We start from the raw sequence: 48,756 nt of genomic DNA, 5'->3' as shown, positions 1-48,756 counted from the left end.
AGCCGGTTATTGCAACAAGTGAAGCAGCGATTAAAACAACTTTATTCAAAGATAGATTTATAACAATAAATTTAATAAAGGATGAGCAACTATTTAATGTTAGATATCAAAATAAACCATTCATGATCTGGATCTGGATCTCTACATTAATAATAATTTTTGGGGGTACATTTGCGGTTTTTAGTAAAAAAAAAAATTACTCTTAGTTTTTTAATATTAGTTTTTATTGTTTTTTGCTTTTTAGTTTTTAATAAAGCATTGTTTAAGGATAAAATATATTCTCCAGAATTCAAAGATGGGAAAACAACTTATTTAGTAGACTTTAGTTTACCTGAGTTATATTCGGCTAATGAAATAAAATTAAGTGAAGTTATTGAAAACAAGGATTTTTCCATAATTAACATCTGGGCTTCATGGTGTGTTCCGTGTAGAGAGGAAAATGATCTTCTTAAGAGTTTAAGCAGTCTAAGTTCACTGCAAATTATTGGCATAAATTATAAAGATAGAAAAAAAAATTCTATAAAATTTTTAAATGATTACGGAAACCCATTTAAATATAATTTAGTAGATAAAGATGGAACAGAGTCAATAAACTTAGGTGCTTATGGTGTTCCAGAAACTTTCTTGATTAACAAAAATAGAAAAATTTTAATAAAGATTATAGGACCAATAAATGACAAAGATGTTAAACAGATTAGGGAGATTGTAAATGGTTAAAAAAAAATTTATTGTCTTTTTATTTTTATTTATTAACTTTTTTGGAATATGTTATTCTGAGACAGAACCTTATTCTAAACTTGAAAATGATATTGCAAAAAATTTAAGATGTCTGATTTGTCAAGGTCAGTCTATATACGACTCCAATTCTGAATTTGCATTAAGTATGAGAATCTATATTAAAGATAAAATAGACAGAGGTCACTCAAAAGATCAAATTTACAATATGTTAGTCAAAAAATATGGTCAATGGATTGTTTATGATCCTGGATATTCAAAAAAAACCTTTTTATTGTGGTTTATACCAATATTGTTTTTTTTATTAGGTGGTGCAATAATATACTTAAGAATATATAAGAGTAAAAAAATATGAAAAATTCTTTTAAAATTTTATTGTTAATCTTTTGTACTTTTATAACTTCTGAAAAGTTATACGCTGAAGAAAAAAAAAAAATGGATACTGGTCATAAATATAATATTTATACCGGAATGTTTGATTTCAGTGATAAAGGAAAAAAATCTCAAATTATTGGAATACAACACCTAAATGATAATCTTTTCAGAGATAGCTTAATAGGTAAAATTAAACCTGTTACTGGTTTTATGTTAACTACTGACTCAGCTTCATATCTTTATACAGGAATTCAAGCTGAGTATAATATTGGAAGATTAAATTTAACACCAAGTTTTACACCAGGTTTATATCATGAGGGAGATGGGAAAGACCTCGGTCATTTGGTCGAATTTAAAAGTGAGCTTCAATTATCCTTAGATTTATCACCAAGTACAGAATTTGGTTTTTCATATAATCATATATCTAACGCTAGTTTAGGAGAAAAAAATCCTGGGGCAAATAGTTATATGTTTAATTTCTTTAAAAGCTTTTAAATTATCAGTATGAATTTAAAAGATTGCCACAATTTCAGTGACTTTAGAATTTTAGCCAAAAAAAAATTACCGTCACCGATTTTCCATTACATTGATGGTGCTGCGGATGACGAGATTACTTATAACCGAAATACATCTGCGTTTAATGACGTAGATCTTGTACCCAATGTATTGAGAGGTGTTGAAAACGTAGATTTGTCTACAACAATTTTTGGAAAAAAAATTGATTTACCTTTTTACTGTTCCCCTACTGCTTTACAAAGGTTATTTCATTATGATGGAGAAAGAGCAGTAGGAAAAGCAGCTCAAAAATTTAACACAATGTTTGGCGTTTCAGCTTTAGCTACTGTAAGTGTGGAAGAAATCTCGTCTTTAATTGATACACCAAAAATGTTTCAATTCTATTTTCACAAAGACAGAGGATTAAATGACTCTTGTTTAGAAAGAGCGAAAGCAGCTAAATTTGATGTGATGGCTTTAACTGTTGATACTATAACAGGTGGAAATCGTGAAAGAGATTTAAGAACAGGTTTTACATCACCACCTAAACTTACTTTATCAAGCTTATTTAGTTTTGCTACAAAACCAATGTGGGGGATAAATTATCTAACAAAAGGGAAATTCGAACTACCGCATCTACAAGATTTTGTAAAAGAAGGTACAAGCACCAATTCTTCAATTGGTAATTATTTTTCTACTATGTTGGATCAATCCATGAATTGGAATGATGCTGAGAAGTTATGTTCTAAGTGGGGTGGTCATTTTGCACTTAAAGGAATTATGAGTGTCGAAGATGCAAAGAAAGCTGTTGATATTGGATGCACTGGTATAATGGTTTCTAATCATGGAGGTAGACAACTTGATGGATCAAGGTCACCATTTGATCAACTAGCAGAAATAGTTGATGCAGTAGGAGATAAAATTGATGTTATTTGTGAAGGTGGGTTTCAGAGAGGAACACACATGCTCAAAGCTTTATCTCTAGGTGCGAAGGCTTGCGCTGGAGGAAGATTGTATCTCTATGCTTTAGCTGCGGCGGGACAAGCCGGAGTAGAGAGAGCATTAGGGCAATACAAAGCTGAATTAGAACGAGATATGAAATTAATGGGATGTACTAAGATTAGCGACCTCAATAGAAATAATTTAAGATTTAGATATACTTAAAAAAAATTCTATGAGTCTTAAAGACTGTTATAATTTTGAGGATTTTAGGAAATTAGCAAAAAAAAAATTACCTTCTCCAATTTTCCATTATATTGATGGTGGCTCAGATGATGAAACTACTCTTAAAAGAAATACAGAGGCCTTTAACGATTGTGATCTAATACCAAATGTTTTGGCAAGCGTAGGTAAACCAGACTTATCTACAAATATATTTGGAAGAAAAATTGATATGCCAATTTTCTTATCCCCATGTGCTATGCAAAGATTATATCACCACGATGGTGATAAAGCCTCCGCAAAAGCTGCTAATAAATTTGGAACATTTTATAGCATGTCTACAATGGCAAATAATACAATTGAGGAAATTTCTAACTTATCTAGTGGTCCTAAATTATTTCAGCTTTATGTTCATAAAGATAAATCAATAACAAATGATTTGATTGATCGCTGTAAAAGATCAGGATTTGATGGAATGTGTCTAACTGTAGATACTCTTGTTGCAGGGAACAGAGAAAGAGACCACAGAACAGGTTTTACCACACCACCAAAATTAACTTTAAAAAGCCTTTTGAGTTTTGCCGTGCACCCTACTTGGGTATTTAATTATTTAATTCATGAAAAATTTAAATTAGCAAATGTTGCAACAAAAACTGACAAAGGAACTAATATTGCTAAATCAGTTATAGACTACATTAACGAGCAGTATGATCCAGCTATGAATTGGAAAGATGCAGAGTATTGTGTAAAAAAATGGAATGGTCCTTTTGCTCTAAAAGGAGTTATGTCAGTTGAGGATGCAAAAAGAGCGATTGATATTGGGTGCTCAGCTATAATGATATCTAATCATGGTGGTCGACAACTAGATGGTTCAAGATCACCGTTTGACCAAATTAAAGCGATATCCGATGCTGTTGGTGATAAACTTGAAATTATTTTGGATGGTGGGGTTAGAAGAGGAACTCATGTCTTAAAAGCAATAGCCGCTGGAGCTAAAGCTTGTAGTTTTGGTAAAATGTTTTTGTTCTCTTTAGCCGCAGGTGGTCAGCAAGGAGTTGAGCATTTATTGAAGACAATACATGACGAAATTAATAGAAATATGGTTTTAATGGGTTGCAAAAATTTAAAAGAGTTGAATAGTTCAAAATTAATTTATAGAAATATTGGATAATTATAAAAAATTATGAAACTAGCGAAAAGTTTAGATAGATTAGGAACTGAGACTGCATTCTCAGTTTTAGCGGAAGCGAAAAAATTAGAGGCTTCAGGAAAACCAATGATACATCTTGGATTAGGTCAACCTGATTTTAAAACTCCAAAACATGTAGTTGACGCTGCAAAAAAAGCTCTAGATGATGGCCACCACGGTTATGTTTTATCAAATGGAATTCTAGAATGTAGACAAGCAGTTTCAAGAAAAATTAAAACTCTTTATAATCAAGATGTTGACCCAGAAAGAATTATCATAATGCCAGGTGGTAAACCAACAATGCACTATGCGATCCAATGTTTTGGAGAACCAGGTGTAGAAATAATTCATCCAACACCAGCTTTTCCTATTTATGAGTCTATGATTAACTATACTGGATCTACTCCAGTTCCATATGATCTTACTAAAGATAAAGATCTAAAGTTTAATGCAGAGGAAATATTATCTTTAATAACTGACAAAACAAGATTATTAATTTTGATTAATCCTAATAACCCAACAGGAAGTTTTGTAGAAAAATCTGAAATTGATAAACTTGCTAAAGGTTTAGAGCAACACCCACATGTAACAATTTTAAGTGACGAGATTTATAGTAGACAAATTTTTGATGGCAAAGAGATGCCAACTTTTTTTAATTATCCTAAATTAAGAGAAAGACTCATTGTATTAGAGGGATGGAGTAAAGCTTATTCTATGACTGGATGGAGATTAGGTTGGAGTTTTTGGCCTGAGCATTTAGTTGAACATGTTAATAAATTATTAATAAATAGCGTTTCTTGTGTTAACGCAGCTGCTCAATATGCCGGTATTGCTGCACTAGATGGACCAGACGACTCAATACATGAAATGATGGAAAAATTTACAGCAAGAAGAGACCTTATTCACAAAGGCCTAAATGATTTGCCAGGTGTTGAATGTAGTTTACCTGGTGGTGCATTTTATGCTTTTCCAAAAGTAAAAGAGACTGGAATGAATGGAAGTGAATTTTGTAAAAAAGCTATGCACGAAGCTGGTGTTGCAATCGTACCAGGAACAGCATTTGGTCAAACTTGTCAGGATTATGTGAGATTTAGTTTCGCAGCATCAAGAGATAACATTTCTCAAGCATTGGAAAACATAAAAAAAATGCTTAAATAATTTAAGTATTTTTTTTGTAAGATTTATATAGTATCATTAACATATGAATAGCGAACTTCAGTCCGAATTAAAAAAAATACTAAATTCTAGGTTTTCCGAGTCAGAATCAACAAGATTGAATTATGCAAGAGGAGAAGACACTTATGATCCAATTTTATCTAAGGCTGTAGTATTTCCGGAAACTAATGAAGAAGTTTCTAAGATATTAAAATTATGCAATCAACATAAGATACCTGTTGTTCCGTTTGGAACAGGGACCTCTTTAGAAGGCAATGTTGTCGGGAACGATCAAGGGATTACAATTTCTCTTGAAAAGATGAATAAAGTATTAAGTGTAAACGTAGAGGATTTTGATTGTAAAGTTCAGGCATGTGTAACTAGAGAACAATTAAATGATTATTTAAGAGAAGATGGGGTATTTTTTCCAATCGATCCAGGTGCAAATGCTGCAATTGGTGGAATGGCCTCTACTTCAGCGTCAGGAACAATGGCGGTTAAATATGGAACTATGAAAACTGTTATTACTGGATTAACAGTTGTTTTACCAAATGGAGATATAATAAAAACTGGTAGCAGAACAAAAAAAACTTCAGCTGGATATAATTTAACAAATTTGTTTATTGGTTCTGAAGGCACACTTGGAGTTATAACAGAGATCCAGCTAAGATTGTCACCAATTCCAGAAAGCATTATGAGTGCAGTATGTCATTTTAAAACTTTAGAGGATGCAGTAAAAACTGCGCAGGAGGTAATTCAATATGGTATTCCGATTGCAAGAATTGAAATGCTTAATAAAGATCAAATGGAGATTAGTATAGAATACTCTAAATTAAAAGACGTAGAAGCTACACCGACTTTATTTTTTGAATTCCATGGATCAGAAACTTCGAATAAAGAATCAATAGATATTGTTGAAGAAATATCGAAAAATAATAATGGAAGCTCCTTTAAATGGGCAAAAGATTTGACGGATAGAAATAAGCTATGGAAGGCAAGACATGATGTCTATTATTCTGTCAAGGCGCAAATAAATAATGGCAGAGTGTACTCAACTGATGTTTGCTTACCCATTTCTAAAATAACGGAATGTGTCAACTTTGCAGATGCTGAGGCTAAAAAATTTGGTTTAAGAGCCCCAATGGTTGGTCATCTTGGTGATGGTAATTTCCATGTTTTACTACCCTATGACCCAGAAAAAAAAGAGACCTATCAAAAAATACGAAAATTTAGTGATATTCTTATAGAAAAAACATTAGAACTAGAAGGCACAATTACTGGGGAACATGGAGTTGGGCTTCATAAAAAAGATTACCTTCTTAAAGAACATGGTGATAATTTACCTGTTATGAAATCTATCAAAAGAACCATTGATCCAAACAATATAATGAATCCTGGTAAAATTTTTGACTTAAACTAATAAGTTGAATGAAAAAAATTTTAATTACCAGAAAACTTCTAAGATCAAATGAGGAAAAAGCCTCAAAGTTGTGGGAGGCTAAACTTAATTTAAATGATGAACTTTATTCTCAATCTAAATTAGTGGAATTAAGCCAAGGTTGTGATGGAATATTAACATCGCTAACTGATAAAATGGATGAGGCAACTATCAATAAATTACCAGAGAGTATAAAAATTTTATCAAATTTTGCTGTAGGATTTGGTAATATTGATTTAGTAGCTGCTAAAAAAAGAAATATAGCAGTTACAAACACTCCAGATGTTTTAACAGATGCTACAGCTGAAATAGGAATATTGTTAATTCTAGGAGCTTGTAGAAGAGCAAGTGAAGGTATTCAAGCTGCAAAAGAGTCTAATTGGAAATGGTCAGCAGACTATTTGATTGGCAAACAATTAACTGGCTCAAGGTTAGGAATTTTAGGGATGGGACGTATCGGTCAAAAAATTGCTAAAATAGCAAAGTCGCTTGGTATGATAATACATTATCACAATAGATCTAAATTGAGCTCTGATAAAGAACAAGGAGCTACTTATCATGATAATCTAAAAAGTTTAATGGAAGTTTCAGATGTATTATCTGTATGTTGCCCAGCCTCAAAAGAAACAATTAATCTTATAAATAAAGAAACTTTGGAGTATTTACCAAAGGGTGCAGTAGTAACTAATGTAGCAAGAGGAGATATAGTAGACGATGAAGCTTTACTGGATGCATTAGATAGAAGAAAAGTTTATGCAGCTGGTTTAGATGTTTATAAAAACGAACCCAATTTAAACCCAGGATATCTTAAACATAAAAGTGTTTTCATACTTCCTCATCTTGGAAGTGCCACTAAAGAAACTAGAACAGCCATGGCTAATCTTGCTATCGATAACATTGAGGAATTTTTCAAAACGGGAAGCTGCAAAAATAAAGTAAATTGATAAATTTATACTACCAATAGTTGTAAATAATTAAGTTTAGAACAATTTTAACCTAAGACTCCAAGTTCATTTTGTGCTTTAATAATATCAAGTTAATTAACTAATAGAGGAGAAATAAATGATTAAAGAAAAAAAATCATTGAAGGGAAAAATTCCTTCAAGACGTAAGTTCTTTAAGGCAGCGGCAGCAACTGGTGCAGCAGCAACAGCAGCAGTAGCAATGCCAAACATTGCATTCGGAGCTCCACAAACTCTAAAAATGCAAGCTGCATGGCCAAGTGGTGCTAACATCTTTTTTGAAATGGCAGGAGACTATTGCAAAATGGTTAGCGACATGTCTGGCGGTTCTTTAAAAATCGATCTTCAACCAGTTGGAGCAGTTGTAAAGACTAGTGAGATCGGTCAAGCGGTAAGTTCAGGTGCTGTAGATATGGGACACTGGGTAACTGCTTATTGGTATGGTAAAAATCCAGCAGCATCATTATTTGGTACTGGACCATCATACGGTATGTCATCTCAAGAAGTAATGGGATGGATGGAGTACGGTGGCGGAAGAAAACTGTATGAAGAAACACTTGCAAAAGTTGGTTTCGATTACACAGGTGTATTCCACATGCCTATGCCAGCACAACCTTTTGGTTGGTTTAAAAAGAACGTAACAAAAGTATCTGACGTTAAAGGTATGAAGTACAGAACAGTTGGTCTTGCTACTAACGTTCTTACAGCAATGGGAATGGTCGTAAGACAGTTACCAGGTGGTGAAATCCAACCAGCTATGAAAACTGGTTTGATTGAAGCAGCTGAGTTTAACAACCCAACTTCAGACTCTCAGTTTGGTATGCAAGATGTTTCTAAGCATTATCACTTAGGAAGCTTCCACCAATCTCAAGAGATGTTTGAAATACCAATTAACAATAAAACATTTAATAGTCTGTCACCAGCAAACAAAGCAATATTGAAAAATGCTGCTTACGCTGCAAACACAGATAACTACTTTAAAGCATTAGTTAGATATTCAGCTGATTTATCTAAATTAATGAATCAACATAAAGTAAATGTTTACCAAACTTCAGATGAAATTTTAGCTCAACAGTTAAAAGGTTGGGATAAAGTTATCGGTGATTTCAATAAGAAAGATCCTTTCTTTAAGAAAATCGTCGATTCTCAAAAAGCATACGCTAAGAGAGTAATGAAATACTTGCTGATGAATCAGCCTAATTACAAGTTAGCATATGAAAATGAGTTTGGACCAATTGCTAAAGTAAAAATATAATCAAGATATAATCTTAATTAAGGGGGCCAATGGCCCCCTTTTTTTTGTTTGATTAATAGATAGAATTTAACGTAAAGTGATATTATGAAATCTTTCATAAAATTTGCAGACACACTAAGTGCATCAATGGGTAAAGCCTTTTCATGGTGCATAGTTATACTTATGGGTGGAACTTGCTATGAAGTAATAATGGCTTACGCTTTTAATAGCCCTACACTTTGGAATTTTGACTTTAGTTTACAAATGTATGGTGCAATTTTTATGATGGCAGGTGCTTATTGTTTGTCAACAGAGGCACATGTTAGAGGGGATGTTATTTATAGATTGTTTCCTACAAAAGTTCAGGGCTGGATTGATTTAATTTTATATTTTATTTTTTTCTTTCCTGGAATTTTGGCTCTAGTATTTTATGGATACGAATATGCAGCGTTAGCATGGAAAATTAAAGAAACTAGTTGGAACAGTCCAGCACAAATACAAATTTATATGGCAAAATCTATAATACCACTGTCAGGAATTTTATTAACAATCCAAGGAATTAGTGAAGTTTGTAGAGCGATCATTTGTATTAAAACAGGTCATTGGCCAGAGAGAATGTCAGCAGGTGCTGAAGAAACTGAAAAAATATTAATGAGAACATCTCAGAAAGACGAAAAAGCTGATGTTATTTGAATTAACAAATCCAGAAATTGCAATATTAATGATGAGCTTATTTTTGTTTGCAGTTCTTTTAGGTTTCCCAATTGCATTCACTCTACTAGCTATGGGTGTTGGGTTTGGATATTACGCTTATTTTGATCCAACTAGGATGGATCATCTGCTTGATAATCGGATATTTTCTTTATTAGTCCAAAATACTTACACCATAATGGATAATACAGTTTTAACTGCGGTGCCTTTATTTTTATTTATGGGTTACTTAGTTGAAAGAGCTGGGATAGTAGCAAAATTGTTTTTTGCTATAAGACTTGCTTCCCATAGACTACCAGCCTCAATGGCTGTCGCAGCACTCGTAACATGTGCATTATTTTCTACAGCAACAGGAATAATTGGAGCAGTTGTAACTTTAATGGGCCTTTTAGCTTGGCCAGCAATGATCAGAGCTGGATATGATAAAAAATTTGCATCCGGAGTTATATGTTCAGGAGGATGTTTAGGAATTTTAATACCTCCAAGTATTATGTTAATTGTATATGCAGTAATAGCTCAATTATCTCCACTAAGACTTTTTGCTGCCGCTATATTTCCTGGCTTAATGTTAGCAGGTCTTTATATTTTATATGTAATTATAAGAGCATATTTCAATCCGTCTCTAGCACCTAAGCCTGCAGCTGAGGAAATTCCGCCAAGATCAGTAATTTTAAAAGAGGTTCTAGTTTCTTTTGTTCCATTGTTCTCATTAATAATTTTAGTTTTAGGTACAATTTTAGGTGGACTAGCTACTCCAGCAGAGGCGGCTGCAGTAGGAGCATTTGGAGCTTTGATTTTATCTTTTTTTTATAAGTCATTAAAATGGAAGAATTTTAAAGAATCAGTTTTTCTAACAGCTAAAACCAGCGCAATGATTATGTGGTTATTTGTTGGATCTTGGACATTTGCATCAGTTTTTTCATATTTAGGCGGCCACGAAGTTTTTGAAGAATTTTTTAAATCAATGGATATTCAACCTTGGCAATTTTTAGTTATCACACAAATCATAATATTTTTACTTGGTTGGCCATTAGAGTGGACTGAAATTTTAATTATATTCGTACCAATATTTTTACCGCTAGTAGAATTTTTCGGGGTAAACCCGTATTTTTTTGCAATGTTAATAGCTTTAAATTTACAAACATCTTTTCTAACTCCGCCGATGGCAATGTCAGCTTATTATTTAAAAGGTGTGCAAAGTAAAAATGTTGAACTACTGCAAATTTTTAGAGGTATAATGCCTTTTCTTGGAATAGTAATATTTGCAATGGTTTTAATGTACATGTTTCCTGGTATTGCTTTATGGTTACCAGATGTTTTATTCGCAGAATAAATTTTAATGTCCAATATATTTCAATTAACTGTCTCTGAAATAGCAGAAAAAATAAAAAAATCTGATCTAAACTCTGTTGATTTGTGTAAATCATACATTGAGCAAATAGATAAATTTGAAAAAGATGTAAAAGCTTGGGCCCATTTTGATAAAAAACTTCTTCTAGAAAAGGCAGAAGAGGCAGACAATCATAGAAGATCGGGCAAACCCTTAGGGCCTCTCCACGGAATTCCGGTAGCACTAAAAGATATAATAGGAACATATGATATGCCAACTGAGTGTGGAACTGTTTTAAGAAAAGGAAAAACAGAGTCACAAAATGCAGAGATAGTAGATTTGCTTAAATCATCAGGAGCATTAATCATGGGAAAAACAAATACTTCTGAATTGGCTTATCTTGCTCCACCTAAAACAACAAATCCTCACGATTATTCAAGAACTCCAGGTGGATCATCTAGTGGGTCGGCAGCTGTTATAGCTTCTCATATGGCGCCTTTATCAATTGGTTCTCAAACAGGAGGTTCAGTGATTAGACCAGCGTCTTACTGTGGTGTTGTTGGTTACAAACCGAGTTATGGATTAATTTCACGTAATGGAGTTTTAAGAACTTCGTATAATCTTGACCATATAGGAGTTTTTGGAAGAACAGTAGAGGATGTTGCTTTACTTGCAAAAGTGTTAATCAAAAAAGATTCTTACGATAAAGCGACCATACATTATTCCTCAGAATTTATGTTAGACGAGTGTAAAAAAGGACCTATGTTTGATCCAAAGTTTATTTTTTACAAGACAGATAGTTGGAAGAAAGTTGATAAAAAATCCAGAGAGGCATTTGAATATTTTATAAAATCTTTTAAAAAAAATATTGAAGTATTTGATACTCCTTCATACTTTAAGGATATAGACAAATACCACAGATTAATACATGAAACTGATTTAGCTAATAACTTTCAAGTTTATTACAAAAAATCAAAATCAAAACTTTCAAAGGAAATGCGATCAGCTATTTCAAAGGGTATGAAGCATTCTGCTAAAGAATATTTAGATGCCGTTGACTTTATGGAGAGGAGTTATGAGTCTTATAAAGAGGTATTCGAAGATTATCATGGAGTGTTAAGTCCATGTAGTACTGGTGTAGCTGATAAAGGTTTAAAAAGTACAGGAAGTGCTGATTTTAATAGAGTATGGTCGTATATGCATACACCAGCAATTTCTCTACCTTTACTTCAAGGAGAAAATAATTTACCATTAGGTGTCCAATTAGTTGGTGACAGGCATGACGATAACAGATTTTTAGGTGTAGCTAACTGGCTGGAAAAGGAGAGCAAAAAATTTAATGAATAAAATCACAGTTATTATTGGTCTAAGTTTTGCAATATTTTTTTTAGTTGGACTCGCAACAACACTAACAAGATCTATGATGATTGGTTTTTTGGATGTTTTGCCAGTATATATCTTAATGGGTATAGCGATAGTAATGATGATATACGAATCTTTTTTCGATAAATCATAACACGTTTCGTGATTAAAAAAGAGCTTCTAGCTTATTCTTTATTAGTAATTCAACCAATATTTATGGCAAGCAATCTTGTAGTTGCAAGAGGTGGAGTTGAATACATACCGCCAATATCTCTTGCTTTTTGGCGGTGGTTAACTGTTTTTTTAATTCTTCTAATTTTTAATTACACAATTTTTTCTAAAAAAAAAATTATACTTAAAGAATATAAGAAATTGTTTTTTTTGGGTTTTATGGGATGCGGAGTTTGTGGAGCTTTTCCATTTATTGCAGGTCAAACTACGACAATAATAAATATGGGTATAATTTATACTTCTTCTCCAATTTTTATAATTTTAATAAGCTATTTTTTTTTTAAAGAAAAAATGAATTTACTTAAAACAATAGGACTAATATCATGTTTATTGGGAGTTATAATTATTATTATCAAAGGAGATTATTTAGCATTAATTGAACTAATGTTTACCAAAGGTGATCTCTGGATGTTAGGAGCATCAATTGGTTGGGCTTTATACTCTATTTTTCTATTTTATTGGAAGTCATCGCTTAAAGTATTTGAACGTTTTACACTAATATCTTTATTTGGTGCTTTAAGTTTATTACCTTTTTATCTGACTGAAGAAATTTTTATAAAAAGTACTACGTTTGATACAAACTTTATAATTTGGGTAATATTTGCTGCAGTCTCACCAGGGATAATAGCATTTTCCTTGTATACCTATGCTCAAAAATATTTAGGAGCAACTACAACTGGTTTCACTTTATACCTTTTTACTGTGTATGGTGCTTTTTATGGAATTTTGTTTTTTGGTGAAAATTTAAAAACTTTCCATGTATATGGAACAATATTAGTATTTTTAGGTGTTTATTTAGTAAAATATAAAAAAAAAAATGTATAAGAAAATTTCAATGATAATTTTAAATTCAGCTATAGCTTTAACAGTCATTTATCTAGTGGTTGTAATCGTTATTTTTCTTTCACAGAGAAAATTAATGTATCACCCTAATGAAAATAACTATCTTGAGGAAAATCAATTAAATCATAAAATTGAAAAAGTTTATATAAATTCAGATTTTAAACTTTTAGGCTGGCATCATTTAAAAAATAAAAAATTTAAAACATTGCTCTTTTTTCATGGTAATGCAGGAAATCTTCAAAATAGAATTTATAAATTAAACGATATTTCAAAACTTGATTTAAACTATTTGATTATAGCTTACAGAGGATTTAGTGGTAATAAGGGTGAGCCAAATGAAATCGGTCTTTACAAAGATTCTGAGGCAGCAAAAAAATGGCTAAATAATATTGGTGTATCTGACAAAGACATAATTTTATACGGTGAGTCGTTAGGAACAGCAGTGGCTGTTGATTTAGCATCAAAACATAATTTTGCAGGAATAATTTTAGAGTCGCCTTTTACATCAATGGTTAAATTATCAAAAATATATTATCCATATTTGCCAGTAAAAATACTTTTGAAAGATAAATACGAATCGATAAAAAAAATTGATAAAATAAATTTTCCTAAAATGGTAATGCATGGTGACAAAGATAAAATTGTCCCTTTCAGCATGGGAAAAGAAATGTTCGAAAAGTTTTCTGAACCCAAGTTAAGTTATTTTAGAAAAGATGATGACCATATGATGGAATTTGATGAAGAGTTGTTAGAAAAAATTAAAAATTTTTTAAAAATTATATAGTGATCAATTAAAATTAATGAAATTTTTAGAAAAACTTTCACTATCAAAGATTTGAAGATCATCCTCTTTTTCACCAAACCCTAAAGCGATAATCGGTAACTGAAATTTTTTAGAAACTGCAATTAAAATACCACCTTTTGCTGTACCATCAAGTTTGGTCATAATTAACCCTGTGATTGGTATAATCTTATTGAATTCTTCGACTTGATTTATAGCGTTTTGACCAGATGTAGCGTCTAAGACTAAAATTACATCTTGTGGCGCTTTCTCATCTATTTTTTTTATTACATTTCCAATTTTTTTAAATTCATCCATTAAATTTTTTTTATTTTGCAATCTACCCGCTGTATCTATTAAAGTAATATCTACATTATTTTTCTTTGCAAACTCCATAGCCTTATAGGCAACAGATGCAGGATCACTTCCTGGTTCGGACTTAATTATTTCGCAATTTAATTTTTTTGACCATCTCTCCAGCTGATCAATTGCTGCTGCTCTAAATGTGTCGCAAGCTACAAAAATTACTTCATTATGATTTAATTTATAAAGTTTTGACATTTTTGCAATTGTTGTGGTTTTGCCTACACCATTTACTCCAGAGATAAGAACTGCTTTTCTCTCTTGAGTTTTACTAAAAAAATTTTTGTTTTCTAAAGGTTTCAATAAAGAATTTATATAATTATTTATAATATTTTGAATCTCTTCAAGTTCGTTCTTACTCGGATCAATTTTACGGTTAGAAATTTCCTCTCTAATTTCAGAAGATGCTTTTACCCCAACATCTGATTGGATCAAAAATTCTTCAATTTTTTCTAATTCTTTATCACCAATTTCTTTGTTAATTATGATTTCTTTAATACCTTTAGAAAAATTTGAAGTAGTTTTTTTTAAACCGTCTTTAAATTTTTTAAAAATATTTATCATAGGTTTAAATGAATTTTTTCTATATTAGATACATTTCCTTCCATAAGGATATTTCCATCAACGTCCTTATTTATTTTGATCTTTCCTAATTTAAATTCAATTTCAGTAGGATAAATTGAAACTTTATTTATTTCACCTGCAATTGCTGTAGCACACGCTGCAGTACCACAAGCTTTAGTCAAGCCTGCCCCTCTTTCCCAATGTAAAACCTTAAAATGTTTATCATTAATTTTTTTTGCAAATGTCACGTTTACTTTTTCTGGAAACAAAGAATTACTTTCAATTTTAGGCCCTATGTCTTTTATTTGAATTTTATCTAAATCTTCAGTAAAAAAAATTATATGCGGATTTCCAACATTCACTGCTGTCCCTGAAAGATTAAGATTATCTACTTTAATTTCAACATTCTTTGTATCTACTTCTTTTGCTAAAGGTATTTCATTCCAACTTGTTTTAGGAATTCCAATATTAGTTTGGATATTATTCTCATTTAAGATTTTAGATTTTAGAATACCGCTCTCCGTTTCAAATGTGATTTCACTTTTAGCATTTTCTTTTGACAAAAGGCTTGCTACACATCTCGTACCATTACCACAAGCTGCTGAGTCGGATCCATCAGAATTTTTAAAAATTAAATAAGCATCAACTTTTTCACTTTTTTTAACTAAAATTAGTTGATCGCAACCAATTTTTTTTCTGTCACAAATACTTTTTATTTGAGACTTATTTAATTCAAAGTCACTATCTCTTTGATCGATAATAACAAAGTCATTTCCTAAACCGTCCATTTTATATGCTTTAAAATCCATATATTTATACTTAACTTATTTATTGACTTTTTGAACCTCTATTATAGTTTCTCACCACTTCCGCAAAAAAACAGCATTTTGCGGTGTCTTTGGAAACAAAGAGATCGACACCAGTCAGCGAGGGTTCGCCCACTGGTGCGATGACTGCTGGATTAAAATATGTTTGAAAATTTAACAAATAAATTCGAGGGTATACTCGATAAATTTAAAAAATCACCATCACTTGATGAAGGTCAGGTTGATGATGGTTTAAGATTAATAAGACAAGCTCTATTAGAGGCAGATGTTTCTTTAGACGTCGCAAAAGAATTTATTAATAATGTTAAACCGAAAGTTTTAGGGAAAGAAATTCTAAGATCAACAGCTCCTGGGCAGATGGTTGTAAAAATTGTCTATGACGAGCTTGTAAATTTCTTAGGTGATAAAAATCAAGAAATTAATTTAAAATCTAATCCACCAATTTCAATTATGATGGTAGGACTCCAAGGATCTGGTAAGACAACTAGTACCGCAAAATTATCTAAATTTTTAGAAAAAAATAACAAAAAAAAGATCATGATGGCAAGTTTAGATATCTATCGTCCTGCTGCTCAAGACCAATTAAAAGTTCTTGGTGAGCAAAATAATATTCAAACACTGCCAATAATAGAAGGTCAAACACCCACGGATATTTGCAGAAGAGCCTTAACGGCTGCAAACCTTAATGGCTCAGATGTTATTATTTTTGATACCGCTGGAAGAACACAAATCGATTTACAGATGATGAGTGAAATAAAACAAATAGAGGAAGTCATAAAACCAACTGAAACAATACTGGTCGCTGATTCACTTACTGGTCAAGTAGCTGCTAATGTGGCAAAGGAATTTGGAAATACAGTAAAACTTACAGGAATAATTTTAACACGTGCTGATGGAGATGGAAGAGGTGGTGCAGCACTTAGTATGAAACATGTTGCTAATGTGCCAATCAAATTTTTAGGAATAGGAGAAAAAATCGAAAATCTAGAAATTTTTCACCCTGACAGGATTGCAAATAGAATTTTAGGTATGGGAGATATCGTTTCTCTAGTTGAGAAAGCAGCACAAGACATCGACGAAGAAAAATTAAAAGAAGCTGAAGAAACTTTAAAAAAAGGACAATTTTCACTAGATGATTATTTAACACAATTAAGACAAATGAAAAAAATGGGTGGTATAGAGGGAGTAATGTCTTTTTTACCAGGTGTCTCAAAATTAAAATCACAAATGGATCAAGCAGGAGTTGATGAAAAAATTATAACTCAAAATGAGGCAGTAATATTGTCAATGACAAAACAAGAGAGAGATAATCCTAAAATAATAAATGGATCTAGAAAAAAAAGAATTGCTAATGGCTCTGGTACAGATATTGCCACTATCAATAAATTGTTAAAACAATTTAAAATGATGTCTGACATGATGAAAAAAATGTCAAAAGGAAACACAAAAGGGTTAATGGATAAAGGATTGCCACCAGAACTCTTCAATCAATTAAAATAATAAAGGAGAAAAAATGTTAAAACTTAGATTATCAATGGGCGGTACAAAAAAAAGACCAGTATATAAGATAGTTGTAGCAGACAGCAGATTTCCACGAGATGGAAGATTTATAGAAAAACTAGGATATTTCAATCCACTGTTACCAAAAGATAAAAAAGATAGAGTAGGTCTTGAATCTGAGAGAATTAAATATTGGTTAGGTCAAGGAGCAAAACCAACTACTAGAGTTGCAAGAATTTTAGGGGAGAATAAATTAATTGAAATGCCTGCAGCTGGTAATAATCCCAACAAGGCTATTCCAAAAAAAGATAGAAAAAAACAAGATGCTGGTGCTGAAAAAAAAGAGGATAAAAAAGCTGATGCTCCAAAAGAAGCTCCAAAGGCAGAAGAGAAAAAAGCTGATGCTCCAAAAGAAGCTCCAAAGGCAGAAGAAAATAAAAAATAATGTTTCAAGTAAAAATATTCACTTTATATCCAGACTTTTTTCCAGGAATTCTAAGCAAAGGTATCTATGGAAGAGCAATTGAGAAAAGTTTGTGGAACTTGGATGTAATCAATATTAGAGACTACGCAAAGGATAAGCATAAAACAGTAGATGATACTCCTTACGGAGGTGGTGAAGGAATGGTTTTAAAACCTGATGTAGTTGCAAAAGCTCTAGATCAAAATTTAAAAAAAAATGAAAAAATTATTTACTTAACACCTAAAGGAAAGACTTTTGATCAAATTAAAGCAAAAAAATTTTTGAACGAAAAAAAAATAAATATTCTTTGTGGTCATTTTGAAGGAATTGACCAAAGAGTCATAGAGTCCAGAGGTATTGAAGAGATAAGTATCGGGGACTACATTTTGTCAGGTGGCGAGACAGCTGCATACGTAATTTTGGATAGCATATTAAGACTTGTGCCGGGTGTTCTAGGAAATGAAAATTCTTACAAAGACGAAAGTTTTGAAAATGGTTTATTGGAGTATCCTCAGTATACAAAACCACAAATATGGGAAAAAACACCAGTTCCTGAGGTGCTTTTATCAGGAGATCATAGCAAAATTAAAGACTGGCGTTTATCTCAATCAGAGGCTATAACACGCCACCGAAGACCAGACTTGTGGCAAAAATATAAAAAGAATTAAATTGATAAATATACAAATGAAAAATATTGAACAAATAAATAGAGAGAACGTAAAGAAAATCTCAGCAGAAAAAAAATTACCAGATTTCTTTCCTGGAGATATTATTAAAGTTGGTGTTAGAATTACAGAAGGAAAGAGAGAAAGAATTCAATATTTCGAGGGCGTTTGTATCGCAAAAAAAAATAGAGATATTAACTCTTCATTTACCGTAAGAAAAATATCCTTTGGCGAAGGAGTTGAAAGAACATTTGCACTCTTTAGTCCAATTGTTGATACTATTAAAGTTATAAGATCTGGAAAAGTAAGAAGAGCTAAGCTATACTACTTAAGAGACAGAAAAGGGAAATCGGCAAAAATTGCTGAAAAAATTAAAAAGAAAATCGGTATTGATATAGAGACAAAACCTGAGGGAGTAACAGAGGAAAATGTTGTTAAACAGACTACAAAAGATGATAAAGTAGAAACTCCTGAGGATGATAAATCTCCATCTTTAAAAAAAGATGAGAGTCTTAAAGAAGACAGCACTAAAAAGGCTAAATAAAATTAAACTTTTTTAAATGTCAAAAACTTTATACGATAAAATCTGGGAAGAACATTTAGTACATCAGCAAGAAGATGGCACATCTTTGTTATTTGTCGATAGACATTTAATACATGAGGTTACTAGTCCCCAAGCTTTTGAAGGTTTAAGAAATTCTAACAGGAAAGTTAGAAATCCCAAATTAACACTTGCAGTTGCAGATCATAATGTTCCAACTACAGATAGATCTAAAGGTATTGCAGATGAGGAGTCTAAAATCCAAGTTGATACACTAGGTAGGAATTGTAAGGAGTTTGGAATTAAACTTTTTGGAATGTCTGACAAAAGACAGGGTATAGTACATATTATTGGGCCAGAGCAAGGATTTACACAGCCTGGGAACATAATTGTTTGTGGAGATAGTCATACAGCAACCCATGGAGCTTTTGGCGCATTAGCTTTTGGAATAGGTACTTCAGAAGTTGAGCATGTGTTGGCAACCCAAACGTTGGTTCAAAAAAAATCAAAAAATTTAAGAATAAGCGTTAATGGTAAATTACCAATCGGAGTAACGTCTAAAGATGTAATTTTACAAATAATAGGAAAAATTGGAACTGCTGGCGGTACAGGTTATGTCATTGAATATGCTGGAGATGTTATCTCATCATTGACAGTGGAAAATAGAATGACAATTTGCAACATGACAATCGAAGGCGGAGCACGAGCAGGATTGATAGCTCCTGACGAAAAGATATTTAGATATTTAAAAGGTAAACCGATGGCACCAAAAAATGAAATCTGGGATAAAGCAGTTGAATATTGGAGTAAACTTAATTCAGATAATAACGCTAATTTTGATAAAGAAGTTACACTTAGAGGAGAAGACATACAGCCGATGGTTACTTGGGGTACATCACCACAAGATGTCATTACTATAGATGGAAAAGTCCCTAATCCTTCTGATGAAAAAGATAATGACAGAAGAAACTCGATTGAAAGATCTTTAAAATATATGGGTCTCAAACCAAATACATTAATTAAAGATATAAAAATTGACAAAGTTTTCATAGGTAGCTGTACAAATGGTAGAATTGAAGATTTAAGAGATGCAGCAAAAATTCTAAAGGATAAGAAAATTGCATCTCATGTAAAAGCCATGGTCGTTCCAGGATCAGGGTTAGTAAAAGAACAAGCTGAACAAGAGGGTTTAGATAAAATATTTTTAAATTCTGGATTTGAATGGAGAGAACCAGGATGTTCCATGTGTTTAGCAATGAATGCTGATAAACTTAAACCAGAGGAAAGATGCGCATCAACATCTAACAGAAATTTTGAGGGTAGACAGGGTAGAGGTGGTAGAACACATTTAGTTAGCCCAGCTATGGCAGCAGCTGCAGCAATTTCTGGAAATTTTGATGATGTAAGAAAGTATAAAAATTAATGAAAAAGTTTAATAAATTAAAAAGCATTCCTGCATACATACCAATAGTTAATATCGATACGGATATGATAATTCCTAAACAATTTTTAAAAACTATTAAAAGGACAGGTTTAGGAAAAAATCTTTTTTTCGAGATGAGGTATGATGATGAAGGTAAAGAAATTTCTGACTTTGTTCTAAATAATGAACCTTACAATCAATCAAAAATATTAATCACTGGTAAAAATTTTGGATGTGGCTCATCGAGAGAACATGCGCCTTGGGCACTTTTAGACTTTGGTATTACTTGTGTAATAAGTTCTAGTTATGCAGATATATTTTACAATAATTGTTTCAAAAATGGCATCTTACCAATAACTGTCAAAGAGGAAGTAATAAAAGAATTATCTGAATACTCTACAAGAAAAGAAGAAATATCGATAAACTTGGAGGACCAGTCTATAAAATTTGGAAATAATGAAATTAAGTTTGAAATTGATGAATTTAAAAAAAAATGCCTTCTAGAAGGTTTAGATGATATCTCTCTTTCGTTAGCCCAGTCTTCAAAGATTTCAGCTTATGAAAGCAAAATAAAGTCATCGAAGCCTTGGATTTTTAATGATTAAAGTAAAAAAAAGAAAAATTTTACTTTTACCTGGGGATGGTATTGGTCCAGAAGTAATCAATGAAGTAAAAAAAATAATTGAATGGTTTAATAAAAATAGATCTCTTGATTTCGAAGTAGATCAAGATTTAGTAGGTGGGGCTGCGTATGATAAATTTAAAACTCCCATTACCGATGAAGTATTTTTTAAAGCCTTAGAATGTGAAGCAGTAATTTTAGGCGCTGTAGGAGGCCCTAAATGGGATAACTTAGATTTTTCTAAAAAACCAGAAAGAGCATTACTAAAATTAAGAAAAGAACTTAAACTTTTTGCAAATTTACGACCTGCTATTTGTTTTAAACAGTTAGTTGAGGCTTCTAGTTTAAAACCCGAAATAGTATCAGGACTTGATATAATGATTGTAAGGGAATTGACTGGAGGAATTTATTTTGGTGAACCAAGAGGTATAAAGCCCATCGATAATGGAGAGAGAAAAGGAATTAATACTCATACATATACATCCAAAGAAATTGAAAGAGTTGCAAGAGTTGCTTTTGAATTAGCCAAAAAAAGAAATAATAAAGTTACTTCTTGTGAGAAATCAAATGTTATGGAAGCTGGTCAACTTTGGAAAGAGGAGGTAACTACTCTTCACAAAAAAGACTATAAAGACGTAAATTTAGAACACATGCTTGCGGATAACTGTGCTATGCAGTTATTAAGAAATCCAAAACAATTCGATGTAATAGTAACTGATAATTTGTTTGGAGATATACTTTCTGATGAAGCAGCAATGCTTACAGGTTCATTAGGATTACTACCTTCAGCCTCACTTGGTGCAAAAGATAAAGATGGAAATTTAAGATCAATGTACGAACCTGTGCATGGTTCTGCTCCAGATATCGCAGGCAAAGGTATTGCTAATCCAATTGCAACAATTTTAAGTTTTTCAATGGCTTTAAAATATTCTCTAAACTTAGATAAAGAGTCCACTGAATTGGACAATGCAGTTCAGAAAGTTTTAGACGATGGATTAAGGACAAAAGACATTATTTCTAAAGGAAAAAAAGAAGTTTCCACCTCTATGATGGGGGATGCGATTATTGCGTGTTTGCAAAAATAATTAAATTATCTTAATTTAAGTATAGTAAAAAAAATGACAACTTATACAGCACCTGTTGAAGATATGATGTTTCTTTTTGAGAAATTAAGAGACAATAAAAATTATAATGACTTAGAAAAGTATAAAGAAGTCAGTCCAGATCTCGTTAAAAACATTTTAGAAGAAGCAGCAAAAATAAATGAAAATTTAATTTTACCACTTGCAAAAGCTGGAGACGATAATCCTGCAGTTCTAGAAAATGGCGTAGTAAGAACACCACCTGGATATAAAGAAGTTTATCAAAAATATATCGAGGATGGATGGACTTCATTATCCTGCGATCCAAAATATGGTGGACAGGGAATGCCTAGAACTGTAAGTGCTTTTTTTGATGAGATGATATCATCTGCTAGTTTGGCGTTTAAGCTTTATAGTGAATTAACTCTTGGTGCTTATAACTGTATTCATCATCACGCTTCAGATGAAATTAAAGATAAATATCTTCCTAAAATGGTTGAGGGTAAATGGAGTGGTACAATGTGTTTAACAGAGCCAGTCTGTGGAACAGATTTAGGTTTATTAAAAACAAAAGCAGTAGAACAACAAGATGGAACTTATAAAATTACAGGTCAAAAAATATTTATTACATCTGGAGACCATGATCTTACTGAAAATATAATCCATTTAGTAATTGCAAGAGCAACAGACTCACCTAAAGGAACTAAAGGAATAAGTTTATTTTTAGTTCCAAAATTTGTTGTAAAAAATGATGGAACAATTGGCGCAAGAAATGGAATTTCAACAGGATCTATAGAAACAAAAATGGGCATCAAAGGTTCAGCAACTTGTGTTTTAAATTTTGATGACGCAACTGGATTTATGATTGGTCCTAAAAATAAAGGATTAAGTCAAATGTTTACTATGATGAACCTAGAGAGAATTGTCGTTGGAATTCAAGGTTTAGGGATTTCAGAAATCGCTTACCAGAATTCATTAAGCTATGCTAAAGAGAGAAAACAAGGTAAAAGCAATAATAACAAATCTCAAAATGGAAATGCAGATTTAATTATTGAACATGCAGATATAAGAAAGTCATTATTAAACATGAAATCAATAATTGAGGGAGAAAGAGCATTATGTTTTTGGTTGTCACAACAAACTGAAGTTAGCTTAAATCATAGTGATCAGAAAATTAAACAAGATGCATCAGATATGGTTTCATTAATGACACCAGTTGTAAAATCTTTATTTTCAGATTTAGGTATGGAAATTACTAGTGATGCAATGCAAATATATGGAGGATATGGGTATACAAAAGATCAAGGTATAGAGCAATTATACAGAGATAATAGAATAACACCTATTTACGAAGGGACCAATTCAGTGCAGGCTGCTGATTTAGTTTTTAGAAAATTATCAAATAAAAATGGAAACATAATTAATAAATTCTTAGATCTTATTAAATCTGAAACTAATTCAAATAACGAAAAAATTAAACCGTTTGTTAAAGAATTTAATAATTATCTAGAAATCCTTAAAAAATTCAGTGAATGGACAATTGATAGATCTGAGACTAACAGAGATGATGTAAGCGCAGCAGCAAATGATTATTTGAAAACACTTGGTTATATTTCTTTGGCCTTTGCTTGGATTAAAACACTTCAAGTAAGTTTTAAAGATTACGAAGAAAATAAGAAATTCTATGATGACAAAATAAATACTGCTAAATTTTATTTTGAAAAAGTATTACCTAGGGCTGAACAACACTATAAATCTGCCATTTCAGGAAGTTCAAACATTATGAATTTTAATTTTAACTGAAATGAGTCATTACGATAATAACTTAGACAAAAATAACGCAAATTTTGTTCCATTAACCCCATTAAGTTTCCTCGAAAGAGCAAAAGATATCTATCCAGATTATGAAGCTTTAATTTATGAAGATAGGTCTTACACCTGGGAACAAATTTATAAGAGATGCATAAAATTTGCGAGTGCACTAGAAAAAATTGGTATTAAGGAGGGGGATACAGTTTCAGTCATGGCTTTTAATACACCTGAAATTTTTGAGGCTCATTATTCTGTACCAATGACTGGAGCAGTTCTAAATACTATAAACACAAGATTAGATGCTAAGACAGTTGCATATATTATTGATCATAGCGAAGCAAAAGTATTAATTGTAGATCGACAACTACATTCAGTTTTAAAAAAAGCATTGGAATTATCCAAAAACAAACCTTTAATAATTGATATTCATGATAAATTTGCTGATCAATCTTTATTAAAAAAAATTGGCGAAAAAGAATATGAAGAATTCCTGAATACTGGTGATGAAACATTCATCTGGAAGAGACCAAAAGATGAATGGCAAGCAATATCTTTAAGTTATACTTCAGGCACGACAGGAAATCCAAAAGGAGTTGTATATCACCATAGAGGTTCTTATTTAATGTCTACAGGAAGTGCAATTGCATGGAACATGCCAAATAGATTAAATTTTTTAACAGTTGTTCCAATGTTTCACTGCAATGGTTGGGGATATCCTTGGACAATCCCGATGCTAAACGGCAGAACAATTTGTTTAAGAGCCATTGATATAAAAAAAATTTTTGAGTTAATTATTAAGCATGAAATCACACATTTTGGTGGAGCACCAATAGTTTTAAATATGATAACTGGTGCATCAGAAAGTGATAGAAAAAAACTTACACATAAAGTTTATGTTCTTACAGCTGGAGCACCACCACCAAGTATTATATTTAAAAAAATGGAAGCACTTGGTTTTGAAGTAATGCATGTTTATGGACTAACAGAAACATACGGACATATTTTACAATGTGCATGGAATGAGAATTGGAATTCTTTTGATGAAGACAAGAAAAATGAGATTAAAGCAAGACAAGGTGTTAGATATCCTAATACAGAGGATGTAATAGTAATGGACCCCGAGTCTATGAAACCTGTTCCTAAAGATGCAAAAACCATTGGTGAGATAATGATTAAAGGTAACGTAGTTATGAAAGGTTACTTTAAAGATAAAGATGCAACAGATAAAGCAATGTCACATGGTTGGTTTCACTCTGGGGATTTGGCTGTAGTTAATCCTGATGGATATATTAAAATTAAAGATAGATCTAAGGATATAATTATTTCAGGAGGAGAAAATATTTCATCTATAGAAATTGAAAATACTTTAGCAAAACATCCATCTGTTTCGATAGCTGCAGTAGTTGCAAAACCGGATGAAAAATGGGGAGAGGTTCCTTGTGCTTTTATTGAGAAAGTGCAAGATAAAGATGTATCAGAAAAAGAATTAATTGATTTTTGTAGAGAGACTTTAGCTGGTTTTAAAATACCAAAAAAAGTAGCATTTTGTGAATTACCAAAAACTTCAACAGGAAAAATTCAAAAATTTGAGCTAAGAAAAAAAGCCAAGGAACTTACTTGATTCTTAAAGTAGATAATAAGCAGGTCTTTGCCTCCGATGCAGGTAAAGATTTTGATAAAAATAAAGAAACAATTTTTTTGCTTCATGGTAGTGGGTTAACACATATTGTTTGGTCTTTAACCGAACAATATTTGTCAAACAAAAATTTTAACATTTTAGCAATTGATTTACCTGGCCATGGAAAATCAGATGGACCATGTCTAACGAGCATAGAAAAAATTGCAGACTGGTTAGAAAACATAAGAAATGAAATAAATGTTGAAAAAATATCAATAATTGGTCATTCGCAAGGGTGCCTTGAGGCGATAGAATATGGTTCAAAATATAAAAATCATATTTCTAAATTAGTATTGTTGGCTGGGTCCTATAAAATGCCAGTCAATCAAGATTTGATTGATTTAGCTGAGTCTGGCGATAAAAAAGCAGTTCATCTGATGATGAAATGGGGTTATGAGGGATCAAAAAAATTTATTGGCGGAAACCCGGTAGAAAAAATTATCAACTCATCAAGAGAAGTTAAGGAAATTTTATCTGTAGATCTTAAAGCTTGTAATAATTATAAAAACGGAAAAGATGCATCGACAAGTATTGAGTGTCCAACAATTCTTATTTTTGGAGCACTTGATAAAATGGTGCCAACTGAAAATGGAAAAAAATTTGCTAATTTAATAAAAAACTCAAAAACTGAGATTTTAAATGATTGTGGACATATGATTATGTTTGAAAAAGCTTTTGAAATGAGGGAAAAGGTAGCAGAATTTTTAAAAAAATGAAAAACTTTTCAATTATAAAATCAAGAAGATTAAGAAGCACACCTTACACTGATAGAATAGAAGCTCATGGGGTGAGTGGTTATACAGTTTACAATCACATGCTACTCCCGGTCTCTTTTAAGTCGGTAGAAGCTGATTATGAGCATCTTAAGAAATTTGTGCAAGTATGGGATGTGGCTGCAGAAAGACAGGTACAAATTACTGGAAAAGACTCTGCAAAATTAGTTCAACTAATGACGTGTAGAGATTTATCAAATTCAAAAGTTGGAAAATGCTATTATGCACCTTTAATTGACGATCAAGGAAATTTAGTTAATGATCCAATTATAAATAAACTTGCAGATGATAAATGGTGGCTTTCAATAGCCGACTCAGATGTAATATTTTTTGCAAAAGGTTTAGCTGCCGGATACAAATTTGAAGTGGAGATTACTGAACCAAACGTAAATATTTTAGCTGTCCAAGGACCTTTGTCTGATAATCTTTTGGCAAAAATATTTGGTGAAGAAATTAGACAATTAAAATTTTTTAATTTTAAGTATTACGAATTCAAAGGAAAAAAATATTTTATTGCTAGATCTGGATGGTCTAAACAAAGCGGTTTTGAAATATATGTTGAAGATGATAAAGCTGGTCAAGACTTATATGACTATTTGTTTGAATATGGTAAAGAATTTAATGTAAAAGCAGGATGTCCAAATTTAATTGAAAGAATAGAATCTGCTTTATTATCTTATGGTAATGATTTTGATAATAGAGACAATCCATTTGAGGCAAATTTTGATAAATTTGTGAATTTAGAATCGAATGTAAATTTCTTGGGCAAAGAAAGATTGAAACAAATTAAGCAAAATGGAATAAAAAGAAAATTAATGGGTGTTAAGATTGATCATAATAAAATTGATATGTACTGTGAAAAAACATTATATGATGATAATAATAATATCGTTGGTCACGTTAGGTCTGCCGCATATTCTCCAACATTTAAAAAAGTGATTGGAATTGCAATGATTAATAAACCCTATTGGGATGCAAAACATCAATTTAAAATTGATATCAATGAGAAAATATTTCTAGGAACAGTTTGCGATTTACCTTTCATTTAGTATAAGTTAATCAACATGAATATAGCGATTGTAGGAGCAACAGGAAATGTTGGAAGAAAAATTATAGAAGTTCTGGAAAGAAAAAACTTTTCAGTGACTAATCTATACCTTCTAGCATCTGCTAAAAGCTCAGGTGTAAAAATTAAATTTAAAGACAGTGAAATTGAAGTAAGCGACCTAGAAAATTTTGATTTCTCAAAAGCTGATATTACATTTTTTTCTGCAGGTGGAAAAATTTCAGAAAAATATGTCTCTGCAGCAGCAAAGCATACTGTAGTTATAGATAATTCAAGCTATTTTAGAATGGATCCAGATGTGCCTTTAATTGTTCCTCAAGTCAATTCTAAAGAAATAAAAAATATGAAAAAAAATATTTTAGCTAATCCAAACTGTTCAACTGCTCAATTGGTAATAGTTTTAAAAAATTTGAATGATAATTTTAAAATAAAAAGATTGGTAATATCAACTTACCAATCCACATCAGGTGCTGGAAAAAAACCTATGGATGAGCTTTTGAATCAAACAAAGAAAGCTCTTGAGTTTAAAGAAATTAAAAGTGAGAATTTTACTAAACAAATAGCATTTAATGCTATACCTCATATAGATAAATTTAGTACAGATGGATATACGAAAGAGGAAATTAAAATGATACAAGAGTCTAATAAAATTTTAGGTTCGAATATAGATATCACAGCAACGTGTGTTAGAATTCCTGTTTTAGTATCTCATGCGGAGTCTGTTAACGTTGAATTTGAGAATGAGGCATCAATTGATAAGGTTATAGAAATTTTAAATCAATCACCTGGTTGTAAAGTAATTGATGATAGGAATGATGGAGGATATATTACCCCGGTAGAAGCTGAAGGAAAAAATGAAACTTTTATTTCAAGAATTAGAAAAGATAATAGTAAAAAAAATGCAATTAACATGTGGATAGTTTCAGACAATTTATTAAGAGGAGCGGCTTTAAATGCAGTGGAAATTGCGGAGGCATACATTAAGAAGTAATTATGAAAGACAACAATCCTATATCTCCACACATACAAGTTTATAACTGGCATATTTCATCACTTGTTTCAATTTCTCACAGAATAACAGGAGTGATAAATTATTTATTATTAATACTTGTTTGTTTTTGGGTGATTAGTTTAATATTTGGCTCAGAAAGTTATCAATACTTTAAAAAATTTTCAGAATCGATGGTGGGTAAGTTTTTTATTATTGGATTTATTTGGTCCTATTTATTTCAGATTTTAAGTGAAATCAGACATTGGTTCTGGGACATGGGTTATGGTTTTGAATTGAGAACTACAAAAATAACAGGTGTCATTGTGATATTAGGCTCTTTTATATTAACAATAGCTTTATACCTTCTAAGTGGAGTTCTAATTTAATGCTTCAAGCTACAAAAAAATGGTTATTCCAAAAAATCAGTTCAGTAATAATGGTTCCTTTTATGATTTGGTTTTTAATGAATATTGTTACAATATTTAATGGAAGTTATGATGAGGTAGTTAATTTCTTTACCTCACAGCCATCTAAAATATTATTTTCAATTTTCATAGTTAGCATGTTTTTTTATTCAGCTCTCAGTATTAGTGAGATTTTTGAGGACTATATAAAGCAGGAAAATGCAAAAAAATACGCAAATTTGGGTGTTTTTTTGTCATCTTTAATTATCCCTCTATTTACAATAATTACTATTATATATTTATAATTATGAAATCTTACAAAATTATTGATCACGAATATGATGTAGTTGTGTTAGGTGCTGGTGGTTCAGGCTTGAGAGCTGCTGTTGGGTTAAGTGAAGCTGGGCTTAAGACAGCTTGTATATCAAAAGTTTTTCCAACTAGAAGCCATACATCTGCTGCCCAAGGTGGAATTTCTGCAGCGTTAGGTAATATGGGTGAAGATGATTGGCGTTGGCATATGTATGATACAGTTAAAGGTGCAGATTGGTTGGGTGATCAGGATTGTATAGAGTACTTGTGTAAAGAAGCTCCTCGAGCAGTTTTGGAATTAGAAAAATATGGTGTTCCTTTTAGCAGAACAGATGATGGCAAAATTTACCAAAGACCTTTTGGTGGAATGACAAAAAACTATGGTAACGAACCAGTACAAAGAACTTGTGCAGCAGCAGATAGAACTGGCCATGCAATTTTACATACATTGTATGGACAAGCTTTGAAACATAATACAGAATTTTTTATTGAGTATTTTGCATTAGATCTTTTAATGAAAAATGGTGAGTGCAAAGGTTTAGTTGCTTGGAATTTAAATGATGGCACAATTCATAGGTTTAGGTCTCACATAACAATTATTGCAACTGGTGGTTATGGAAAAATATATTATTCAGCTACTTCAGCACATACTTGTACTGGTGATGGGAATGCAATGGTATTAAGAGCAGGTTTACCTTTACAAGATATGGAATTTGTTCAATTTCATCCAACAGGTATCTATGGTCATGGCACTTTAATATCTGAGGGTGTAAGAGGTGAAGGCGGATATCTTGTAAACTCTAAAGGTGAAAGATTTATGGAGAGATATGCTCCTAAAGCTAAGGACTTAGCATCAAGAGATGTGGTGAGCAGATCTATTGCAGTTGAAATAAATGAGGGCAGAGGAGTTGGTAAAGATAAAGATCACGTTCACTTACATTTAGATCACCTAGATAAAAATGTTATCGAAGAGAGATTACCAGGCATATCAGAGTCTTCGAAGTTATTCGCTAACGTTGATGTTACTAAAGAACCAATACCAGTAGTACCAACTGTTCATTATAACATGGGGGGTATACCTACAAATTATAAAGCTGAAGTGCTAACACTAAATGGTTCTGAAAAAACAGTTCCGGGATTAATGGCCATTGGTGAGGCTGCATGTGTATCTGTTCATGGAGCAAATAGATTAGGATCTAATTCATTAATTGATTTAGTTGTTTTTGGAAGAGCTGCAGCAAAAAGAGCATCCGAATTAGTAAAACCTGGACAACCACATGAAGATATTCCAGATTCTGAAACTGATAAATGTTTATCAAGATTTGATAAGCTTAGAAATTCTAGCGGTTCAAACAGTACTGCAGATTTAAGATTATCTATGCAAAAAACAATGCAGTCAAAGTGTGCCGTTTTTAGAACAGAAAAAACTTTAAAAGAAGGCATTGAGCAAATAAGAAAACCATTTGAAGGTATGGAAAATTTATCAGTGAAAGATAAATCTTTAATTTTTAATACTGATTTAGTTGAAACCTTAGAGTTTGATAACTTAATACGACAAGCAATAACAACAATGGACTCAGCATATTATAGAAAGGAGAGCAGAGGTGCTCATGCTAGAGAAGATTATCCTAAGAGAGACGATGAAAAATACATGCAACATACTTTATCTTGGTGTGAAGGTAAGAAAACAAAAATAGATTATAGACCAGTTCACAGGTCAACACTAACTAATGATGTGCAGTATTTCCCGCCACAGGAAAGAGTCTACTGATGGTTCAAATAAATTTGCCTAAGAATTCAAAAATCCAAAAGGGCAAATATTTTAAAGACACAACAGGTTCTAAGAATATAAGAAAAGTTAATATTTATAGATGGGATCCCTCAACTGGCGAAAACCCAAGAATTGATACTTACGAAGTGGATATGGATAATTGTCCATCAAAAGTCTTAGATCTACTAAATAAAATAAAAAATGAAATTGATCCTACTATCGCCTATAGAAGATCATGTGCACATGGAGTTTGTGGTTCTTGCGCAATGAATATGGATGGAAAAAATGGTTTAGCTTGCACTAAACCTCATTCAGAGATTAAAGGAGATATTAATATTTATCCTCTCCCTCATTTAAAAGTATTAAAAGATCTCATTGGAGATTTAAGTACACTTTATAAACAATATGAGTCTGTGGAACCTTGGCTAAAAAATTCAAACGATTCTAGCAAAACTGAGAACTTACAATCCAAAGAAGATAGAGCTAAACTTGATGGACTTTATGAATGTATTATGTGCGCATGCTGTTCCACGTCATGTCCTAGTTATTGGTGGAACGGAGATAAATATCTTGGTCCAGCTGTTTTACTTCAAGCCTATAGGTGGATAATAGACTCAAGAGATGAAGATAGAAAAGCAAGATTAAAAAAAGTAGCTGACGAACTAAAACTATATAGGTGCCATACAATCATGAACTGTACAAATGCTTGTCCAAAGGGTCTTAATCCAGCAAAAGCTATAGCATCCATCAAAAAAATGCTTGCAACAAGCTAATTAGTTAATTAAATAATTTTGCCGATGAATTTAATACAACATTACGTAAATGGTAAAATTTTTCCTGGTTCATCCAAAAGAAGCGGAAAAGTTTTTAATCCCGCAACAGGATCACAAGAAAGCGAAGTCTCACTTGGAACAAAAAATGACTTAGACCAAACTGTTGATATAGCATCAAAAGCTTTTGAAACATGGTCACTAAAACCACCAATACAAAGAGCAAGAGTCATGTTTAAATTTAAAGAATTGATAGAAAAAAATTCAGATGAACTAACAAAATTAATCGTTTCTGAACATGGTAAGGTTTACGAGGATGCAAAAGGTTCACTGACAAGAGGTTTAGAGATAGTTGAGTTTGCCTGCGGTATACCTCAAATGTTAAAAGGGGAATTTACAGAAAATGTTGGCACCGAGATTGACAGCTGGTCAATTAGACAGCCACTTGGTGTTTGTGCAGGTATAACCCCATTTAATTTTCCAGCTATGGTACCAATGTGGATGTTTCCGATGGCTATCGCATGTGGAAATACATTTATTTTAAAACCGTCAGAGAAAGATCCTTCATGTTCAATAAAGTTAGCAGAGCTATTTTCAGAAGCTGGTTTACCTGATGGAGTTCTTAATGTTGTCAATGGAGATAAAGAGGTAGTTGATGCAATTTTAACAAATAAAAAAATTCAAGCAGTAAGTTTTGTTGGATCGACTCCAATAGCAAAATATATTTACGAAAATGCTGCAAAAAATGAAAAAAGGGTACAAGCTTTAGGAGGTGCAAAAAATCATTGTGTTGTTATGCCTGACTGTGATTTAGATCAAGCTGTTAACGGATTAATGGGAGCGGCATACGGATCTGCAGGAGAAAGATGCATGGCCCAATCAGTAGCAGTTGCTGTTGGAAAAATTGGTGATGAATTAGTAGGAAAACTATCAAAAAAAGTCGAGGCTTTAAAAGTTGGTCCTGGAATGGATAAAAGTTCAGAGATGGGCCCTTTAGTTACAAAAGAACATCTTGAAAAAGTGAAAGGATATGTAGATTTAGGTGTGAAAGAGGGCGCTAAGTTAGTTGTGGACGGCAGAAATATAAAGTTACAAGGTTATGAAAAAGGATATTTTATAGGCGGATGTTTATTTGATCATGTGAGTAAGGATATGAGAATTTATAAAGAAGAGATTTTCGGTCCAGTGTTATCAGTTGTAAGAGCTAAAGATTTTAACGAGGCAATTAATTTAATTAACGAACATGAATTTGGTAATGGAACAAGTATTTACACTCGTGATGGTGATGTTGGGAGAACTTTTGCAAGCAAAATTAAAGTTGGCATGGTTGGCATAAATATACCTATACCTGTGCCAGTTGCATTCCACAGTTTTGGTGGATGGAAAAGATCACTTTTTGGAGATCAACACATGCATGGACCTGAGGGTGTAAGATTTTATACGAAATTAAAAACAATTACATCTAGGTGGCCTTCAGGAGTTAGATCAAATCCAGAGTTTATAATGCCAACAATGAAATAGAAAAATTCTATGACCAAAATATCTTTAATTGGAGCAGGACAAATAGGAGGAACACTAGCACATTTGATTGGCATAAAAGAGTTAGTAAATGAGTTAGTTTTGTTTGATGTGGCAAGTGGAATTGCTAAAGGCAAAAGTTTAGATATTGCTCAATCTTCATCTGTTGATGGTTTTAATGTAAAATTTTCAGGTACAGACAACTACGAAGATATAAAAAATTCTGATGTAATTATAATTACAGCTGGTGTTCCAAGAAAACCAGGCATGAGCAGAGATGATCTATTAGGGATAAATTTAAAGATAATCAAACAGGTAGCTGAAGGAATAAAAAAAAATTCACCTAATGCATTTGTAATTTGTATAACAAATCCATTAGATGTAATGGTCATGGCTTTACAAAAGTTTTCTGGATTACCAGCTAATAAAGTTGTGGGAATGGCAGGGATATTAGATAGCTCAAGATATAAACTATTTTTATCATTAGAATTAAATGTACCTGTAAAAAATATAGAAGCAATGGTAATGGGTGGTCATGGAGATACTATGGTACCATTACCTAGGTTAACAAAAATATCTGGCAAACCTCTTTTAGATTTAGTCAAAGATGGCAAAATTTCATCTGAAAAACTTGAAAGCATTAACCAAAGAACCAGAGATGGTGGAGCAGAAATAGTTAAGTATTTAGAAAAAGGATCAGCATTTTATGCTCCAGCGGCCTCAGGAGTTCAGATGGCAGAAGCTTATTTGCAAGATAAAAAATTAACTTTACCATGTGCCGTCAAATTAGAAGGTCAATATGGATTTAAAGATGTCTATGCAGGTGTTCCAGTAATAATTGGAAGCAAAGGTGTTGAAAAAATTGTGGAGATTGAATTAAATGATCAAGAAAAAAAAGAATTTATTCACTCAGTAGATTCAGTGAAGAAATTATGGGATGCCGCTACTAAAATAGATCCCGAATTAAAATAATGAATATTCACGAACATCAAGCAAAACAAATCTTAAAAAAATACGGTGTAAGTGTTCCAAAAGGTGATTTTGCCTTCACAGTAAATGAGTTAATTGAAAAAGCGAAAAAGATTAAGACTGAAAAATATGTTTTAAAAGCACAGATACACGCTGGAGGCAGAGGTAAAGCTGGAGGGGTCAAAATATTGAATAATATTGAAGAATTAACTGATGCTGCAAAAGAGATGTTGGGAAAAACTCTTATTACTCACCAGACTGGTCCAAATGGCAAAGAAGTAAAAAGACTTTATATTGAAGAGTCGTCAAAAATTAAGAAAGAATTTTATTTGTCTTGTCTTATCGATAGAGCCACTTCAAAAATTGCATTTATTTCTAGTGATCAAGGAGGAATGGACATTGAAGAGGTAGCTAAAAAGAGTCCTGAAAAAATAATTACGACTAAATTAGATTATCTTGAGGATATTGATGAAGAAAGTTGCAAAAAGATTATCAAAATTTTTAATTTAAAAGACAATGCAACGCAACAAGGAATAAATCTAATTAAATCAATTTATAAAATGTTTATATCTACTGATGCAAACTTAGTTGAAATAAATCCCTTAATATTAACAGAGGATGATAATCTAATTTGTTTAGATGCCAAAATGAATTTTGATGACAATTCAATTTATAGGCAACCAGAGATTCAAAGCCTAAGAGATTTAAATGAGGAAGATCCATCAGAAATTGAGGCAAGTAAACATGATCTAGCCTATATAAAATTAGATGGATCAATTGGCTGTATGGTAAATGGAGCAGGATTAGCAATGGCAACCATGGATATAATTAAATTGTTTGGGCAAGAACCAGCAAATTTTTTAGATGTGGGTGGTGGAGCCTCAAAAGAAAAAGTTTCTGCAGCTTTTAAAATTATACTTTCAGACTCAAATGTTAAGGGAATATTAATAAATATTTTTGGAGGAATTATGAGATGTGATATTCTTGCTCAAGGAGTTGTTGAAGCAGCAAAAGAAATTAATATCAATGTACCACTTGTAGTTAGATTAGCTGGAACAAACTATAAAGAAGGTAAACTAATTTTAGATAACTCAGGGTTAAAAATAATTTCTGCATCAGATTTGTCAGATGCGGCTAGCAAAATTGTAAAAGCAATAAAATAATGTCTATTTTAGTAAATAAAGAAACCAAAGTAATTTGCCAGGGATTTACAGGATCCCATGGCACATTTCACTCTGAACAAGCTATTAAGTATGGAACTAATCTTGTAGGTGGCGTAACTCCTAAAAAAGGAGGTCAAGAACATTTGGGTAGACCAGTCTTTAATACTGTTAAAGAAGCTAAAGATAAAACTGGCGCAAATGCTTCAATGATTTATGTCCCAGCAAAATTTGCTGCGGCTGCAATAATTGAAGCATTAGATGCATCTATAGAATTGATTGTTTGTATCACTGAGGGGATACCAATATTAGACATGTTAAAAGTTAAACAAAAATTATCAAAATCTAAATCAAGATTAATTGGTCCTAACTGCCCAGGTATTATTACACCTGATGAATGCAAAATTGGAATAATGCCAGGAAATATTCACAAAAAAGGAACAGTTGGAATAGTCTCAAGATCAGGTACATTAACTTATGAAGCAGTTGCTCAAACTACCGAAAATGGACTTGGTCAATCGACTTGTATAGGTATTGGTGGCGATCCAATTAATGGGACAAATTTTATTGATTGTCTCGATCTTTTTTTAAAAGACGATGATACAAAATCTATACTAATGATTGGGGAAATTGGTGGTTCTGCTGAGGAAGAAGCTGCTGAATTTATAAAAAGTCATTCTATCAAAAAGCCTATGGTTGGATTTATTGCAGGAGTAACAGCACCACCCGGTAGAAGAATGGGACATGCTGGAGCAATAATTTCTGGAGGCAAAGGTAGCGCAAAAGACAAAATAGAAACTATGGAAAAGGCAGGCATTACTATAGCTAATTCTCCTGCTGAGTTGGGCAAAACACTTTTAGATAAATTGTCTCTTTAAATAAAGGAACTTTGTATTATAAATAGTAAATATAAATGAGTTCCTCAAATAACCTAGAAAATAAAAATGCAACTTTTTTAAATAAATCCAACAGCGGATTTATTGAGGAAATGTATGTAAAATTTATAGAGGGAGATCCAAATTTACCCGAAAGTTGGAGAAGCTATTTTGAAAGTCTAAATGAAGATCTAGAAGTCATTTCCAAAGAAATTCAAGGACCGAATTGGAGTCCAAAAAAAATAAAAATTAATAGAAATAATTTAAACTATAAAAAAAATGTCTCTACAGAAAATGTTAATGCAGATAAAAAAGTATCAGATTCTATAAGAGCTATAACGCTAATAAGAGCTTACAGAACAAGAGGTCATTTGATTGCAAATTTAGATCCTTTGGATTTAATGAAAAGAGAATATTTACACGATTTACATCCAAAAGATCATGGTTTTACTGCAGATGATCTTAATAGGAAAATTTTCTTAGATAACTATATGGATATAGGACATGCAACAATTAAAGAAATAACAAATAATTTAAAAAAAATCTATTGCTCAACAATTGGTGCCGAATTTATGCATATTACAGATCCAGCTGAAAAAGTCTGGTTCAGAGAAAGGATGGAAAAAAAAGAAAATCAATTAAATTTTACTAGAAATGGAAAAATAGCAATTATGAATAAAATAATCCAAGCAGAAGGATTTGAAAAATTTTTGGCAAAAAAATATGTTGGAACTAAAAGATTTGGTCTAGATGGCGGCGAGTCTTTAATACCATCTTTAGAACAAATAATTAAACGAGGAGGTCAATTAGGTGCAAAAGAAATTAAAATTGGAATGCCTCATAGAGGAAGATTAAATGTTTTAGCAAATGTTTTACAAAAGTCTTATAAAAGAATTTTTAATGAATTTGCAGGTGAATTTTCATCTACACATGATGACTCTACAGGTGATGTAAAATATCATTTAGGAGCATCTTCAGATAGAGAATTCGATGGAAATTCTGTTCACGTGAGTTTGACTGATAACCCATCACATTTAGAGGCAGTCAATCCCGTAGTCCTCGGTCAAACTAGAGCAAAACAATTTTTTCATAAGGACGAAGAAAGAAAAAAAGTAATACCAGTTCTAATTCATGGAGATGCTGCGTTTGCTGGACAAGGTGTAGTAGCAGAATGTTTTGCTATGTCAGGTCTTAAAGGACATAATACTGGAGGAACCATTCACATAATCGTAAACAACCAAATTGGATTTACAACCAGCCCAAGGTTTGCAAGATCAAGTCCATATCCATCTGATTTAGGAAAAGTTGTTGAGTCACCGATTTTACACTGCAATGGAGACGATCCAGAGTCTGTTGTTCATTGCGCAAAAATCGCAATAGAATTTAGGCAAAAATTTAATAAAGATGTTGTTATAGATATGATTTGTTATAGGCGGTTTGGCCATAATGAAGGAGACGAACCTTCATTCACTCAGCCATTAATGTATAAAAAAATTAGGGCTCACCCAACTACACTAAATATTTATGGTAAAAAACTGGTTGAGGAGGGAACTTTGTCTGAAAGTGAGTTTAATAAAATGAATACAGATTTTAAACAACTTTTGGAAAATCAGTTTAAAACTGCAAAAGATTATAAACCTAAATTAAATTGGTTTGAAGGAACATGGTCAAGATATCAACCAACTAAAGGTAAAGATAAAAAAGGAGTAACGGGAGTAAACAATGACAAAATTAAGAAAATATCAGAAAAAATAAACTCAATACCTTCAAAAATATTTGCTCATAAAACAATCGAAAGAGTTTTTTCTCAAAGAGCAAAAACAGTAGCTGAAGGAAAAAATATTGATTGGTCTACAGCAGAAAGCCTGGCTTTTGGCACTTTGTTAGAAGAAGGTTTTCCAGTAAGGTTAGTCGGACAGGACTCAGGCAGAGGCACATTTAGTCAAAGACATTCAGTAATTAGGAACCAAAATGATAATTCAAGATATATCCCGTTAAATAACATTTCAAATAATCAAAAAAAATATGAAATAGTCGACAGTCTGTTGTCCGAATTGGCAGTTCTAGGTTTTGAGTATGGTTATAGTTTGGTTGAACCAGAAACACTAACTATATGGGAAGCACAATTTGGAGATTTTGCAAATGGAGCACAAGTAGTTATAGATCAATTTATAGCATCAGGAGAGAGAAAGTGGTCAAGGGCCTCAGGACTCGTAATGCTTTTGCCCCATGGATATGAAGGACAAGGACCAGAACATTCATCTGCAAGATTGGAGCGTTTTTTACAATTATGCGCCCAAGAAAATATTCAGGTTATGAATTGTACAACACCCGCTAACTATTTTCACGCTTTAAGAAGACAAATTCACAGGGAATTTAGAAAACCATTAGTTATTATGACACCTAAGTCTTTGCTGAGACATAAATATTGCGTGTCAAATTTAGATGATTTTAATAAATCTAATTCTTTTCATAGAGTATTAGAAGACCATGCTTTAATCAAAAATTCTAAATTTGTAAAAATTAAAAAAGCTAAAAAAGTCAGAAAAGTTATAATTTGCTCAGGTAAAATTTATTTTGATCTACTCGAAGCAAGAGAAAAAAATAAGGTTGACGATGTAATTTTTGTTAGAATTGAAGAATTATATCCATTCCCAGTAAAATCTTTAACTAAAGCCATTAAACCATATGTCTCAAATTCTCAGTTTTTTTGGTGCCAGGAGGAGCCCAAAAATATGGGCGCATGGTCATCTGTAAGAGATTATATTCAATGGACTTTGGATAATTTAGGAGTTAAAAAGAAATTAGATTATATTGGCAGAAAAGCTGCGGCATCGCCTGCTACTGGATATGCTAATAGACATGCTAAACAACAAATAGAAATTTTAGATAAAGTATTTAAATAGATGTCAGAAAAAATAGTTGTTCCTGTCCTTGGAGAGAGCATAACCGAAGCTACAGTTGCAAAATGGCTTAAAAGCAAAGGCGATAACGTTGAAGTAGATGAACCCATTGTTGAGCTAGAAACTGACAAAGTAAATTTAGAAGTGCCCTCACCATCTGGAGGGATCTTAGGAGAAATAAATTTTGAAGCAGGATCTACAGTTGAAGTTGGAGCAACGTTAGGGTCTATCATGGGAGGTCAATCAGCATCTAAAAACGATAAAATTGAAAAAATAAAAGCTACGACCAAACCACCAGAAAATATTAATGACAACATAATTAAATTTGATGAAGAAAGAGACACCAAACTCTTTGACAATAATAACGAAGAAGAAAATTTAAAAATTCAATCTAAACAAGGGACAAATCAAGAACCTGAAGAAGAGGCACTTGTTTTAACTGAAGAAGTAAAAAGTGATGAAAAAGTTAAATCAGGGAAAGAAAAAGTTATGTCACCTGCAGTTAGAAAAATAGTAAAAGAGAATAATATAAATATAGAAGAAATTAAGGGATCAGGTAAAGACGGGATGATTCTTAAAGGAGACTTACTAAGTTTAATGGGTGTTAAACCTGCTCCATCAGAAAGAAAATTAAAATTTGGAGAGGAAGAAAAAATTAAAATGTCTAGGCTAAGAATGACAATTGCAAAAAGATTAAAACAATCCCAAGAAAATGCAGCGATGCTTACTACTTTTAACGAAGTAGATATGACAAATATCATGAACATGCGAAAAGAAAATCAGGATGATTTTCAACAAAAATTTAAAATAAAATTGGGGATCATGTCGTTTTTTGTTAAAGCTTGCGTAGTCGGGCTTAAGTTATATCCAGCAATCAATGCAGAAGTAGAAAGCGAGAACATAATTTACAAAAATTATTACAATATCAGCTTCGCGGTTGGAACAGATAAAGGATTGGTGGTGCCAGTTTTAAAGAATGCAGATGAAATGTCATTTGCAGACATAGAGATGAATATAAAAACTCTATCTGATAAGGCTAGAGATGGAAAAATTACAATTGAAGACCTACAAGGTGGAACATTCACAATTAGTAACGGGGGTGTATATGGTTCTATGTTATCTACTCCAATTTTAAATTTACCACAATCAGGTGTTTTGGGCATGCATAATATTGTTAGTAGACCATATGTAATTGATAATGAAATTAAAATTAGACCAATTATGTATTTAGCATTATCTTATGATCATCGTATAATTGACGGAAAAGAGGCAGTTTCATTTTTAAAAACTGTTAAAGAAAATTTGGAGGAACCAAGAAGATTATTTTTAAATTTATAAAGCTATGTCTGAAAAATTTGATGCAATTATTATAGGCGGTGGCCCAGGTGGATATGTTTGCGCAATAAGACTTGCTCAATTAGGAAAAAAAACCGCATGTGTAGAATATAGGGGCACTTTAGGTGGAACGTGTTTAAATATTGGATGCATCCCCTCAAAAAATTTATTGAACCTTTCTGAAAATTTTCAAAAAGCAAAAAATTTTTCAAAAGTAGGAATCGAGATAAGTGATATTAAATTAAATCTTGATAAAATGATGAAAAATAAAGATAAAGCGGTAACTTTATTAACTAAAGGAGTAGAGTTTTTATTTAAAAAAAATAAGGTTTCTTATTTCAAAGGTTTTGGAAGCTTTGTTTCGGACAAAAAAATAAAAATCAAAAGCTCTGATGGTAAAGAGACTGAAATAGAAGGAGAAAATATAATTATAGCTACAGGCTCAGAGCCCTCTAAAATGCAAAATATTAACTTTGATGAGGAAAGAATTGTATCTTCAACAGGCGCTCTTTCTTTAAAAAAAGTTCCTAAAAAAATGATTGTAATCGGTGGTGGATACATTGGACTAGAAATGGGTTCTGTTTGGTCAAGATTAGGTTCTGATGTTCATGTAATTGAATTTTTAGATCACATTACACCTGGAATGGATAAAGAAATTTCAAATGAATTTATGAAAATTTTAAAAAAACAAAACATAAAATTTCATATGAGTACGAAAGTAGAGAAAATTACAAAAAAAGGAGAAAATGTAGAGATAGAGACTTCAAATATTAAGGGAGAAAAAAACTCTCATGATTGTGATGTTGCTTTAATTTCAATAGGTAGAAAGGCATTCACAGACAAACTAAATTTAGAGAAAATAAAATTAAAAACTGACGAAAAAGGTAGAGTTAAAGTAGATAAAAATTTTAAGACAGACAAAAAAAATATTTTTGCTATAGGCGATGTAATTCAAGGACCGATGTTAGCGCATAAGGCTGAAGAAGAAGGTATTGCAGTGGCAGAAATTATTGCAGGCCAATCTGGACATGTAAATTATGATTTAATTCCTGGAGTTATTTATACTTCTCCAGAAGTAGCAACTATCGGAAAAACAGAGGAACAATTAAAAAAACAAAATATCGGTTATAAAATAGGAAAGTTTCCATTCATGGCAAACTCTAGAGCCAAGGCAATTGATGAGCCCGAAGGTTTTGTAAAAATTTTAGCTGATAACTCAACTGACAAAGTGTTAGGGGTACATATTATAGGTCCCCATGCTGGTGAAATGATTGCAGAAATGGCAGTTGCGATGGAATTTGGTGCAAGTTCTGAGGACATTGCAAGGACTTGTCATGCGCATCCTACATTTTCTGAGGCAATTAAAGAAGCAGCATTATCAGTAGATAAAAGACAGATTCATTCGTAATATATATCTTATATTACAAATGAAGTTTCCAGTTCTTATCCCAAATATATTTGATCATCCATTTACATACACTTCTGACATAAATCTGAAGGTAGGTGACTATGTTGAAGTCCCTTTTGGTAAAAAAAAAGTTAACGGCATTGTCTGGAACGAGTTTGAACAAGATCAATCAAAAAGTTTTAAATTAAAAAAAATATTGAGGAAATTAGATGTTAACCCATTAAAAAAAACAACAATAGACTTCTTAAATTGGTTTTCAAAATATAACATTGTTCCAAAAGGAATGGCTTTGAAACTTCATTTATTAAGCAATCAAGCTATTGAAAATAAAACAAGTGATAATTTCACTGAGTACAACTCAATAATCAAAAAATCTATTTATAAATTAAATGACGAACAACGAAAGTGTTTTAACAATCTATCTAAAAAAAATAATAAATTTTGTGTTAATGTGCTTCAAGGCACAACAGGTTCAGGAAAAACATTAGTTTATTTCAATCTTATTAAAAATAAGATTAAACAAAATAAACAAGCACTTATACTACTACCTGAAATAGGTTTAACAGGAGAATTCGAAAAAAAATTTTTAGATTTTTTTGGTTTTAAACCAGCTATATGGCACTCTAGTGTGACACCAAAAAATAAAAAAATCATATGGAATGGTTTAAGCAATGGAAATATTAAAGCTATAATTGGTGCAAGATCATCCCTTTTTTTGCCTTTCAAAAATTTAGGGATAGTTATTGTTGATGAGGAACACGACCAATCTTTTAAACAAGATGAGGGAGTGGCTTATAATGCAAGAGACATGGCTATATCAAGAGCCTCCTATGAAAACATTCCAGTAAACTTAATTTCTGCCGTTCCTTCAATTGAAACATACAACAACATAACAAAAGGAAAGTATTTCTCTCATCGAATTCTAAAAAGATATAAAAATGCAAGGCTACCTGAATATGAGTTAATTGATTTAACGAAAGAAAAAAGAATGAAAAATAGTTTATTTTCTGAAAAAATTATTGGCAAAGTTAAAAATCATTTAAAACAAAATGACCAAGTATTATTCTTTGTTAATCGAAGAGGATACTCTCCTTTTGTTATTTGTAAAAAATGTTTAAAAAATTTCACTTGTCCGAAGTGTTCTATTAATCTCGTTTATCATAAAAAGATAAACAAGATTTTATGTCACTATTGTGGGTATAAAAAAAACTTAGAAACAATTTGTAAATTTGATAATGAAAAATGTGAATTTATTTATAGTGGTTTGGGGGTTGAAAAAATATTAGAGGAAGTAAAAAAAAATTTTCCTGGAAAAAAAACTGTAATTTTTTCAAGTGATACAATTAATAAAAAAAATTCACAAATTGAAATACAAAGAATTATTGATAATGAAACTAAAATTTTAATAGGAACCCAATTAATATCAAAAGGATTTCATTTCCCAAATTTAAATTGCATAGTAATACTTGATTTAGATTTAGCCTCACGCGGTTTCGACATAAGAAGTGTGGAAAAAACTGTACAACTATATCATCAATTGTCAGGGCGTGCCGGGAGAGAAGGCAAGCCATCAAAAGTATATTTTCAAACAATTAATAAAAAAAATAATGTGATATCTCAAATTATTAATCCAGACCCATATATATTTTTAGAAAATGAACTTGAGTTGAGGAAAAAATTTAAATTACCACCCTTTGAGAGATTTGTTTCAATTATAATAAGTTGTAAAGATGCCTCTATGTCAGAAAAGATTGCATATGACCTTGTTATATCACTTAAAAAAAAAACAGATGGGAATATATTAGGTCCTGTAAATGCACCAATTTATAAAATTAGAGGCAAATATAGAAACAGAATACTTATTAGATCGAGTAAAAATATAAATATTCAAAGACAGATACTAAATACTATTAAAAATTTTAAACTACCGCCTCAAATAAAACTTTCAGTTGATGTTGATCCAATAAACTTCAATTAACACAGAAAAAAAATGTATTTTTTTTAACCTCTAGCTTGATCGTATCTGGGCTATGTGCTAATTAATTCAAAAATTTAACGATCTAATTATATTAACTTGAAAAAAATCACTTAAAATGTCTTTCAACAGTTACTCAAAAGCTTTGTATGAATTATCCATTGAGTCTAATGTTACGGATGAAATCGAACACCAGTCAAAATCTATTTTAAAAGCTTTGGAAACAATAAAAGAATTTAATGCTTTTATCAAAAACCCTCTTTTTAAACAAAATGATCATGTTGAAATGCTAAATGATCTTTCAAAGAAATTTAACTTTAACCCAATACTAAATAAATTCTTAAATTTTTTGGTGAGCAAGCGCAGGCTCTTTTATTTAGATAAAATTTTAAAGGATTTTGTTTCATATTGTTCATTTAAACGAGGTGAAGTGGATGCAAAATTAATATCTGCCAAAGAACTTAAAGATGATGAAGTAGAAATAATCAAAAAAGATCTGTTCGCTAAGTTTGGATCAAAAATTAATTTAGATTATAAAGTAGACAAAGATCTTATTTCAGGATTAATAATTCAAGTTGGAAGTATTATGATTGATAATTCTATGAAAAATAAACTTAAACAAATTAAGTCAAAGATGATTGAGGTATAAATGGATATAAATCCTTCAGAAGTAACAAAAATATTAAAAGAACAAATCAAAAAATTTGGAGACAAGTCTGAGGTTACTGAAATTGGACAAGTTTTATCTGTTGGTGACGGCATAGCAAGAATTTATGGTCTGGATAATGTTCAAGCTGGAGAGATGGTTGAATTCTCTGATGGTTCAAAGGGAATGGCTTTAAACCTTGAAAGTGACAACGTTGGCGTAGTTATTTTTGGTGATGACAGAGCTATTAAAGAAGGAGATACAGTAAAAAGAACTGGATCAATTGTTGATGTTCCAGTCGGCAAACAATTATTAGGAAGAGTAGTTGATGGGTTAGGAAACCCAATAGATGGTAAAGCTAATCTCGAAAAAAATCTAGAAAGAAGAAGAGTGGAAGTAAAAGCACCAGGTATTATACCCAGACAATCGGTAGGTGAACCAATGCAAACTGGTTTAAAATCGATAGATAGTTTAATTCCAATTGGTAGAGGCCAAAGAGAATTAATCATAGGAGATAGACAAACTGGAAAAACTGCAGTCGCAATCGATACAATTATTAATCAAAAAAAAATTAATGAATCAGAAGATGAAAGCAAAAAACTTTATTGTATTTATGTTGCTATAGGCCAAAAAAGATCTACGGTTGCACAAATTGTAAAGACATTAGAGGATGCAGGAGCTATGGATTATACGACTATAGTTTCGGCAACAGCTTCAGATTCTGCTCCTTTACAATTCTTAGCACCTTATACTGGTTGTGCTATGGGAGAATATTTTAGAGATAATGGAATGCATGCACTCATTATTTACGATGACTTATCAAAACAAGCAGTAGCCTACCGTCAGATGTCTCTATTACTTAGAAGACCTCCAGGTAGAGAAGCTTATCCAGGTGATGTCTTTTATTTACACAGCAGACTTCTAGAGAGAGCAGCGAAATTAAGTGACGCCAATGGTGGAGGTTCATTAACAGCATTACCTGTTATAGAGACACAAGCAGGGGATGTTTCTGCATATATTCCAACTAATGTAATTTCTATTACAGATGGGCAAATTTTTTTAGAAACAGAATTGTTTAATCAAGGTATTAGACCAGCGGTTAATGTTGGGTTGTCTGTTTCGCGAGTTGGATCAGCAGCTCAAACTAAAGCGATGAAAAAAGTTGCAGGTTCAATTAAATTAGAGTTGGCTCAATATAGAGAAATGGCAGCATTTGCTCAATTTGGTTCTGATTTAGATGCCTCAACTCAAAAATTATTAAATAGAGGATCAAAATTAACAGAATTATTAAAGCAAAAACAATATTCACCAATGACTGTTGCAGAGCAAGTTTTAACTATATTTGCAGGTGTTAGAGGATACCTTGATGATATAGACTTAAAAAATATCGAAGATTTCGAAAACCAACTTTTGGAAAAATGCAAATCTGAAAAACCTGAGATTATTGAAAGTATTTCCAGCTCTGGAAAGCTTGATGAAGATATAGAAAAAAATTTAGCATCTCTGATAAATGATTTAAAAGAAAAGTTTAAAAATGCCTAGTTTAGATGATTTAAGAAAAAGAATTACAAGTGTTAAATCGACCCAAAAAATTACTAAAGCGATGAAAATGGTTGCGGCTGCTAAACTACGAAAAGCTCAAGAAAACGCTGAAAAAGGCAGACCTTATTCTGAAAAAATGAATAATATTATATTAAATCTTTCAGCTGGTGTCAGTGATACTCAGTCAGCACCAAAATTATTAGTTGGTACAGGAAAAGAGGATGTTCATTTATGTGTCGTTTTAACTTCTGACAGAGGATTATGTGGTGGATTTAACAGCAATATAATAAAAAAAGCAAAAAACTATTTTGAAAAAATTCAAAAAGAGGGAAAATCTCTTAAAATCATAACTGTTGGCTCAAAAGGACATGATCAACTAAAAAGACAGTATGGTAAAAGTATAATTGAAAATATTTCATTTAAAGAGTCAAAAAATATTAATTATTTTGATGCAGCTAAGGTCGGCAATTTAATAATTGAAAAATTTCAAAATGAAGAATTTGACTTTTGTACAATATTTTTCAATAAATTTAAAAATGTTATATCTCAAATACCCCAAGCACAACAAATAATACCTCTTGAAAATGAAAATAAAGATAAAGATGAAAAACTTGAATCTAATTACGAGTTTGAACCTGATGAAGACGAAATTCTAAGTAACTTACTACCTAAAAATATTTCAACTCAAATATTTAAAGCTATGTTGGAAAATTCAGCAAGTGAACAAGGGTCAAGGATGACAGCAATGGACAATGCGACAAGAAACGCTGGAGATTTAGTTGATAAACTAACTATTCAGTATAATAGAAGTCGTCAAGCTGCTATTACAAAGGAATTAATTGAAATAATATCGGGAGCGGAAAGTTTATAATATGAGCAAAAAAGGAATAATTACTCAGGTTATAGGAGCTGTAGTAGACGTAAAATTTGATGGTGCATTACCAGAAATACTTACAGCCTTGCAATGTGATAATGGTGGAAATAAATTAATCTTAGAGGTAGCACAACACTTAGGAGAGTCCAGTGTAAGAACTATTGCGATGGATAGCACAGAAGGACTAAAACGTGGAGATGAAGCTCTAGATACGGGCGCTCCGATCCAAGTTCCTGTAGGCCCTGAAACTCTCGGCAGAATTATCAATGTTATTGGTGAGCCTATTGATGAAAAAGGTGATGTAAAAACTAAAGAGAGTTGGCCAATTCATAGACAAGCTCCAACTTTCAACGATCAATCAACTGAAACAGAAATTTTAGTAACTGGTATAAAAGTCATCGACCTATTAGCCCCTTATGCAAAAGGGGGGAAAATTGGTTTATTTGGAGGAGCTGGTGTTGGAAAAACTGTGATAATAATGGAGTTAATTAATAATATAGCAAAAGCGCATGGAGGCTTTTCAGTTTTTGCTGGCGTTGGTGAAAGAACTAGAGAAGGTAATGATCTTTACCATGAGATGATAGAGTCTGGAGTAATTAAACCAGAGGGGAAAGGTTCAAAGGCTGCTTTGGTTTATGGACAGATGAATGAACCACCAGGTGCAAGAGCGAGGGTAGCTCTTACTGGTTTGACAGTAGCAGAATATTTTAGGGATCAAGAGGGTCAAGATGTATTATTTTTCGTAGATAATATTTTTAGATTTACTCAAGCAGGCTCAGAAGTATCAGCTTTACTTGGTAGAATTCCTTCTGCGGTTGGATACCAACCAACTTTAGCAACGGATATGGGAAATTTACAAGAGAGAATTACAACAACTAATAAAGGCTCGATAACTTCCGTTCAAGCAATTTATGTTCCCGCAGACGATTTAACAGATCCTGCGCCAGCTACATCATTTTCTCACTTAGATGCAACAACCGTATTATCAAGACAAATAGCAGAGCTTGGAATTTACCCAGCAGTAGATCCTTTAGACTCAACATCAAGAATACTTGATCCAAGAATTGTCGGAGAAGAACACTATAGAGTTGCAAGATCTGTTCAAAAAATTTTACAAACATATAAATCTTTACAAGACATAATAGCAATTCTAGGAATGGACGAGCTATCAGAAGAAGATAAATTGACAGTAGCAAGAGCAAGAAAAATTCAAAGATTTTTATCTCAACCGTTTTTCGTAGCGGAAGTCTTTACTGGTTCTCCAGGAAAACTTGTCGATTTAGACTCAACCATCAAAGGATTTGATGCAATTTGTAAAGGTGAATATGATCATTTACCTGAGGCAGCTTTTTATATGGTTGGTACAATCGAAGAGGCGGTTCAAAAAGCTGAAAAAATGGCTAAGGAAGCAGCAGCCTAAATGGACCAATTTAATTTGGAAATCATAAGTCCAGAAAAATCTTTTTTAACAAAAAGTGATACTGAGGAAGTAGTTATCCCGGCTATTGAAGGATATATGGGTATATTAAAAGATCATATTCCTTTAATTTCTTTCTTAAAACCAGGAATTATTGACGTAAGATCTAAAGATGAAACTTTAAATTATTATGTAGATGATGGAATTGTCGAATTTAAAGATAATACTTTGTCGATTCTAACAAGTAATATTTTTGACTTAAAAGAAATGGATAAAAATAAAGTGGATAAAATTGTGAAGGATGCGGAGGAAGGTTTAAAAAAAGAAAATATTAAAGATCATGAACGATATATATTAGATCAGAAAATTGAGGTTTTAAATTCTATAAAGTCTAATTAAAAATAATTTTTTCAACTTCGCTTTTTAAATTTTTGTATACATCAGTTTTAAAGTCAAAACCATTACTTGTTAGAATCGACAAAGTATTATCTTTAAATTCGACAAT

Annotated in this window: 47 protein-coding genes; 45 read left to right on the top strand and 2 right to left on the bottom strand. The window is 31.9% G+C overall.

Translation table 11 applies throughout. From position 1 onward, the window contains the following. The 16 genes from AMN80_RS04735 to AMN80_RS04665 form a co-directional block, all read left to right on the top strand. Positions 1-206: cytochrome c-type biogenesis CcmF C-terminal domain-containing protein (locus AMN80_RS04735; protein WP_306452538.1), on the top strand; the 206-nt coding region annotated here is incomplete at its 5' end. A 52-nt stretch (positions 207-258) separates the two neighbouring features. Next, a complete protein-coding gene (locus tag AMN80_RS04730) occupies positions 259-717 on the top strand; it encodes a redoxin family protein (protein ID WP_179850282.1) in 459 nt (152 codons plus the stop codon). Next, on the top strand, positions 710-1,090 hold the full coding sequence (locus AMN80_RS04725; RefSeq protein WP_075520834.1) for a cytochrome c-type biogenesis protein: 381 nt from the start codon (positions 710-712) through the stop codon (positions 1,088-1,090). The genes AMN80_RS04730 and AMN80_RS04725 overlap by 8 nt, the downstream gene beginning before the upstream one ends. Then, positions 1,087-1,605: an acyloxyacyl hydrolase gene (locus AMN80_RS04720; protein WP_075520833.1), complete on the top strand. Its 519-nt coding sequence runs from the start codon at positions 1,087-1,089 to the stop codon at positions 1,603-1,605. Before AMN80_RS04725 ends, AMN80_RS04720 begins: the two co-directional genes overlap by 4 nt. Positions 1,606-1,614: 9 nt before the next feature. Further along, entirely contained in the window at positions 1,615-2,769 is a 1,155-nt protein-coding gene (locus AMN80_RS04715) for an alpha-hydroxy acid oxidase (protein ID WP_075520832.1), read from the top strand. Between the two features lie 10 nt (positions 2,770-2,779). Next, positions 2,780-3,937 carry an alpha-hydroxy acid oxidase gene (locus AMN80_RS04710; protein WP_075520831.1) on the top strand — a complete coding sequence of 386 codons (1,158 nt, stop codon included), beginning with the start codon at positions 2,780-2,782 and terminating at the stop codon, positions 3,935-3,937. Positions 3,938-3,949: 12 nt separating this feature from the next. Continuing rightward, the gene (locus tag AMN80_RS04705) at positions 3,950-5,113 is read left to right on the top strand and encodes a pyridoxal phosphate-dependent aminotransferase (RefSeq protein ID WP_075520830.1); all 1,164 of its coding nucleotides are present in this window, start codon (positions 3,950-3,952) and stop codon (positions 5,111-5,113) included. Between the two features lie 43 nt (positions 5,114-5,156). Further along, positions 5,157-6,530, top strand: a complete 1,374-nt coding sequence (locus AMN80_RS04700) for an FAD-binding oxidoreductase (protein ID WP_075520829.1) — start codon at positions 5,157-5,159, stop codon at positions 6,528-6,530. Positions 6,531-6,538: 8 nt separating this feature from the next. Then, positions 6,539-7,492, top strand: a complete 954-nt coding sequence (locus tag AMN80_RS04695; RefSeq protein ID WP_075520828.1) for a 2-hydroxyacid dehydrogenase — start codon at positions 6,539-6,541, stop codon at positions 7,490-7,492. Between the two features lie 118 nt (positions 7,493-7,610). Continuing rightward, positions 7,611-8,765: a TRAP transporter substrate-binding protein gene (locus AMN80_RS04690; RefSeq protein ID WP_075520827.1), complete on the top strand. Its 1,155-nt coding sequence runs from the start codon at positions 7,611-7,613 to the stop codon at positions 8,763-8,765. A gap of 84 nt (positions 8,766-8,849) precedes the next feature. Beyond that, a complete protein-coding gene (locus AMN80_RS04685) occupies positions 8,850-9,437 on the top strand; it encodes a TRAP transporter small permease subunit (protein ID WP_075520826.1) in 588 nt (195 codons plus the stop codon). Next, complete coding sequence (locus AMN80_RS04680; protein WP_075520825.1) at positions 9,427-10,788, top strand: TRAP transporter large permease; 1,362 nt, start codon at positions 9,427-9,429, stop codon at positions 10,786-10,788. Before AMN80_RS04685 ends, AMN80_RS04680 begins: the two co-directional genes overlap by 11 nt. A 6-nt stretch (positions 10,789-10,794) precedes the next feature. Then, entirely contained in the window at positions 10,795-12,132 is a 1,338-nt protein-coding gene (locus AMN80_RS04675) for an amidase (RefSeq protein WP_075520824.1), read from the top strand. Further along, positions 12,125-12,301 carry a hypothetical protein gene (locus AMN80_RS05570; protein WP_179850281.1) on the top strand — a complete coding sequence of 59 codons (177 nt, stop codon included), beginning with the start codon at positions 12,125-12,127 and terminating at the stop codon, positions 12,299-12,301. The genes AMN80_RS04675 and AMN80_RS05570 overlap by 8 nt, the downstream gene beginning before the upstream one ends. Positions 12,302-12,309: 8 nt before the next feature. Next, positions 12,310-13,203 (top strand): DMT family transporter, encoded by an 894-nt coding sequence (locus AMN80_RS04670; protein ID WP_256997999.1) that lies wholly within the window; start codon positions 12,310-12,312, stop codon positions 13,201-13,203. A 10-nt stretch (positions 13,204-13,213) separates the two neighbouring features. Then, positions 13,214-14,005, top strand: a complete 792-nt coding sequence (locus AMN80_RS04665) for an alpha/beta hydrolase (RefSeq protein WP_075520837.1) — start codon at positions 13,214-13,216, stop codon at positions 14,003-14,005. Positions 14,006-14,008: 3 nt separating this feature from the next. Here the strand turns inward: AMN80_RS04665 and ftsY are convergent, their stop codons facing one another. After that, positions 14,009-14,926 carry a signal recognition particle-docking protein FtsY gene (gene ftsY, locus AMN80_RS04660; protein ID WP_082256568.1) on the bottom strand — a complete coding sequence of 306 codons (918 nt, stop codon included), beginning with the start codon at positions 14,924-14,926 and terminating at the stop codon, positions 14,009-14,011. Next, positions 14,926-15,717, bottom strand: coding sequence for a diaminopimelate epimerase (gene dapF / locus AMN80_RS04655; protein WP_256997998.1), 792 nt, complete (start codon positions 15,715-15,717; stop codon positions 14,926-14,928). Before dapF ends, ftsY begins: the two co-directional genes overlap by 1 nt. Positions 15,718-15,897: 180 nt before the next feature. Here dapF and ffh point away from each other — a divergent pair, with 180 nt between their 5' ends. The 29 genes from ffh (at position 15,898) to atpC (ending at position 48,650) form a co-directional block, all read left to right on the top strand. Continuing rightward, positions 15,898-17,256 carry a signal recognition particle protein gene (ffh, locus tag AMN80_RS04650; protein ID WP_075520821.1) on the top strand — a complete coding sequence of 453 codons (1,359 nt, stop codon included), beginning with the start codon at positions 15,898-15,900 and terminating at the stop codon, positions 17,254-17,256. 13 nt (positions 17,257-17,269) lie between these two features. After that, complete coding sequence (rpsP, locus tag AMN80_RS04645; RefSeq protein WP_075520820.1) at positions 17,270-17,701, top strand: 30S ribosomal protein S16; 432 nt, start codon at positions 17,270-17,272, stop codon at positions 17,699-17,701. Continuing rightward, complete coding sequence (trmD, locus tag AMN80_RS04640) at positions 17,701-18,387, top strand: tRNA (guanosine(37)-N1)-methyltransferase TrmD (protein WP_075520819.1); 687 nt, start codon at positions 17,701-17,703, stop codon at positions 18,385-18,387. Before rpsP ends, trmD begins: the two co-directional genes overlap by 1 nt. Before the next feature lie 16 nt (positions 18,388-18,403). After that, on the top strand, positions 18,404-18,928 hold the full coding sequence (gene rplS, locus AMN80_RS04635) for a 50S ribosomal protein L19 (protein WP_075520818.1): 525 nt from the start codon (positions 18,404-18,406) through the stop codon (positions 18,926-18,928). A 16-nt stretch (positions 18,929-18,944) separates the two neighbouring features. After that, positions 18,945-20,348 carry a 3-isopropylmalate dehydratase large subunit gene (gene leuC / locus AMN80_RS04630; protein ID WP_075520817.1) on the top strand — a complete coding sequence of 468 codons (1,404 nt, stop codon included), beginning with the start codon at positions 18,945-18,947 and terminating at the stop codon, positions 20,346-20,348. Continuing rightward, the gene (gene leuD, locus AMN80_RS04625) at positions 20,348-20,953 is read left to right on the top strand and encodes a 3-isopropylmalate dehydratase small subunit (RefSeq protein ID WP_075520816.1); all 606 of its coding nucleotides are present in this window, start codon (positions 20,348-20,350) and stop codon (positions 20,951-20,953) included. The genes leuC and leuD overlap by 1 nt, the downstream gene beginning before the upstream one ends. Next, positions 20,946-22,055 (top strand): 3-isopropylmalate dehydrogenase, encoded by a 1,110-nt coding sequence (gene leuB / locus AMN80_RS04620; protein ID WP_075520815.1) that lies wholly within the window; start codon positions 20,946-20,948, stop codon positions 22,053-22,055. The genes leuD and leuB overlap by 8 nt, the downstream gene beginning before the upstream one ends. Positions 22,056-22,088: 33 nt before the next feature. After that, on the top strand, positions 22,089-23,855 hold the full coding sequence (locus AMN80_RS04615) for an acyl-CoA dehydrogenase family protein (RefSeq protein ID WP_075520814.1): 1,767 nt from the start codon (positions 22,089-22,091) through the stop codon (positions 23,853-23,855). Between the two features lies 1 nt (position 23,856). Next, positions 23,857-25,485, top strand: coding sequence for an AMP-binding protein (locus AMN80_RS04610; protein ID WP_075520813.1), 1,629 nt, complete (start codon positions 23,857-23,859; stop codon positions 25,483-25,485). Further along, on the top strand, positions 25,482-26,258 hold the full coding sequence (locus tag AMN80_RS04605; protein WP_075520812.1) for an alpha/beta fold hydrolase: 777 nt from the start codon (positions 25,482-25,484) through the stop codon (positions 26,256-26,258). The genes AMN80_RS04610 and AMN80_RS04605 overlap by 4 nt, the downstream gene beginning before the upstream one ends. Further along, positions 26,255-27,364 carry a dimethylsulfoniopropionate demethylase gene (locus AMN80_RS04600; RefSeq protein ID WP_075520811.1) on the top strand — a complete coding sequence of 370 codons (1,110 nt, stop codon included), beginning with the start codon at positions 26,255-26,257 and terminating at the stop codon, positions 27,362-27,364. The genes AMN80_RS04605 and AMN80_RS04600 overlap by 4 nt, the downstream gene beginning before the upstream one ends. 15 nt (positions 27,365-27,379) lie before the next feature. Then, on the top strand, positions 27,380-28,372 hold the full coding sequence (locus AMN80_RS04595; RefSeq protein ID WP_075520810.1) for an aspartate-semialdehyde dehydrogenase: 993 nt from the start codon (positions 27,380-27,382) through the stop codon (positions 28,370-28,372). A gap of 2 nt (positions 28,373-28,374) precedes the next feature. Then, positions 28,375-28,758 (top strand): succinate dehydrogenase, cytochrome b556 subunit, encoded by a 384-nt coding sequence (sdhC, locus tag AMN80_RS04590; RefSeq protein WP_075520809.1) that lies wholly within the window; start codon positions 28,375-28,377, stop codon positions 28,756-28,758. Beyond that, positions 28,758-29,081: a succinate dehydrogenase, hydrophobic membrane anchor protein gene (gene sdhD, locus AMN80_RS04585; protein ID WP_075520808.1), complete on the top strand. Its 324-nt coding sequence runs from the start codon at positions 28,758-28,760 to the stop codon at positions 29,079-29,081. Before sdhC ends, sdhD begins: the two co-directional genes overlap by 1 nt. Before the next feature lie 2 nt (positions 29,082-29,083). Beyond that, positions 29,084-30,859, top strand: a complete 1,776-nt coding sequence (sdhA, locus tag AMN80_RS04580) for a succinate dehydrogenase flavoprotein subunit (protein WP_075520807.1) — start codon at positions 29,084-29,086, stop codon at positions 30,857-30,859. Further along, a complete protein-coding gene (locus AMN80_RS04575) occupies positions 30,859-31,632 on the top strand; it encodes a succinate dehydrogenase iron-sulfur subunit (protein WP_075520806.1) in 774 nt (257 codons plus the stop codon). The genes sdhA and AMN80_RS04575 overlap by 1 nt, the downstream gene beginning before the upstream one ends. 24 nt (positions 31,633-31,656) lie before the next feature. Continuing rightward, positions 31,657-33,150, top strand: a complete 1,494-nt coding sequence (locus AMN80_RS04570) for a CoA-acylating methylmalonate-semialdehyde dehydrogenase (protein WP_075520805.1) — start codon at positions 31,657-31,659, stop codon at positions 33,148-33,150. Positions 33,151-33,159: 9 nt separating this feature from the next. Then, complete coding sequence (gene mdh / locus AMN80_RS04565) at positions 33,160-34,119, top strand: malate dehydrogenase (RefSeq protein ID WP_075520804.1); 960 nt, start codon at positions 33,160-33,162, stop codon at positions 34,117-34,119. After that, on the top strand, positions 34,119-35,279 hold the full coding sequence (gene sucC, locus AMN80_RS04560; RefSeq protein ID WP_075520803.1) for an ADP-forming succinate--CoA ligase subunit beta: 1,161 nt from the start codon (positions 34,119-34,121) through the stop codon (positions 35,277-35,279). Before mdh ends, sucC begins: the two co-directional genes overlap by 1 nt. Next, positions 35,279-36,154, top strand: a complete 876-nt coding sequence (sucD, locus tag AMN80_RS04555; RefSeq protein WP_075520802.1) for a succinate--CoA ligase subunit alpha — start codon at positions 35,279-35,281, stop codon at positions 36,152-36,154. The genes sucC and sucD overlap by 1 nt, the downstream gene beginning before the upstream one ends. A gap of 35 nt (positions 36,155-36,189) precedes the next feature. Further along, the gene (locus tag AMN80_RS04550; RefSeq protein WP_075520801.1) at positions 36,190-39,057 is read left to right on the top strand and encodes a 2-oxoglutarate dehydrogenase E1 component; all 2,868 of its coding nucleotides are present in this window, start codon (positions 36,190-36,192) and stop codon (positions 39,055-39,057) included. Further along, a complete protein-coding gene (gene odhB / locus AMN80_RS04545) occupies positions 39,058-40,392 on the top strand; it encodes a 2-oxoglutarate dehydrogenase complex dihydrolipoyllysine-residue succinyltransferase (protein WP_075520800.1) in 1,335 nt (444 codons plus the stop codon). Positions 40,393-40,396: 4 nt separating this feature from the next. After that, a complete protein-coding gene (lpdA, locus tag AMN80_RS04540) occupies positions 40,397-41,797 on the top strand; it encodes a dihydrolipoyl dehydrogenase (protein WP_075520799.1) in 1,401 nt (466 codons plus the stop codon). Between the two features lie 19 nt (positions 41,798-41,816). Next, positions 41,817-43,775 carry a replication restart helicase PriA gene (gene priA / locus AMN80_RS04535; protein WP_075520798.1) on the top strand — a complete coding sequence of 653 codons (1,959 nt, stop codon included), beginning with the start codon at positions 41,817-41,819 and terminating at the stop codon, positions 43,773-43,775. A 115-nt stretch (positions 43,776-43,890) separates the two neighbouring features. Continuing rightward, on the top strand, positions 43,891-44,421 hold the full coding sequence (gene atpH / locus AMN80_RS04530; RefSeq protein WP_075520797.1) for an ATP synthase F1 subunit delta: 531 nt from the start codon (positions 43,891-43,893) through the stop codon (positions 44,419-44,421). Next, on the top strand, positions 44,422-45,960 hold the full coding sequence (atpA, locus tag AMN80_RS04525) for a F0F1 ATP synthase subunit alpha (RefSeq protein WP_075520796.1): 1,539 nt from the start codon (positions 44,422-44,424) through the stop codon (positions 45,958-45,960). It begins immediately after the preceding gene. After that, positions 45,953-46,831, top strand: coding sequence for a F0F1 ATP synthase subunit gamma (locus AMN80_RS04520; protein ID WP_075520795.1), 879 nt, complete (start codon positions 45,953-45,955; stop codon positions 46,829-46,831). Before atpA ends, AMN80_RS04520 begins: the two co-directional genes overlap by 8 nt. 1 nt (position 46,832) lies before the next feature. Next, positions 46,833-48,254: a F0F1 ATP synthase subunit beta gene (atpD, locus tag AMN80_RS04515; protein WP_075520794.1), complete on the top strand. Its 1,422-nt coding sequence runs from the start codon at positions 46,833-46,835 to the stop codon at positions 48,252-48,254. Next, positions 48,255-48,650, top strand: a complete 396-nt coding sequence (gene atpC, locus AMN80_RS04510; protein ID WP_075520793.1) for an ATP synthase F1 subunit epsilon — start codon at positions 48,255-48,257, stop codon at positions 48,648-48,650. The last annotated feature ends 106 nt before the right edge of the window (positions 48,651-48,756 follow it).

The sequence above is a fragment of the Candidatus Pelagibacter communis genome, from assembly GCF_001179985.1.
GTDB classification, from domain to species: Bacteria; Pseudomonadota; Alphaproteobacteria; order Pelagibacterales; family Pelagibacteraceae; genus Pelagibacter; species Pelagibacter ubique_J.
This window is presented reverse-complemented; position numbering and strand designations above follow the sequence as displayed.

Bases quoted from the DNA above. Each gene is read 5' to 3' on its own strand.
- sucD (WP_075520802.1), top strand. From the start codon at position 35,279: ATGTCTATTTTAGTAAATAAAGAAACCAAAGTAATTTGCCAGGGATTT.
- AMN80_RS04720 (WP_075520833.1), top strand. From the start codon at position 1,087: ATGAAAAATTCTTTTAAAATTTTATTGTTAATCTTTTGTACTTTTATA.
- sdhC (WP_075520809.1), top strand. From the start codon at position 28,375: ATGAAAGACAACAATCCTATATCTCCACACATACAAGTTTATAACTGG.
- AMN80_RS04520 (WP_075520795.1), top strand. From the start codon at position 45,953: ATGCCTAGTTTAGATGATTTAAGAAAAAGAATTACAAGTGTTAAATCG.
- dapF (WP_256997998.1), bottom strand. From the start codon at position 15,717: ATGGACGGTTTAGGAAATGACTTTGTTATTATCGATCAAAGAGATAGT.
- AMN80_RS04690 (WP_075520827.1), top strand. From the start codon at position 7,611: ATGATTAAAGAAAAAAAATCATTGAAGGGAAAAATTCCTTCAAGACGT.
- atpH (WP_075520797.1), top strand. From the start codon at position 43,891: ATGTCTTTCAACAGTTACTCAAAAGCTTTGTATGAATTATCCATTGAG.
- leuC (WP_075520817.1), top strand. From the start codon at position 18,945: ATGTCAAAAACTTTATACGATAAAATCTGGGAAGAACATTTAGTACAT.
- sucC (WP_075520803.1), top strand. From the start codon at position 34,119: ATGAATATTCACGAACATCAAGCAAAACAAATCTTAAAAAAATACGGT.
- AMN80_RS04700 (WP_075520829.1), top strand. From the start codon at position 5,157: ATGAATAGCGAACTTCAGTCCGAATTAAAAAAAATACTAAATTCTAGG.
- AMN80_RS04675 (WP_075520824.1), top strand. From the start codon at position 10,795: ATGTCCAATATATTTCAATTAACTGTCTCTGAAATAGCAGAAAAAATA.
- AMN80_RS04550 (WP_075520801.1), top strand. From the start codon at position 36,190: ATGAGTTCCTCAAATAACCTAGAAAATAAAAATGCAACTTTTTTAAAT.
- sdhA (WP_075520807.1), top strand. From the start codon at position 29,084: ATGAAATCTTACAAAATTATTGATCACGAATATGATGTAGTTGTGTTA.
- AMN80_RS04570 (WP_075520805.1), top strand. From the start codon at position 31,657: ATGAATTTAATACAACATTACGTAAATGGTAAAATTTTTCCTGGTTCA.
- AMN80_RS04680 (WP_075520825.1), top strand. From the start codon at position 9,427: ATGTTATTTGAATTAACAAATCCAGAAATTGCAATATTAATGATGAGC.
- rplS (WP_075520818.1), top strand. From the start codon at position 18,404: ATGAAAAATATTGAACAAATAAATAGAGAGAACGTAAAGAAAATCTCA.
- atpD (WP_075520794.1), top strand. From the start codon at position 46,833: ATGAGCAAAAAAGGAATAATTACTCAGGTTATAGGAGCTGTAGTAGAC.
- AMN80_RS05570 (WP_179850281.1), top strand. From the start codon at position 12,125: ATGAATAAAATCACAGTTATTATTGGTCTAAGTTTTGCAATATTTTTT.
- lpdA (WP_075520799.1), top strand. From the start codon at position 40,397: ATGTCTGAAAAATTTGATGCAATTATTATAGGCGGTGGCCCAGGTGGA.
- AMN80_RS04615 (WP_075520814.1), top strand. From the start codon at position 22,089: ATGACAACTTATACAGCACCTGTTGAAGATATGATGTTTCTTTTTGAG.
- AMN80_RS04600 (WP_075520811.1), top strand. From the start codon at position 26,255: ATGAAAAACTTTTCAATTATAAAATCAAGAAGATTAAGAAGCACACCT.
- AMN80_RS04705 (WP_075520830.1), top strand. From the start codon at position 3,950: ATGAAACTAGCGAAAAGTTTAGATAGATTAGGAACTGAGACTGCATTC.
- AMN80_RS04695 (WP_075520828.1), top strand. From the start codon at position 6,539: ATGAAAAAAATTTTAATTACCAGAAAACTTCTAAGATCAAATGAGGAA.
- atpC (WP_075520793.1), top strand. From the start codon at position 48,255: ATGGACCAATTTAATTTGGAAATCATAAGTCCAGAAAAATCTTTTTTA.
- leuD (WP_075520816.1), top strand. From the start codon at position 20,348: ATGAAAAAGTTTAATAAATTAAAAAGCATTCCTGCATACATACCAATA.
- mdh (WP_075520804.1), top strand. From the start codon at position 33,160: ATGACCAAAATATCTTTAATTGGAGCAGGACAAATAGGAGGAACACTA.
- rpsP (WP_075520820.1), top strand. From the start codon at position 17,270: ATGTTAAAACTTAGATTATCAATGGGCGGTACAAAAAAAAGACCAGTA.
- AMN80_RS04725 (WP_075520834.1), top strand. From the start codon at position 710: ATGGTTAAAAAAAAATTTATTGTCTTTTTATTTTTATTTATTAACTTT.
- AMN80_RS04610 (WP_075520813.1), top strand. From the start codon at position 23,857: ATGAGTCATTACGATAATAACTTAGACAAAAATAACGCAAATTTTGTT.
- odhB (WP_075520800.1), top strand. From the start codon at position 39,058: ATGTCAGAAAAAATAGTTGTTCCTGTCCTTGGAGAGAGCATAACCGAA.
- AMN80_RS04710 (WP_075520831.1), top strand. From the start codon at position 2,780: ATGAGTCTTAAAGACTGTTATAATTTTGAGGATTTTAGGAAATTAGCA.
- leuB (WP_075520815.1), top strand. From the start codon at position 20,946: ATGATTAAAGTAAAAAAAAGAAAAATTTTACTTTTACCTGGGGATGGT.
- atpA (WP_075520796.1), top strand. From the start codon at position 44,422: ATGGATATAAATCCTTCAGAAGTAACAAAAATATTAAAAGAACAAATC.
- AMN80_RS04715 (WP_075520832.1), top strand. From the start codon at position 1,615: ATGAATTTAAAAGATTGCCACAATTTCAGTGACTTTAGAATTTTAGCC.
- priA (WP_075520798.1), top strand. From the start codon at position 41,817: ATGAAGTTTCCAGTTCTTATCCCAAATATATTTGATCATCCATTTACA.
- AMN80_RS04685 (WP_075520826.1), top strand. From the start codon at position 8,850: ATGAAATCTTTCATAAAATTTGCAGACACACTAAGTGCATCAATGGGT.
- sdhD (WP_075520808.1), top strand. From the start codon at position 28,758: ATGCTTCAAGCTACAAAAAAATGGTTATTCCAAAAAATCAGTTCAGTA.
- AMN80_RS04575 (WP_075520806.1), top strand. From the start codon at position 30,859: ATGGTTCAAATAAATTTGCCTAAGAATTCAAAAATCCAAAAGGGCAAA.
- ffh (WP_075520821.1), top strand. From the start codon at position 15,898: ATGTTTGAAAATTTAACAAATAAATTCGAGGGTATACTCGATAAATTT.
- trmD (WP_075520819.1), top strand. From the start codon at position 17,701: ATGTTTCAAGTAAAAATATTCACTTTATATCCAGACTTTTTTCCAGGA.
- AMN80_RS04665 (WP_075520837.1), top strand. From the start codon at position 13,214: ATGATAATTTTAAATTCAGCTATAGCTTTAACAGTCATTTATCTAGTG.
- AMN80_RS04595 (WP_075520810.1), top strand. From the start codon at position 27,380: ATGAATATAGCGATTGTAGGAGCAACAGGAAATGTTGGAAGAAAAATT.